The following is a 54,876-nucleotide window of genomic DNA, read 5'->3' as shown; positions in this document are numbered from 1 at the left end:
ATCCTTTCTATGTGCGCGAAGGCGACAATATCCGGCTCGACCTGCCGATCACGCTGAACGAGGCGGTCAAGGGCGCCAAGATCAAGGTGCCCACCGTCGATGGCCCCGTCATGCTGTCGATTCCCGCCGGTGCGACCTCGGGCAAGGTCATGCGGCTCAAGGGCAAGGGGTTCAGCCGCAAGGGCGGCGGTCGCGGCGACCAGCTCGTGCGGCTGATGGTCGATATCCCCAAGGAGGATGCCGACCTTGCCAGACTGATCGAGGCCTGGACCGACGGCCGCGCGGTGCGGGCGGATTTGGGCGTGTGATGCGTGGCTGAACCGAGCGAGAAAAAGGCCGTCGCCGCGCTCGAACGCGAAGTGGCCGCCGAAGTCGAGCAGAAATTCCTTGCCGAGGGCCATTCGCCGCATTCGCCCGAGGCGCGCGCCGAGCGAGCCGAGCGCGTCAAATTGCGTGCGCGGGCGCAGGGCGCCATTGAGCGCGGGCGCGAGACGCTGGGCCCCGGAACGCGCGTTTTCCGGGTCATGCGCCGGGTGATCGTCGGCACCTACACCGACGGCTTCATCCACGCCGGAAACCTGGCCTATCTCGCGCTGATCGCACTGTTTCCCTTCTTCATCCTCGTCGCGGCGGTCGTCAGCCTGCTCGGCGGCAGCGCGGGCGGCGAGGCGGCGATCGAGGCGGTATTCTCGGTCATGCCGCCGACCGTCGCCAAGGCGCTGGCGGGGCCGATTCGCGAAGTGATGGGCGCGCGCACCGGCCTGTTCCTGTGGCTCGGCGCGATCGTCGCGCTGTGGACCGTCGGCAGCTTCATCGAAACGATGCGCGATATCTTGCGCCGCGCTTATGGCACCCATTTCTCGCGCGGCTTTTTCCACTATCGCCTGCTGTCGATCGGCATCATCACCGGCGCGGTCGTGCTGATGATCCTGTCGTTCAGCATGCAGGTGCTGATCGTCGGCGTCGAGCAATTCGTGACCCGCGTCCTGCCGTCCGCCTATCAGGCGGCGGGCACGGTCGCGCTGTCGCGCATCGTATCGGGGGCGGGGCTGTTCCTTGCCATCTACATGCTCTTCTATTCGTTGACTCCGTCGAAATATCGTCGGCTCAAATGCCCGAAATGGCCGGGTGCGCTGTTCACGACGCTCTGGTGGGTCGCGGTCACGCTCGCGCTGCCGCCGCTGCTCGCCAGTCTGATGAGCTATGATGCGACCTATGGCAGCCTGGCGGGGGTGATGGTCGCGCTATTCTTTTTCTATCTCGTCGGATTGGGTATGGTGATCGGCGCCGAACTCAACGCCGCGCTCGTCGAGGTTGAGGATTTGGGCCATGACGCTATTGGCCGCGTCGATGACGTAATTATTGCAAAGGCCGGAGAAGAAGAATGACGGGTCTGATGAAGGGCAAGCGCGGGCTGATCATGGGCCTTGCGAACGACAAGTCGCTCGCCTGGGGCATCGCGAAAGCGCTCCATGCGCACGGCGCCGAACTCGCGATCAGCTATCAGGGCGAGGTGATGAACAAGCGGGTGAAGCCGCTCGCCGACCAGCTCGGCTGCGATTTCCTGATCGATTGCGATGTCGCCGACATGGATAATCTCGACGCGGCGTTCGCGACGCTGGGTGCGCGCTGGCCGACGATCGATTTCGTCGTCCACGCGATCGGCTATACCAACAAGGAGGCGCTGCGCGGGGCCTATGCCGATGTGACGCTCGACGATTTCCTGATGACGATGAACATCAGCGTCTACAGCTTCACCGCGGTCGCCAGGCGCGCCGCGGCGATGATGACGCCGGTCGATCCCGAAACGGGCAAGGGCGGCGGGTCGATGCTGACCCTGTCCTATTATGGCGCCGAGAAGGTGATCCCGCACTATAATGTCATGGGCGTCGCCAAGTCGGCGCTCGAGACCAGCGTCAAATATCTCGCCAATGATTATGGTCCGCAGGGCGTGCGCGTGAACGCGATCTCGGCCGGGCCGATCAAGACGCTCGCCGCGAGCGGCATCGGCGACTTCCGCCTGATCCTCAAGTGGAACGAGCATAATGCCCCGCTTCGCCGCAACGTCACGATCGACGATGTCGGCGGCTCGGCGCTCTATCTGCTGAGCGACCTTGCGTCGGGCGTCACCGGCGAAACGCATCATGTCGACGCGGGCTATCACACCGTCGGCATGAAGCAGGAAGACGCGCCGGATATCGCGCTTGTCTGACGGCCTCGTCATCCGGGCCGCGACGGCGGCGGATGCCGATGCCATCGACGCCCTCGTCCGCGCCGCCTTTGCCGGCACCGACTTCGGCCATCAGGGCGAGGCCGAACTGGTGCGGATGCTGGAGGCCGACGGCGACGCACTCGTCTCGTTGGTGGCCGAGGCGGACGGCGCGATCGTCGGGCACGTCCTGTTCAGCCGCATGGCGGTCGAGGCCGATGGCGCGCCGCTGTCGGCAGCCGGTCTCGCGCCCGTATCGGTCGCGCCCGAACGGCAGGGGCAGGGGATCGGCGGCGCGCTGATTCGCGCCGGGCTCGATGCGCTGCGGGGGCAGGGCGTTCGCATGAGCTTCGTGCTTGGTCACGCGGATTATTATCCGCGCTTCGGCTATTCGCCCGATCTCGCCGCGCGTTTCGCTTCCCCCTTCGCCGGCCCGCATTTCATGGCGATGATGCTCGACGATACCGCGCGGCCGGTGGCGGGGCGGGCCGACTATGCGCCCGCCTTTGCCCGCTTCGGCTGACCGCGCCTCGCCCCGCGACGCTTGAACTTCGGCGCGAATCCCGCCATCGCGCAAGGATGGACTTCGCTTTGGCCATCGATCATGTGCAGGTCGCCATGCCCGTCGGCGGCGAGGCGTGCGCGCGCGCCTTTTTTGGCGCGCTGCTCGGGCTGGCTGAATTGCCCAAGCCCGCCGACATGGCGGCGCGCGGCGGCTGCTGGTTCGCGCTCGGCGATCGCCAGCTTCACCTTGGCGTCGAACAGGATTTCCGCCCGGCGAAAAAGGCGCATGTCGCGCTCGCGGTCGATGGGCTCGATGCGTTGCGTGCGCGGATCGAGGCGGCGGGTCATGCGACCCACGACGACAGCATCATCGACGGCCGCCACCGTTTCTTTACCGAAGACCCGTTCGGCAACCGGATCGAATTCATGGACAGGATCGCGCGCGTATGAGTTTCAACAGCTTCGGCCGCGTTTTCCGCTTCACGACCTGGGGCGAGAGTCACGGGCCCGCGCTGGGGGCGGTGGTCGACGGCTGTCCGCCGCGCCTGTCGCTGTCGGAGGGCGATATCCAGCCTTTCCTCGACCAGCGCCGCCCCGGCCAGTCGCGCCATACGACGCAGCGGCAGGAACCCGACCAGGTCCGCATCCTGTCGGGGGTGTTCGAGGGCAAGACGACGGGTACGCCGATCAGCCTGATGATCGAGAATGTCGACCAAAGATCGAAGGATTATGGCGAAATCGCCCAGGCCTATCGCCCCGGCCACGCCGATTATGCCTATGACGCCAAATATGGCATCCGCGATTATCGCGGCGGCGGGCGGTCGAGCGCGCGCGAGACGGCGGCGCGCGTCGCCGCGGGCGCGGTCGCACGGCTGGTGGTGCCCGAAGTGCAGATCCACGCCTGGGTGGCGGAGATTGGCGGCGATGCGATCGACCCCGCGAACTTCGACCTCGAAGAGATTGACCGCAATCCCTTTTTCTGTCCCGACCCCGCAGCAGCGCAGCGCTGGGAAGCGACGATGGACGCGGCGCGCAAGGCGGGCAGTTCGCTGGGCGCAGTCATCGAATGCGCGGCGAGCGGCGTCCCGGCGGGGTGGGGCGCGCCGGTCTATGCTAAGCTCGACAGCGACCTGGCCGCCGCGATGATGGGCATCAACGCGGTGAAGGGGGTCGAGATCGGCGCCGGCTTTCACGCCGCGCGCCTGCGCGGCGAGGAGAATGCCGACCCGATGCGCCCCGCCAGCGACGGCAGCAATCGCCCCGATTTCCTGTCGAACAACGCCGGCGGCATCGCGGGCGGCATCTCGACCGGGCAGCCGGTCGTCGTCCGGGTCGCGTTCAAGCCGACCAGCTCGATCCTCACCCCCGTGCCGACCGTCAACAAGGCGGGCGAGGCGACCGACATCGTCACCAAGGGCCGCCACGACCCCTGCGTCGGCATCCGCGGCGCGCCGGTGGTCGCGGCGATGATGGCGCTCGTCCTCGCCGACCACAAGCTGCTGCACCGCGCGCAGTGCGGCTGACATGATCGACGCGCTGCGAGCTTTCATCGAAGCGCACCAAGCCGTCCTGGCGCTGGCGATACTCGCGGCGATGTTCGTCGGTTTCCTGATGGAACGCCTGCCCGCGACGGTCATCGCGATCCTTGGGGCCTGCACCTATCTCGCGCTCGGCATCCTCGATGCCGAGGCGGCCTATTCGGTCTTTTCCAACTCGGCGCCGATCGTCATCGGCGCGATGTTCGTGCTGTCGGGGGCGCTAATCCGCACCGGCGTGATCCAGCGCGTCGCCGACGCGATCATGGCGCGCGCCGAAAAGCATCCGCGCCTCGCGATCGTCGAGGTGCTGCTCGGCGCGCTGGTCGCTTCGGCCTTCCTCAACAACACGCCGGTCGTCGTCGTCCTGCTGCCGATCATGATCAAGCTTGCCGAGGTGACGGGAATCAGCGCGAAAAAGCTGTTGATGCCGCTGTCGATCGCGGCGGTGCTCGGCGGCACGCTGACCCTGATCGGCACCTCGACCAACCTCGTCGTCGATGGCATCGTCCGCGACGCCGGGATGCCGCGCTTCGGCATTTTCGAAATCACCCCGATCGGCCTCGTCACCGCGGCATCGGGGATGATCAGCCTTGCGTTGATGTGGTGGCTGCTGCCGTCGGACAAGCCGATCAAGGGCGATGCCGGCGGCGGCGAGGGGCCGCTCTATCTGACCGAGCTGGCGTTGCAGGACGGCGACGATTTGATCGGCGCGCGCGTCGAGGCGTTCAAGGGATTGCCGCGATCGGGGCGCATCGTCGGGGTGCGGCGCGCGTCGGCGACCGTCCACGGCGCCGACCTCGAATGCTGGACGCTGGCCGAGGGGGATCGGTTGATCGTTCGGGTCGACGCCGCGACGCTGATGACGTGGCGCGAACAGCGGCGCTTCCGGCTTGGCATCGGCAGCGGCAACCCGGCCGAAAACGACATGGTCGTCGAAACGATGGTCGCCCCGACCCACCCCTCGATCGGCCAGCGGCTGGTCGACATCCCATTCCTGCAGAAAATCCGGGCGCGGATCATCGGGCTCGACCGGCCGCTGCACGAACCCGGCCCCGACCTGGCGAGCGTGCGCATCCGTGCCGCCGACCGCCTGCTGGTCACCGGCGGCCCGCGCGAGGTCGAGGCGCTGCGCGACAATCCGGGGCTGATCGGCGCCGACCTTGCCAAGACGCGCGCCTTCCGACGCGGCAAGGCCTGGATCGCGATCCTGTGCATGGCCGGGGTGGTGACGCTCGCCGCGCTCGAGGTGATGCCGATCGGCGTCGCCGCGATCATCGCGATCGGCGTCATCCTCGTGACGCGCTGCATCGACAGCGACGAGGCGTGGGGGACGATCGACGGCGACGTGTTGATCCTGATCTTCGCGATGCTCGCGGTCGGTGTCGGCCTCGAAAACAGCGGCGCGGTCGCGATGATGGTCGGCTGGGTCAAGCCGCTGCTGGCCGAGGCGCCGCGCTGGGTGCTCGTCTTTGGCATCTATTTCTTTGCGCTCATCCTGTCCGAACTGCTCAGCAACAATGCCGTCGCGGCGCTGATGACCCCCGTGACCCTCGCGATCGCCGCCGAACTGGGCGTCGATCCGCGGCCGTTGGTGATTGCGCTGATGATCGGCGCGTCGGCCTGTTTTGCAACGCCGATCGGTTATCAGACCAACACGATCGTTTATGCCGCGGGCGATTATCGCTTTGTCGATTTCGTCAAGATCGGGGTGCCGCTGAACATCATTACCGGCGTTTCGACCTGTCTTGCGATCGTCTTTTTCCTGACCTGACGGCATCGGTTGCGCGGGTTCTGGCGCGCCGCTAGGGTCGCGCCTTCAGTGTCGCACCAAGGGGGAATCGACGATGGCCGAAGCAAGCATGACGGCGGCGGCCGCGAGCGAGGATGCCCGCGCCCGGCGGCTGCAATGGCGGATGCTGATCGGCTTTGTCGCCGGGCTGCTCGCGGGGCTCGCGGCTTATTATGGCGCCGCCGATGCGCCGTGGGTCGACACGGTGTCGACCTATGTCACCGGCCCGATCGGCCAGATTTTCCTGCGCCTGCTGTTCATGCTGGTGATCCCGCTGCTCGTGTCGGCGCTGATCGTCGGCGTCGCCGAAATGGGGGAGATGCGCGCGCTCAAGACCGTTGGGCTGCGCACGCTTATCTATACCGTCGCGGTGTCGTCGATCGCCGTCGCGATCAGCCTCGCCGTGGTCAACGCGCTGCAACCGGGGGCGGGGGTTGATCCGGCGCTCGCGCAGTCGCTGCTCGCCGAAGGCGCGGCGCGCGCGGGGTCGATCATCCGCGACGCGCATGAAGCGAAATCGGGGATCGACGCCGTCGTCGCCATCGTTCCCGACAATTTCTTTTCGGCGATGAGCCAGAACGACGTGCTTGCGGTGATGTTCTTCGCCCTCTTCTTCGGCGTCGGGCTGATGCTGGTGCAGACGCCGCAGACGCAGGTGCTGAAGACCGCGATCGAGGGCGTGTTCGAAGTCGCGATGCGGCTGATCGGCCTGGTCATCCAACTCGCGCCGATCGCGATCTTCTGTTTCATGTTCAACCTCGCCTCGCATTTCGGCTGGGACCTGATCGTCCGGCTGTCGGCTTATGTCGGGGTCGTGCTGCTCGCGCTGGGCCTCCAGATGTTCGTGGTGTTTCCGATCATCCTCAAGACGCTCGCCAAAAAGTCGCCGACGGCCTTTTTCCGCGAAACGCAGGAAGCCTTTGTGATGGCTTTCGCCACCGCCTCGTCGAACGCGACGCTGCCGACCTCGCTGCGCGTCGCGCACGACCGGCTCCACCTCCCCGACCGGGTCGCGCGCTTCGTCCTGACGATCGGCGCCACCGCGAACCAGAACGGCACCGCGATGTTCGAAGGCGTGACGGTGATCTTCCTCGCGCAATTCTTTGGCATCGACCTGACGCTGACCCAGCAGATTTCGGTGATGCTCGTGTGCATCCTCGGCGGCATCGGCACCGCGGGCGTCCCGGCGGGCTCGCTGCCGGTGATCGCGCTGATCCTCGCTTCGGTCGGGGTGCCGCCCGAGGGTATCGGGCTGGTGCTGGGGGTCGACCGCTTCCTCGATATGTGCCGCACCGTGCTCAACGTGATCGGCGACCTTGTCGCCGCGACCGTCGTTGCGGCGGGGGTCGACGACGATGCGCCGGCGGCGGCTGCCTCCTCCGGCTGACCGCCCCCGTCGCGCCCTGTTTCTCACGGGTGAGGATATGATGACCGACGAGCGCCCGCCGCTCGCCGATCGTTGATTGCTCCAGCGATTATTGCGGACGTTCGTGGCGGCTTTCCGACCGCTTGGGGGGCGTCGCCCGTCGCGGCGCGGCCGGTGGTGCGCTGCGCGCCGCCGGTGGGGCCGGGCGTGCGACGGGCGCCGCCGGTCTTGCTGCGGAGGGCCGGGCTGTGGGCGGCGTCGCCGGTGCGGGCGCCGTGGTCTGCGGGCGGCGGGGGCCGTTCGCGCCGGGCGACCAGTTACGCGGCGGGCGCGCGCTGCCGCTGTCGCCCGGCCGCGGCCGGTTTGGACGCGCCGCGCCGGGGCCGTGATCGGGGCGGCTCGGCGTGGCGGCGGTCGGCGGCGTGCCTGGCGCCGCGCCATGGGGAGGCCTTCCGCCCAGGCCGCCGTGATCGCCGGGATTCCAGCCGCCGGGACGGCCGGGCTTGCCGTCGTGGTTGCCCTGGCCGGGCTTGGGGGTCCAATTACCCTTGCCCGGACGATCCTTGTGATGTTGCCACCACGCCCGGCGGCCGCCCCAATAGTTCAGATATTGGCCGCGCAGCGGGTAGCGGTTGCGGTAGCTGTCGAAGACCCACATGCCGTAGCCCGGATAATAATAATCGTCGTACCAGCCGCCGCCGAAGCCGATCTGCGCGAAGCCGCCGCCATAATCGGCCGCGTCGTAGCAGTCATAGCCATAGCCGTCGTCATAGGCATAGCCGTCGCTGTCATAATAATCTGCGCCATAGCGCGACGCGCAGTCGCCGCCGGCATAGCTGCTGCTGTTGACGTCGCCATAATAGCAACCGCCGAGCGTCGTCGTCGCGAGCGCGCCGAGCGCGATGGAGAGAGAGCGCCTGATATTCTGGGGCATGATCTTGTCCTTTGCGGATCAACGGATACCACCCGTCATCTTGGGTGCCAGATTGCGCGAGTCGAGTTGAATTTGCGGTGAATGGAGGTCACGCTCCGAAAAGGGCTTACTTGCATTGATGTCAGTAGTTCGATAGCCTCGGGCCAACCGCAATGATGGACGAGGTCTCGCGCATGAATGCCCCGGCGAAATTCACATGGTCGGAAGATCGATTCGGACCCGACACGGCGCATTGGTTGCCGCGCAGCCCGGAGAGCGTGCTCGATCATATTCCGGGCGAGGATGGTCTGCCGCTGATCGGCAACACGCTCGAACAATTGCGCGACTATCCGGGTTTCGCGCGGCGGATGGTTGCCAAATATGGCCGCGTCTATCGCAACAACAGCTTCGGCGGCCGCAGCATCGCGCTGCACGGGCCGGAAGCGAACGAACTCATCATGTTCGACCGCGACAAGATATTCTCGTCCGAACAGGGCTGGGGTCCGGTGCTCAACCTGCTGTTCCCGCGCGGGCTGATGCTGATGGATTTCGAAAAGCACCGTGCCGACCGCAAGGTGCTGTCGGTCGCCTTCAAGCCCGAGCCGATGCGCCATTATGCCGAATCGCTGAACGACGGTATCCGCGACCGCGTCCAGGCATGGAGCGGCAAGAGCTTCAAATTCTATCCCGCGATCAAGGAATTGACGCTCGATCTGGCCGCGACCAGCTTTCTCGGTATCCCGTGGGGGCCAGAGGCCGACAAGGTCAACAAGGCGTTCGTAGACATGGTGCAGGCGTCGATCGGCGTCGTGCGCCGCCCGCTGCCCTTCACCGCCATGGGGCGCGGCGCGAAGGGGCGCGCCTTTCTGGTCGATTATTTCAGCAAGATGGTGCCCGAGCGCCGCGAGGGCGCGGGCGAGGATATCTTCAGCCAGATCTGCCGCGCCAGGGACGATGACGGCGCCTATCTGTCGGTCGATGCGATCGTCGATCATATGAATTTCCTGATGATGGCGGCGCACGACACCATCACCAGTTCGGTGACGTCGATGGTCTGGATGCTCGCGAAACATCCCGAATGGCAGGACAGGCTGCGCGAGGAGATGCTGAGCGTCGCCCCGGCGGGCGAGGGGGTCGGGCACAACAGCCTCGGCGAGCTTGAGATGACCGAATGGGCGTTCAAGGAATCGCTGCGCCTCGTCCCCCCGGTGCCGACCTTTCCGCGCCGCGCGCTTCGCGATTTCGAATTCGGTGGCTATCGCATTCCCGCCGGCACCAGCGTCGGGGTGAGCCCCGCCTTCACCCACATGATGGCGGAACATTGGCCCGAGCCCGAGACTTTCGACCCGATGCGCTTTGCGCCCGAGGCGGCGCGCGAGCGGCACAAATATGCCTGGGTTCCCTTTGGCGGCGGCGCGCATATGTGCCTGGGGCTGCACTTCGCCTATATGCAGGCGAAAATCTTTTTCCACCATGTCGTGACGACGCATCGGATCACCGTGCGCGAAAACTATGCGCCCGAATGGCAGATGCTGCCGATCCCGCGCCCGAAGGATGGGCTGATGGTGACGTTCGAACCGCTCTGAGCTTGCCCGGCGGCGTCGCGCGCGCCATTTGAGGCGCGTGACAAGTCTTCGCTCCTATCTGACCTGGCTCGCCGTCGCCGTGCTGCTGACGCTCGGCGCGATCTGGGCGATCGGGTGGGCGAAGGATCATCCCGAGCATTTCCCCGGCGCACGGTTCGAACTCGCTCATCCGCGGGGCTGGGCGACGCATCGCAAGCTGGTGGGGTTTGCTGCCGACGATGCCGCCTGCTTCGCGGCGTTCGACCGCGCGAAGGCCGGCTATCTGCGGCGTCCGGTGGTGGGGCGGGGGATATGCCGCGCGAGCCAGCGCATGATATTGACCGGCGACCGGCTGGTGCCGACGATGCGGCCCGCGAACGTGGCGCCGGGATGCGCGGTGACCGCCGCGATGGCGCTGTGGACGCGCGATGTCGTGCAGCCCGCGGCGCGGAAATATTTCGGCCAGAAGGTCGTCGAGCTCGAAAATCTCGGCAGCTATAATTGCCGCAAGATCGCGGGGCAGGGCGCGCAGAGCGAGCATTCGACCGCCAATGCGATCGACATTTCCGCCTTCATCCTAGCCGATGGCACGCGCATCTCGCTGGTCAACGACTGGAAGGACGAGGATGTGCGGAGCGAATTCCTGCACGCGGTGCGCGACGGATCGTGCGGCCTGTTCAGCACGGTGCTGTCGCCCGATCACAATGCCGCGCACGCCACCCACTTCCATCTCGACATGGCGAAGCGAGCGTTTGGCCGGACGGTCTGCCGTTAAACGGTGAAGCTTTCGCCGCAGCCGCATTCGCCCTTGGCGTTGGGGTTCTGGAAGACGAAGCCCGCGGCGAAATCATCCTCGACCCAGTCCATGACGCTGCCGATCAGATACAGCACCGACGCGCCGTCGATGTAAAAGACGCCGCCGGGCGTCTCGATCCGCTCGTCGAACTTCTGTTCTTCGGTGACATAGTCGACCGAGTAAGCGAGCCCCGAACAGCCGCGGCGCGGGGTCGACAGGCGGACCCCGATCGCGCCCGCGGGCGCAGCCGCCATCAGCGCGGTAACGCGCGCTTCGGCGTTCGCGGTCAGCGTCACCGCGGCGGGACGGGTTTTCAATGACGTCATTTCAAACTCCTTCCCCTCTCCCGCAAGGGGAGAAGGGGCTAAATCACAGCATTCCGAGTTCCAGCCGGGCCTCGTCGCTCATATTCTGCGGCGACCACGGCGGATCCCAGACGAGATTGACCTCGGCATCGCCGACCCCCGGCACCGCGCCGACGCGCAGTTCGACCTCGGCAGGCATCGATTCGGCGACCGGGCAGTGCGGGGTCGTCAGCGTCATCGTGACCAGGACATGCCCCTCGTCGATCTCGACATTATAGATCAGGCCAAGATCATAGATATTGACCGGAATTTCCGGGTCATAAATATCCTTGAGCGCCCCCACCACGGCTTCGTAAAGGTCGCCGCCGACCGCGTGCGGATCGGCCTCGGCGGGCTTGGCGGCCAGAAAGCCCTCCAGATAGTCGCGCTTGCGCTCGAGCTTCGCGTTCATCGTTTCCGGGGCGGGCTCGATATCCCCGACGCGCGCTTTCGGCGGCGCTTCGACGCTTTCGACTTCCTCGATCCGAATCCCGTTATCGCTCATCCGAAAATCCTTTCGACGCGGGCGAGGCCGTCGATCAGCGCCGCCACATCATCGTCATTGCTGTATAGTCCAAAACTCGCGCGCGCGGTCGCGGGCACGCCCAGATGCGCCATCAGCGGCTGTGCGCAATGATGCCCGGCGCGGATCGCGACCCCGCTTTCGTCCAAGATAGTGCCGATATCGTGCGGATGAACCCCCGCCATCGCAAAACTGACGATTCCGGCGCTGTTTTCGGGGCCGAACAGCGTGATGCTGTTCTTGCGCGCCAGCGCCTCGCGCAGGCTGGCGACCAGCAGGGCCTCATGCGCATGGATCGCCTCGACGCCTACGTCCGTGACATAATCGACCGCCGCGGCGAGGCCCAGCGCCTCGATAATCGCGGGGGTGCCCGCCTCGAAGCGGGTCGGGGCGGGGGCGTAGGTCGTCTTTTCGAAGGTCACCCGGTCGATCATCGACCCGCCGCCTTGCCATGGCGCCAGCGCATCGAGCCTGTCGCTCCACAGCACGCCGATGCCGGTGGGGCCGTAAAGCTTGTGTCCCGAAAAGACATAATAGTCGCAGCCGAGCGCCGCGACATCGACCGGCAGGCGCGGCACCGCCTGGCAGCCGTCGATCAACAGTTCGGCGCCGACCCGGTGCGCAAGGTCTGCCGCGCGCGCGACGTCGAGCGGGCTGCCGAGCACGTTCGACACATGGGCCAGGGCAACCATCGTGTGTTCGGGGGTGAGCAGCTTTTCGGCGGCGTCGAGGTCGATCCGGCCGTCTTCGGTCAGCGGGCAGACGTCGATCTGCCATCCCGCGAGCTGCCACGGCACGATATTGCTGTGATGTTCGAGCGTCGAGAGCAGCACGCGGCCCTTTTTCGGGTGCGCATAAGCGACGAGGTTGATCGCCTCGGTCGCGCCGCGCACGAACGCGACCTGCTCGTCGGTCGCGCCGATAAACGCCGCGATCCGCCGCCGCGCCGCTTCATAGGCGAGCGTCATGTCGGCCGAGCGGGCGTAAACACCGCGGTGCACCGTCGCATAGTCGCGGCCCATCGCCCGGACGGTCGCGTCGATGACGGCTTGCGGCTTCTGCGCGGTGGCGGCGCTGTCGAGATAATGCCAGCCGGGGGTGAGGCCGGGAAACTGGTCTCGCATTCCCTTAAACCCGTTCGGGCTGAGCTTGTCGAAGCCCTGTTCTGCCTTTTCCACACCCGTCGAAGAAGAAAAGGACGGCCCTTCGACAGGCTCAGGGCGAGCGGGGATTTGGGTGCCAGAGTTCACACCAATTCCCCCAGCTTCGCCAGCGCCAGTTCCTGTAGCCGCGCCTCATCCTCGGCGCCGTCGAACACGCCGGCGACGAACGCCTGCAACATCAGCTTCTTCGCCTCACCGGGCGGAAGCCCGCGCGATTGCAGATAATAGAGCGCCATGGCATCGAGCTCGCCGATCGCGCAGCCGTGCGCGCATTTCACATCGTCCGCGAAGATTTCGAGTTCGGGCTTGGCGTTCGCGGTCGCGCTGCGGTCGAGCAGCATCGCTTTCACATCCTGCGCGCTGTCGGTGGCTTGCGCATCGCGCGCGACCGCGACCTTGCCGAGATAGGTGCCGGTGGCGGTGCCGCCGAGCACCGAGCGCACGACCTGCCGCGACGTCGCGCCGGGCTCTGCATGGGTGACGGTCGTGATGATCTCGAGATTTTGCGCGCCGCCACCGATCTGCGCCGCGCCGAGATGGAAGTCGGCGCCTTCGTGGAGCGTCACATCGAGTTCGATGCGGCCGTAGGCGCCGCCGATGTTGAGGATATGCAGTTGGGCGACCGCGCCTTTGCCCAGCACCATTTCGATCTGCCGGATTTCGCCCGCATCCTGCACGATCGCACGTTTGAAGTCGCCGCCCGCAGGCACGATGATGCTCTCGGGCGCAGGCAGCGGCCAGAGGCGCGCCAGCGCCTCTATATCGCTGTAACGCCAAGCTTCGTCACGGCGCGAAGGAAGGGTACCGGTCATACGATCCTCCCCCAACGGGGGAGGGGGACCACCCATAGGGTGGTGGAGGGGCACAGGAGGTTATCGCAGCGCTCGACTGCACGTGCCCCTCCACCATCTTCGATGGTCCCCCTCCCCGTTCCGGGGAGGATCGGATTGCGCGTCATCACGCCACCACCTCCGCATAGCCATGTTCTTCCAGTTCGTGCGCCAGTTCGGGGCCGCCCGATTTGACGATGCGTCCACCCGCCAGAACATGGACGAAATCGGGCTGCACATAGTCGAGCAGGCGCTGGTAATGCGTGATCAGCAGCACCGCCTTGTCGGGCTTGCGCATGATGGCGTTGATCCCGTCGCCGACGGTGCGCAGCGCGTCGATATCGAGGCCGCTGTCGGTCTCGTCGAGAATCGCGAGCCTGGGATCGAGGATCCCCATCTGCACCATCTCGTTGCGCTTCTTCTCGCCGCCCGAAAAGCCGACGTTCACCGGGCGCTTGAGCATGTCCATGTCCATCTTGAGCAGCCCGGCCTTTTCGCGCGCCAGCTTCAGGAAGTCGCCGCCTGACAGCGGTTCCTGCCCACGCGCCTTGCGCTGGGCGTTCAGGCTTTCGCGCAGGAACTGGACGTTCGACACGCCGGGGATTTCGACCGGATATTGGAACCCCAGGAACAGGCCGGCGGCGGCGCGCTCATGCGGGTCGAGGGCGAGGAGGTCCAAATCCCCCTCCCGCTTGCGGGAGGGGTCGGGGGAGGGCATGTCGAGGTTGGGCGCTGCCGAAACAGACCCTCCCCCGACCCCTCCCGCAAGCGGGAGGGGGGAAAATGTCACCGACCCCTCGGTGACTTCATAACCGGGCCGCCCGCCGAGCACATAGGACAGCGTCGACTTGCCCGCGCCATTCGGCCCCATGATCGCATGGATCTCGCCCGCGTTGATGGCGAGCGACAGACCCTTCAGGATCGGCTTGTCGGCGACGGTGGCGTGGAGGTTTTCGATTTTGAGCATTATTTGATCGCTTCATTTTCACACATGAGGTCGAGGTTTGCTTGGACGATCCTGCTCTGTCGTTCGTCCAGCGATTTCAGCTCAGGGCCGGACAACATGTAGAATCGCTGCCAGTTCGACCTGCAAAGATCGATAGCGCTGGCACATCGGCGCGCCATTTCGTTTTGCGCGCCTGACGTGGAAGTGCCTCCATGCTCGCCAAGGAATTTTTGGCCTGCTCTTTCGAGGCAGGCATCCATGCCAAACATACTGTAATTCCCAGCCAGAAAAGCGGCGCGACATTCATCTGGAGAAAAAGACTTTTTACACCGCTGGTCGGCTTGCAGGCGTAGTCGATCAAACCGATCGCTACCGATCCTGCGCTCGAAGTAGCTTTCTTCCCGGTCGGTGGCGGCATCAGTCGAAACCATTGCATTCGTTGGATCGGAAAATGCTGAGGCAGCAAAAAAGAATATGCTGATCACCCCACGCTCCCCTCAAGACTGATTCCCAGCAACTTCTGCGCCTCGACCGCGAACTCCATCGGCAGTTGCTGCAACACTTCCTTGGCAAAGCCGTTGACGATCAGCGCCACCGCTTCTTCCTGCCCCAGCCCGCGCTGCATCGCGTAGAAAAGCTGGTCGTCGCTGATCTTGCTCGTCGTTGCTTCATGCTCGACGGTCGCGGTCGGGTTGCGGACTTCGATATAGGGGACGGTGTGGGCGCCGCAGCGGTCGCCGAGCAGCAGGCTGTCGCACTGGGTGAAGTTGCGCACGCTCTCGGCATTGGGCGCGACGCGCACCAGTCCGCGATAGCTGTTGTTCGACTGGCCCGCGCTGATCCCCTTGCTGACGATGGTCGAGCGGGTGCGCTTGCCATTGTGGATCATCTTGGTGCCGGTGTCGGCCTGCTGATAATTGTTCGTCACCGCGACCGAATAAAATTCGCCGACGCTGTCGTCGCCGTTGAGCACGCAGCTTGGGTATTTCCAGGTGATGGCGCTGCCGGTTTCGACCTGCGTCCACGACACCTTGCTGCGCTTGCCCTGACACAGCGCGCGCTTGGTGACGAAATTATAGATGCCGCCCAGCCCCTCGGCATTGCCGGGATACCAGTTCTGGACGGTCGAATATTTGATCTCGGCATCGTCGAGCGCGATCAGTTCGACCACCGCGGCGTGGAGCTGATTCTCGTCGCGCATCGGCGCGGTGCAGCCCTCAAGGTAGCTGACATAGGCGCCCTTGTCGGCGATGATCAACGTCCGCTCGAACTGCCCGGTATTTTCGGCATTGATACGGAAATAGGTCGAAAGCTCCATCGGGCAGCGCACCCCCTCGGGCACATAGACGAACGTCCCGTCCGAAAAGACCGCGCAATTGAGCGTCGCGAAATAATTGTCGTGCATCGGCACGACCTTGCCGAGCCACTTCTTCACCAGCTCGGGATATTCGCGGATCGCCTCGCTGATCGACAGGAAGATCACGCCCGCGCGCTTCAATTCCTCGCGGAAGGTCGTCGCGACGGAGACAGAGTCGAACACCGCGTCGACCGCGACCTTGCGCGCGCCTTCGACGCCGGCGAGCACCTTTTGCTCCTCGATCGGGATGCCGAGCTTTTTATAGACTTCGAGGATTTCGGGATCAACCTCGTCGAGGCTGGCGAGTTTGGGCTTCGCCTTCGGCGCCGCGTAATAATAGGCGTCCTGATAGTCGATCGGCGGGACGTTGAGCTTCGCCCAGTCCGGCGTCTCCATCGTCTGCCAGTGGCGAAACGCCTTTAGTCGCCAGTCGAGCATCCATTCGGGCTCGTTCTTCTTCGCGCTGATGAAGCGGACCGTATCCTCGGTCAGCCCCTTGGGGGCGAAGTCGGTCTCGATCGCCGAGGACCAGCCATGCTCATAATCGGCGACTTTCGCGGCGGCGTCATGCGCGGCCTGGTCCTTGACGGGGAGGTCTTGCACGGGGAGTTCGGTGTTGTCGGTCATGCTTCTATCCTCCCCTCCCGCTTGCGGGAGGGGCTGGGGGAGGGGGTGTCGGTCGGGTTGGCGGCGCTTACAGGCCCTCCCCAAACCGCTCCCGCGAGCGGGAGGGGTTTAACGAGGCTCGCCAGGCTGATACCGTCGAGCGCCGCGCGCACCGCGCCGTTGACGACGCCGAGATGGGGCTGGACCTGACAGGCGCCCTCGAAACCGCAATCGTGCCGCCCTTCGTCGCAGCAGGCGGTCAGCGCGATCGGCCCTTCGACCGCCTCGATGATATCGGCCATGCTGATCGCCGCCGCGGGCCGCGCGAGGCGGATGCCGCCGCCGCTGCCGCGCGAAGCGACGAGCAGGCCGGCGCGGGCGAGGCCGCTCACCAGCTTTTGCGCGGTCGGGCCCGGAATCCCCGTCTGTTCGGCGAGCATCCCGGCGCTGAGCGCCACCGACCCGCACTGGCGCGCGGCGGCGCTCATCAACACCACGGCATAATCGGCAAGATTCGACAGGCGCACGGGTTTCCTCGCTGGAATTGCGAATGATTCTTAACTGGAGTAAATTACTCCACTTATATAGGCGAAGCGCGCGCGCGGCGCAAGCAAGCGCGATTTGCGGGCCCCAAAGAAAAAGGCACCCGCCCGGCCGAAGCCGAACGAGTGCCGAGATGAAGGTCTCTATCCTCGGTAGAGGAAGAGCTCTTCTGGGTCGCAAGGCCGGATTATGCCGACCGGATGATTCGCGATTGGATGGAAACGCCAAATCGTCGTTCGGCGTGATTTTCTTTCGTCCCGTCTTGAGACGACTGGAATCAGGTGTCCGAAACGAGTGGGCTGACCTTGCCCGTCATCTGCTTGCGGCCCCGCGTCGTCGCTTCGGTATAGAGCGTCGGGCGGGCGAGCTGGCCCGGCGTCGCGCCCGCGAAGCGCTTCATTTCGCGGATCAGGTGCGACTGGTCGTAAAAAGCGTCGCCGAGCTGCGCCTCTTCCAGACATTCGCCGCGCGCGAGGGCCGAGGCGGCGCGCACCGCACGATATTTGCGCGCCAGCATGCGCGGCGACAGGCCGTAATAATGTTTGGTCATCCGCTCGACCGAACGGATCGACATGCCCGTCGCCTCGACCAGGTCGGGAACCTGCGGCGACGCCGACCGGGTCAGCCATTTGTCGACCGTGCGCGTGAACCACACCGGCGCGGGTTCGTTTTTCTTCAGGATCTCGCGCACGAAATTATTGGCGATCACCAGCCGCGCGGCAGTGTCGGTGGCGCCGACCAGCGTTTCGATCACTTCGTCGATCCAGCTCCCGAACAGGTCGGCGGCGTCGATCGCGCGATCGGTCAGCCGGTCGGCATGGTCGCCCATCAGCGTCGCCCAGCCCGCGGGCATCATCCCGAAGCCATAGATGCGCAGGGGGCCGCGGCCGATCGCGCGCACGCTGCCGCTCGTCGGACCGATGATCGTCGCGCGCCCGGCGGGAAAGCGATGGCCGTCGGGAAAGACATATTCGCCCTCGGCCATGCTCATGATCCGGAATTGCGGGCGGTCGGCGCGCTCGACCTCGTCGAACAGCGGCATGTCGATCCGCACGAAGTAAAAGCTCGACACCATTTCCGCCAGATCGGGATCGGGCGGGAAATATTGGAGCTCGAACGGCGTATCGCCGTCCGCGCCCGCTGGCGTAGGTGTTTCCGACATCGCGAGATCGACCCCAGGCAGCTTTGTTGCCGCCTTTTTCTACCTGCTATAATTTTCCATTTGTTGCGGTGCGTCAAGCCGCAATTCTGCGTCAGCCTTTCTTCTCGCTGGCGATCCAGGCGTCGACCCGGCGCTCCAATATGTCGAGCGGCACCGGGCCCGATTGCAGCACGGCGTCATGGAAGGCGCGAAAGTCGAATCGCGGCCCCAGCGCGGCCTGCGCGCGGGTGCGCAATTCCATGATCTTGAGCTTGCCGATCAGGTAGGCGGTCGCCTGTCCGGGATAGACGATATAGCGCTCGATCGCCTTTTCGATGTCGCCGTCGGGGTTGGGGGTATTGTCCTTGAGATACTGGATCGCCTGTTCGCGGCTCCAGCGCTTGTCGTGGATGCCGGTGTCGACGACGAGGCGGCACGCGCGCCATAATTCCATCCCGAGCCGCCCGAAATCGCTGTAGGGATCGGTGTAGAAACCCATGTCCTTGGCGAGTTCCTCCGAATAAAGGCCCCAGCCCTCGGTGTAAGCGGTGAAGCCGCCAAAGCGGCGGAAGGGCGGCAGGCCGGTCAGCTCGGTCTGCACCGCGCGCTGAAGATGATGACCGGGGACGCCCTCATGATAGGCGAGCGCCTCCAGCTCGGTCTTCGACATGTCGCGCAGGTCGTAGAGATTGACATAATAGGTGCCGGGCCGCGACCCGTCGGGCGAGGGGGAGGAATAAAAGGCCTTGCCCGCCGATTTCTCGCGGAACGCCTCGACCGCCTTCACCTGCAAGGGCGCTTTCGGCAGCGTGTTGAAGAAAGCGGGGAGGCGCGCCTCCATCGCTTTCACCTTGGTGGCGACGTCGGACAGATAGGCTTCGCGGGTCGTATAATAATATTGCGGGCTCGTGCGCAGATGCTCGAAAAATTGCGGCAGCGTGCCCTTGAAGCCGACCTGCTTCCTGATCGCGTCCATCTCGCCGTGGATCCGCGCGACTTCGGCAAGGCCAAGGTCGTGAATCTGCGCGGCGCTCATGTCGGTCGTCGTGTAATTGGCGAGCAGCGCTTCGTAATATTGCTGGCCGCCCGGCATCCGCCAGACGCCGTCCTCGGTCGGCGCGGCCGCCTGTTGCCGCGTCATCTCGGCGAGCAGGCGGGTGTAGGCGGGGGCGGCGCTTTCGGTCCAGGCGGCCTGCGCCGCCGCAACGAGCCGCGCCTTTTCGGCGGCGTCGATGTCGAGCTTGCCGACCTTTGCCGTGATATCCTCGATCACCGCATTGTCGGGTTTCAGCAGGTTGCGGATGTCCGAAAGGACATAGGCATAGACCCATTTGGGCGGCGCATAGCCCTTTGCGGCGCGGTCGGCCGATTGCGCCGACAGCGCGTCGAGGAGCGGGCCGAGCCCGCGGATGCGCGCGACATAGGCTTCGGCCTCGGTCGTATTGGCGACGCGGTGGATGTTGATGAGGAAGGCGGGAAGCTGGCTCTGCGCGCCGTTCATCTGGTCGAAGATATAGCCATGGTCGCGCCAGGCGAACAGCCGGTCGGCGCGCGCCGCCTGCGCGTTGAACAGCTCGAACGACAGGGCATCGTCGGCGGTCATCGTCGCCGGGTCGAAGCTCGCGCGCATCGCTTCCGCGCTCGCCTGCTGCAATTTGTGACGGGCGACCGCGGTGTCGTCGCTGACATCATCCCAGCGGCCATAGTCGGCGTCGCGAATGCCGCGATAGGCCTTGCCCTGCGGCGACAGCGAAAGCAGGGCCTCGTCATATTTCTGGAAGAAACCCGCCAGATCGGCACCCGCCGGCGGCTGGTCCGGCGCGGCCTCCTTCGCGGGTGTCGCGACATCGGGCTGTGCCGCGCAGCCGGTGACGGCGAGCGCCAGCAGGCTGGCGGACATAGTGGCGATCAGGCGGCGGTGCGACACGATTTTCTCCCTGTTTTCCGGTTATGCCGGGCTTGCCATAGGGGGCTCGCGCGCGCAATGGCGGGCGCATGTCGCTGTTCGCTTCCGCCGCCGATGCCGCCTATGCGCTCGTTCGCCCGCTCGTCCACGCCACCGACGGCGAGGCGGCGCATAATCTGACGCTGAGTGCGCTCCAGCCGCTGCCGCGCGCGCGCCGCGCGCTGACCGGCCCGGTGCTGGCGACCGAGCTTGCCGGGCTGCATTTTCCGAACCCCGTCGGGCTTGCGCCGGGTTTCGACAAGGATGCGCGCGCCGCGCACGCCATGCCGCATTTCGGCTTCGGCTTCGTCGAGGTCGGGACGCTGACCCCGCTGCCGCAGGAGGGCAATCCGCGCCCGCGCCTGTTCCGGCTGGTCGAGGATCGCGCGGTGATCAATCGCATGGGGTTCAACAATGGCGGGCAGGCCAGGGCGGCCGAGCGGATCGCCTGCCTGCGCCGTTACGGCCTGCCGGTGCCGCTTGGCATCAATATCGGCGCGAACAAGGACAGCGCCGACCGCATCGCCGACTATGCGAAGGGCACCGCCGCGATGGCGCCGCTTGGCGACTATCTGACGGTGAATATCTCGTCGCCGAACACGCCGGGGCTGCGCGCCTTGCAGGACAAGGGCGCGCTCGAAGCCTTGCTCGACGGAGTCGCGGCGGCGCAGCCGAAGGGCGCGGCAAAGCCGGTTTTCCTCAAGGTCGCGCCCGACCTTGAACCCGCCGACATCGACGATATCGTCGCGGTCGCCTTCGACAAGGGGCTTGCCGCCGTGATCGTGTCGAACACGACGATCGCGCGGCCGCTGCTCGCGTCGCGCCATGCCGGTGAGGCGGGCGGGCTGTCGGGCGCGCCGCTCACCGCATTAGCGCTCCAGCGGGTCAGGGATTTCCGTGCCGCGAGCGGCGGCAAGCTGCCGTTGATCGCCGTGGGCGGAATCGGCTCGGCGGAGCAGGCGTGGGACCGCATTCGCGCCGGCGCGAGCCTGATCCAGATTTATTCGGCGATGGTCTATGAAGGGCCGGGACTGGCGGCGCGCATCGCGCGGGGGCTGGAGACGCTCGCTGCGCGCGACGGATTCGCGCGGGTGAGCGACGCGGTGGGGGTGGACGATTGATTCCTTCCTTCCCGCTTGCGGGAGGGGAACGGGGTTGCGCTTGATGGACCCCCGCGCCAAAGTTGCGGCCATGATCAAACGACTCCTTGCGCTGTTCAGCCTGTTCGTCCTTGCTTTTCCCTCGCTTGCCGCCGCGCAGGGCGTGACGTCGTCCGCCGATCCGCGCGCGACCGAGGCGGGGCGCGAGATTTTGCACGAGGGCGGCAGCGCCGCCGACGCGGCGGTCGCGATGGTCGCGGTGCTGACTCTCGTCGAGCCGCAGTCGAGCGGCATCGGCGGCGGCGGCTTCATGGTCTATCACAATGCCGAGGACGGCAGCATTTCGACGATCGACGGACGTGAAACCGCGCCCGCCGCGGCGACGGGCGACCGCTTCCTCGGCCCCGACGGCAAGCCGCGTCCCTATATGGACATCATTCCCGGCGGACTGTCGGTCGGCGTCCCCGGCAACGTCCGGCTGATGGAAATGGCGCACAAAAAATGGGGCAAGCTCGAATGGAAGGCGCTGTTCCAGCCCGCGATCAAGCTCGCCGAGACCGGCTATCAGGTCACCCCCGCGCTCAACAACTGGCTCGTCCAGTTCGAGCCGGTGTGGAAGGATTTTCCGGCGGCGCGCGCGATCTATTATGTGGGCGGCAAGCCTGCCCCGGTCGGCACGACGATCAAAAACCCCGCCTATGCCGCGATCCTGCGCGAGATTGCCGCGCGCGGTCCCGAAGCCTTTTATGCGGGTGCCAATGCAAGGGCGATCAGCGACGCGGTTGCGAAGGCGCCGCGCAACGCCACGCAGCTCACGCTCAAGGATCTCGCCGCCTACAAGGCCAAGGAGCGCCCGGCGGTCTGCACCACTTACCGCATCTACAAACTCTGCGGCATGGGGCCGCCCTCGTCGGGCGCGACCACCGTGTTCGGCATCCTCGGCATGCTCGAAGCCTATGACATGAAGGCAATGGGCAAGGATAGTCCGATGAGCTGGCACCTGCTCGCCGAAGCGATGCAACTCGCTTACGCCGACCGCGCGGCCTATCTCGGCGACAGTGATTTCGTCGACGTGCCGGTCAAGGGGCTGCTCGACAAGGCCTATCTGGCCGAGCGCCGCCAGCTCATCTCGCCTTATGGCGCTGCGGGCCATTACGAACCCGGCACGCCGCCCGGCGCCAAGCCGCGCGCCGCGGCGCCGCCGGTCAAGGAGCAGGGGACGACGCATTTCGTCGTCGTCGACAAGGACGGCGACGTGATGTCGATGACCTCGACGGTCGAGAGCATCTTTGGCAGCCAGCTCATGGCGAACGGCTATTTCCTCAACAATGAGCTGACCGACTTCGATCACGCGCCAACCAAGGACGGCGTGCCGACGCAGAACCGGGTGGAGGCGGGCAAAAGGCCGCTCTCCTCGATGTCGCCGACGATCGTCTATGGTCCCGACGACAAGGTCGTGCTCGCGCTCGGATCGGCGGGGGGCAAGCGGATCATCATGCATGTGACCAAGACGCTGATCGGCGTGCTCGACTGGGGGCTCGACGCCAAAGCGGCGATGGAGCTTCCCAACCTCTTCTTCGGCCAGCAGGGCGTGCTGATCGAGAATGACGCGGCGGGCGAAGCGATCGCCGCGAAGATGAAGCCTTTCGGCTACAGCTTCACGCCGACCGATCTCGGCTCGAAGCTCAACGCGATCGAGCGTGTCGGCGACGGGTGGCGCGGCGCCGCGGACCCGCGCGGCCCCGGCAACTCATCGGTCGATGGTGCGCCCGCGCAGAATTAGGGATATGCTTGTCATCATTGCGAACGAAGCGAAGCAATCCAGGGCGGCGTAGACGGGCTCTGGATTGTTTCGCTTCGCTCGCAATGACGCGGTGTTTGAACGACAAATAATCTTCCAATCTCGCCGGGAGAGGCCAAGAATGAAGCTGGAAAACCCCCATCTCGACTATTTCCCAAGCCTGGTCGCGATGTTCTTTGACCGCGCGAGGCGGGGCGGCGAAGATCCGTTCCTCTGGCGCAGGGCCGATCGTACGTGGCAACCGCTGAGCTGGCGGCAGGTCGCCAACCAGGTCGCGGCGCTCGCGCATAATCTGCGCGAACAGGGGCTCAAGGAAGGCGACCGCGTCGTGCTGGTCAGCGAGAACCGGCCCGAATTCTGCATCGCCGACCTTGCCATCATGGCTGCGGGCTGCATCACCGTGCCGACCTACACCACCAATACCGAGCGCGATCACCAGCATATCCTGAGCAACAGCGGCGCGAGCGCGGTGATCGTGTCGACCGCCAAGCTCGCCCGGACGCTGATGCCCGCGGTGCTGCGCTCGACCGCCAAGCTGGTGATCAGCATGGAAAGCCTGCGCGTCGGCCAGCAGGGCGATGTCCGGATGCTCGACTGGGAACCGCTGGTGACCGGCGGCGAGGCATGGCTCGAAGAGGCGAAAGCACGCGGGCAGGCGATGACGCGCGACGACATCGCCTGCATCATCTATACCAGCGGCACCGGCGGCGCGCCGCGCGGGGTGATGCAGCATCATGGCGCGATCCTCCACAATGGCGCGGGCGCGGCCGAGATTCTCGTCAATGATTTCGGGATCGGCGAGGATGAAACCTTCCTCTCCTTCCTGCCGCTCAGCCACGCCTATGAACATTCGGGCGGCCAGTTCCTGCCGATCATGGTCGGCGCGCAAATCTATTATAGCGAGGGACTCGAAAAGCTGGTCTCGAACATCGAGGAGACGCAGCCGACGATCATGGTCGTCGTGCCCCGCCTGTTCGAGGTGATCCGCGCGCGGATGATCAAGTCGGTCGAGAAACAGGGCAAGCTTGCGAACTGGATGCTGAACCAGGCGCTGCGCGTCGGCGAAAAGGATTATGAGCGGCGCATGGGCGTGTTCGACCGGCCGGTCGACCTGATCCTCAACAAATTGTTCCGCCCCAAGATCCAGCAGCGCTTCGGCGGCCGGATGAAGGCGCTCGTCTCGGGCGGCGCGCCGCTCAATCCGGAGATCGGGGTGTTCTTCCACTCGATCGGGCTGACCCTGCTCCAGGGCTATGGGCAGACCGAGGCGGGGCCGGTGATCAGTTGCAACCGCCCCGCGGCAGGGCTCAAGATGGACACCGTCGGCCCGCCGCTGATGAACACCGAGGTCAGGATCGCCGACGACGGCGAGATACTGGTGCGCGGCGAACTGGTCATGAAGGGCTATTGGCGCAACCAGCCCGAGACCGAGCGCGTCCTCGTTCCCGATCCGGCCGAGCCCGACAGGGGGCCGTGGCTGCACACCGGCGACATCGGCCATATCGACGGGCAGGGCCGCATCGTCATCACCGATCGCAAGAAGGACCTGATCGTCAACGACAAGGGCGACAATGTCTCACCGCAGCGCGTCGAGGGGATGCTGACCCTCCAGCCCGAAATCCTCCAGGCCATGGTCTATGGCGACAAGCGCCCGCACCTCGTCGGCATCCTCGTTCCCGATCCCGAATGGATGGCCGAATGGGCCGAGGCCGAAGGGCTGCCCCAGGATTTCGCGCGGCTTCGCGAGCATGAAAAATTCCGCGCCGCGATCCGCGCCGCGGTCGACCGCGTCAACGGCCAGCTCTCGGTGATCGAAAAGGTGCGCAAGTTCGACTTCGCCGACGAAGCTTTCACCATCGAGAATGAGCAGATGACGCCGTCGATGAAGATCCGGCGGCACGTCCTGAAGCAGGTCTACGCGGACAGGATCGCCGCGCTGTATAAATAGCGAATCATATAAGACTCGTCGCCCCCCGCCTTCGCGGAGGCGACGTTGCAATGGATGCAGGCGGGGATGCGACCCGAAGAGCTCGGTGCAAACCGGAACCCCGCCCGCGACCGAGCCGGGGGCTCAGTCAGCGTCCCCCGCCGGTTTGCGATAGGGGACGAACGGACCAAAGACGCAGGTCGGACCGCGGATGCCGCTGCTGCGGTCGACCAGATGGAAGAAATCGCCCTCGCAGGTCGACGAGCCGAACTGGCGCACGACCATGATATCGCTGTCGCGCGCGAGGCCGGGGCAGCTTCCCTTGAGGTCGTTGCGATAGACGAGCTTGCTGCCCGAGCGATAGAGCAGGATATCGTCCGAAATGCGGATCGTCTCGGCCGAGCGGTAGTTGGGCAGGCACTGGATCGGCTCGCCCGGCACCTTGCCCGCGAGCTGCTTGTCGAGTTGCTCGGCCTGTTTGGGGCTGAGCGCCGCGGCGCCCGCCTGTGCGGTGCCGCCGGGGGCGCAGCTTGCGATCATCGGCGCCGCCAACAGCGTCAGCGCCGCGGCGCGGATCAGCTTGGTCCTTGTCATTGTCAGGCTCCTTGCAGCATCGGTGATGCTGGCGGTTTCAAAGTGAATGGGGGGTGAAGCGGCGTCATCAGGCGGCATCTTTCAGCGCGCGGATGCGGCCGAGCTCGGCCGCTGTCGGCGCGCGGAGAAAGGGGTTGGTCGCGCGTTCGGCGCCGATGCTGGTCGGCACCGTCGCTTCGCCCGCCGCGCGCGCCGATTCGACCTGTGCCAGCCGCGCGGCGAGCGCGGCATTGCCCGGATCGACCGTCACCGCGAAGCGCGCGTTCGACAGCGTATATTCGTGCGCGCAATAGACGCGCGTCGCATCGTCGAGCGCATCGAAGCGCCGCATGTTCGCGAACATCTGTTCGGCGGTGCCCTCGAACAACCGGCCGCAGCCCATCGCGAAGATCGTGTCGCCGACGAAGATCGCGGCATCGTCGGCAAAATGATAGGCGATATGCCCGGCGGTGTGCGCGGGCACGTCCCAGACCTCGGCGACATGCGCGCCGAGCGCGACCCGGTCGCCACCCGTCACCTGCACGTCGAGCGTCGGGATGCGCGCATATTCCGCCGCCGGGCCGGTGATCGTGCAGCCGCCCCATGCCTTGGCCGCTTCCTTGATCGCCGCGTTGCCGCCGGTGTGGTCGGGGTGCCAATGGGTGTTCCAGATGTCGGTAATCGCCCAGCCGCGTGCCGCCGCGGCTTCGAGCACGGGGTCGGCGACGGCGGGATCGACCACCATCGTCGCCTTGCTGGCGGGATCGTGGACCAGCCAGACATAGTTGTCGCTCAGGGCCGGAATGCGGACGATGTCGAGCGGGCTCACTTATATCTCCTTTCTTTCCGGCCTCATGCCTCCCAGACGGAGTGCCGGGGGGCCAGCCTTGGCCGGCGCCTTACCAGACGCCGGTGTTGGGCATCGAGGCCCAGGGCTCCTGCGGCGGCAAATGGCCGTCCTGGAGCAGCTCGACCGAAATACCGTCGGGCGAGCGCACGAACGCCATATGGCCGTCGCGCGGCGGACGATTGATCGTCACCCCGGCGTCCATCAGCCGCTGGCAGGTGGCGTAGATATCGTCGACGCGATAGGCGAGGTGGCCGAAATTGCGGCCGCCATCATAGGTTTCGGGCGCGCTGCCGTCGGCGGGCGGCCAGTTGTAGGTCAGCTCGACCTCGGCGACCCCGGCCTGTCCCGGCGGGGCGAGAAAGATCAGGGTGAAGCGCCCCGCCTCGCTGTCGAAACGGCGCACTTCTTCCAGCCCGACCAGTTTGAAGAAATCGATCGTGGCGTCGGGATCTGATACGCGGATCATTGTGTGAAGATATTTGGTCATGCCACTACATTAGGCGCGAAGTGTCCGACCTTCAAACTCTTCGAACAGGGACAGGAATTCTTGCGGAACCGGCGCGGGCGCACCCTGCGCCTCGGCGACATGGACATAGATCAGCTGGCCGTCGGCGCGCAGATCGTCTTTCCCGGCGCCATGCAGCTCGAACATATAGGTCATCGAGCTGGTGCCGACGCGCGCGCAGCGCACGCAAATGTCGATTTCCTCGTCGAGCAGGATCGGCGCGCGATAGTTGAGTTCGGCGCGCGCGACGTGGAATTCGGGGCTTTCGAGCGCCGGCCAGCGGTCGTAAACCCCCACCATGCGCCAATATTCGGTGATGCCGATGTCGAAATATTCGAGGTAGCGGCTGTTGAACACCACCGCCTGCGCGTCGATTTCGGCATAGCGGACGCGCTTTCGGACGTGGAACGGGAAGTCGCTACGGGCCATGGAAATTCTCTAATTTGCGGTCGCGAGGCGCGCGACCGTGTCGATCAAAAGCGCGATGTCGGTGTCGCGCGACAGCCGGTGGTCGCCGCCCTTGACCAGCGTCACCTGCACATCCGCGCTGGCGAGCGCGGCGGCGAGGCGAAGGCTGATGTCGGGCGGCACGTCGCCATCCTCCTGCCCGTGCAGCAGCCGCACCGGACAGGCGAGCGGGATGTCGGCGCCGAGCAGCCGGTTCGCCTCGCCCGACTGGAAAAAGCCGCGTGTGGTGACATAGGGTTGGTCGCCATAGGGCGTTTCCTCGACCAGCGCGCCTTCGGCGAGGATGATCGCCTTCTCTTCGGGGGTGAAGCCCCAGTCGGTGAAATCGGGCGCCGCCGCGATGCCGACGAGTCCCGCGACCCGCGAAGGCCCGTCGCGGCGGACGAGCGCGAGCGCGGTCAACAGCATCAGCCAGCCGCCCATCGACGATCCGACGAGCAGCACCGGCCCTTCCGCCTTGGCGTCGATCAGGTCGAGCACGTCCCCGCGCCAGTCGAGCAGGGTCTGATCGGCGAACAGGCCATCCGACAATCCGCACCCGGCATAATCGAGCAGCAGGCACGCGCGTCCTTCGGCGGCGGCCCAATCGAACAATGCGGTCGCCTTGCCGCCCGCCATGTCGGACATATAACCCGGCAGGAAGACGATCGTCGGTCCGTGGCCCGCGACGTGGCGATAGGCAAGGCGCGGGCGGCCGGGCCGATCGAGCGTGTCGGGTGCCGTTTCCACTTGTGTCAGATGACCCAGTCGACCGTGTTCATCTGGATCGCGGCCAGCCCCTTGGCGGCGCGCTGTTCGACCATGATCTTGTTCAACCGGCGGATCGTGTCGCTGCCGGTGGTGATGCACCAGCCGGGGACGAGAGCGTGGATCAGCGCGCAGACGCCGCCAAAGATCATCGTCACCCCGAATTTCGATGCGACGCCGAAATGTTCGACATAATTTTCGTCGACGCTTTTCGGATGGTCGACAAACAGGCGCTTGAACATCGGGGACGGCTCCTTTCCGGTTGCGGCCGCCCTAGCGGGAGAGGCTTTCTCCCGCAAGGGCGGCGCGTCGCGAAGGGGTCAATCCGCCAGAAACGCATCGACCGCGGCGGCGAAGGCGTCGGGCTGGTCGAGCATGATGAAATGGCGGCTGCCGTCGATGCGCTTCAATGTCGCCGTCCCGGCGGCGGCAAAGGCGCCCTTGTAAAGGCCGTCGACGATGTCCGCGGGCATCGCGCTGGCGTCGAGTGGATAGAGCATCGTGAAGGGCGCGGTGATCGCGCCGAGTTCGGGGCGCAGGTCGGTGGTCATGTCGTCGTACATCAACTGCGCCGCCACTTTCGCATTCGCCGCCCGCGTCCACGCCTTGACCTGCGCGCGGCCCGCCTCGGTCGCCGACATGATCTGCAGGGTACGATCGTCGGCCTCCGCTGTATCCTTTGCGGCGAGCATCTTCTGCATCGCGGCGGCCTGCGGCTCGACCGTGGCGACGGTCGCGGTCGGGCCGAACAGCATGCCGAAGAAGGGCAGGCTGTCGACCACCATCAGCTTGCCGACATCCCTGGGTTTGCGCGCCGCGATCATCATCGCGGTCAGGCCGCCGAGTGAATGGCCAATGATGGCCGGGGCGGGCCGACCCTGGTTGACGATGCAATCGTCGATATAATCGGCGATTTCGCGCATCATCGGCTCGAGCACCGGTCCCTCGGCATTGAGGCCCGGCGCATCGCCGCTAAAGCCGCGCACTTCGACGAGATGCAGGCGATGCGTCGCTTTCAGTCGCACGGCGGTCGCCGCCCACACAGCGCGCGGCGACGACAGGCCGGGGATCAGCACGACATCGGGGCCGTTACCTTCGACCTCGACAGTGATCCGCTTGCCCTCGATCAGGCCCGATCCGCAGACGGCGCCGGGTTCGGCCGCATCGGCGCGGGTCGCGGTCAGGTTGGCGACCAGCAGCAGGAAGAGGATGGGGATGGCGAAAAAGCGCTTCATGGCGTCAATCCTTCAGGAAAATGGCTTCGATCGGCAGGCCGAACAGATCGGCGATGCGAAAGGCGAGGGGGAGCGAGGGGTCGTATTTGCCCGTCTCGATCGCGTTGACCGACTGGCGCGACACCTCGAGCCGTTCGGCCAGGTCGCCCTGGCTCCAGTCGCGCTCGGCGCGCAGGACTTTCAGGCGGTTCTTCATGCGCCGCGCACCCTGTTCACCAACTGGCCGAAGCCGAGGCCGATGCACCAGACCGGCACGGCGGCCCATGCCGGGACATCGGGCGCGACCTCGAACGTCGTCAGGAAGCCCCAGAAGGTCGCGGTGGCGAGCAGCAGGCCGGTCGCGATCAGCGCCGCGTTGACCGTGCGCGCGCGTAGATATTCGTCCTTTTCCTCGATGACATAGCGCGCCATCGCCCAGATCATCGCAAAGACGGGAAGGGTGGGCAGCAACGCCAGCAGCGCCGCCACCGGCTTCGCGACATCCTGCCCCCGCAGCAGCAGCAGCCCGGCGCCGAGTCCGATGACATAAGCAAAGGAGGCCCCGAGCATCCGCCGGTTATAGCGCCGCGCCACGGTCGAGGCGCATCCCGTCACGCGCTGCATCCGCTCGGTGGCGCGCACCATCGGGATCAGCAGCAGCATCGGCAGGATCATCACCGCCGTTGCCCATGGCCCGGACAGGACATGTGTGACGCTCAGCACCATCGGGGTGCCGAACATGGCGACGAAAAAAGCGGCGGCCCAGAGCAGGGTGGCGCGCTTGGCAGAGGAGGCGTCGGTGGTGGTCATGTCAAGTTCCCTTGAGTTTCAGTAAAGGAAAGTTGACATAATGAGTGGCGTTTGTCAAGCGACATTGACATAATGACAAGGGCGCCATCGCAGACTGCAGAGATCGCGCGAAATCGAGCGCTTGCGGGGGCCTGTTCGCGCTGGCAAAGGAACGCGGCAATCCTGCCCAGAAAGGCCGCTTCCCCGATGTCCCAGATGATCCGCGTCACCCTTCCCGATGGCTCTGCCCGTGAAGTCGCGCGCGGAACCACCCCGGCGCAGATTGCCGCCGACATCGGACCCGGCCTCGCCAAGGCCGCGCTCGCCGCGAAAGTGGGCGGCGAATTGCGCGACATCATGCGACCGCTGGAGGAAGACACGAACCTGTCGCTGGTGACGAGCCGCGACGAGGCCGATGCGCTCGAACTCGTGCGCCACGATTATGCGCATGTGCTCGCGGAGGCCGTGCAGACGCTGTTTCCGGGCACGCAGATCACTTTCGGCCCGTCGACGGGCGACGGCTTCTATTACGACTTCGCGCCGACCGCCGAACATGGCGCGTTCCGCGACGACGAACTGCCGCTGATCGAGGAGGAGATGCGCCGCATCATCGCCGCCGACAAGCCGCTGGTGCGTGAAGTCATGGATCGTGACACCCTCATCAATGCCTGGCGCGTGATGGGGGAGACTTACAAGGCCGAATGGGCCGCCGAATTGCCCGAGGGCGAGGAACTGACCGTCTATCGATCGGGCGGTGACTGGTTCGATATGTGCCGCGGCCCGCACCTCGCCTCGACAGGCAAGCTCGACCCTGCGGCGTTCAAGCTGACGCGCGTGTCGGGCGCCTATTGGCGCGGCGACCAGAAAAATGACCAGCTCAGCCGCATCTACGGCACCGGCTGGCTCAACAAGAAGCAGCTCGCCGAGCATCTCGTTCGGCTCGAAGAGGCCGCGAAGCGCGACCACCGCAAGATCGGGCGCGAGATGGACCTGTTCCACTTACAGGAAGAGGCGCATGGCAGCGTCTTTTGGCACCCCAAGGGCTATCGCATCTACCGCGAGTTGGAGGCCTATATGCGGCGCGCGATCGACGGCGCCGACTATCAGGAGGTCAAGACCCCGCAGGTGATGGACGCGCGCCAGTGGGAGCAATCGGGCCATTGGGGCAAATATCGCGAAAATATGTTCGTGATCCCCGACGAGGTGCCGAACATCGAGGACGAAGGCCCGCTGGTGTCGGACGATGCCGAATGGATGGCATTGAAGCCGATGAACTGCCCCGCGCACGTCCTGATCTTTCGCCAGGGGATCAAGAGTTATCGCGACCTGCCGCTGCGCATGGCCGAAATGGGCTGTTGCCACCGCAACGAGCCGCACGGCGCGCTGCACGGCATCATGCGCGTGCGCCAGTTCACCCAGGACGACGGCCATATCTTTTGCCGCGAGGACCAGATCGTCGAGGAGGTACGCTCCTTCTGCGCGCTGCTCGACCGCGTCTATCGCGAGCTCGGGTTCGAAAAATATGCGGTGAAGCTCGCGCTGCGCCCCGACATGCGCTTTGGCACCGAGGAAATGTGGGACAAGGCCGAGGCCGAGCTTCGCGAGGCCGTCGCGCGCGCCGGCATGGCGACCGACGATTATGGCTGGGAAGAATTGCCGGGCGAGGGCGCCTTCTATGCGCCAAAGCTCGAATTTCACCTGACCGACGCGATCGGCCGGACGTGGCAGTGCGGGACGATCCAGTCCGACCGCGTGATGCCCGAACGTCTCGACGCTTCCTATGTGGGCGAGGATGGCGAGCGCCACCGCCCGGTGATGCTCCACCGCGCGATCCTCGGCACCTACGAGCGCTTCATCGGCATCTTGATCGAGCATTTCGCCGGCCGCTTCCCGACCTGGCTCGCGCCGGTGCAGACGGTGGTCGCGACGATCGTGTCCGACGCCGACGATTATGCGAAGGATGCGGTGGCGCAACTCACCGCGGCGGGCATCCGCGCCGAAAGCGATCTTCGCAACGAGAAGATCAACTACAAGGTCCGCGAACACAGCCTGCAAAAAGTCCCCTACCTTCTCGTCGTCGGCAAGCGCGAGGCCGAGGAAGGCAGTGTCGCGATCCGCACCCTCGGCCAGGACGGCCAGCGCATCCTGCCGCTCGCCGAAGCGATCGCGATGCTCAAGGGCGAGGCGACCCCGCCGGACCTTCGCGGCGCTTGACCGACCTGCACCCGATCCTCGGCCTTGCGCCGCTGACGCTTGTCGGCGCGGCCGCGATGACCTTTGGCGCCGCCTTTGTGCGCGGGCTGACCGGCTTTGGCATGGCGATCATCCTCGTGCCGCTGCTCGGGCTGATCATTCCGCCGACGCAGGCGGTGGTCCTCGGGATTCTGCTGCAACTGCTGATCGGCCCGGTCGGGCTGGGGCTGATCCACGCCGATGCCGACCGCGCGACCGCGCTGCCGATCGGGCTGATCGCCATGGTGACGACGCCGATCGGCATGGCGGTGCTCGACGTGACGCGGCCCGACGTCGCGCGGTTGCTGATCACCGTGGTCGCGGTGGGGGCGTTCGTCGCCGTCCTGCTCCCCAAGCAGCCCGAGGGGCATCGGCCGGGCCGCGGCGCGGTGATCGGCACCGGGATCGCATCGGGCATCCTGACCGGCTTTGCCGCAATGCCGGGGCCGCCGGTCGTGCCCTTCTATCTGCGCCGCCGCCTCGATCCCAAGACCGCGCGCGCGTCGATGCTGTTGATCTTCTTCCTCACCGCGATCGCCGGCACCGCGGCGGCGCTGTGGGTCGGGATCGCGACGCAGCGATTGTTTCTGCTCGCGCTGCTGCTCTTCGTCCCGATGTGGCTCGGCAACCGCGTCGGCGGGCGCCAGTTCGGCCGCGTGCCGCCGCATGTGTGGCAGGCGATGGTCGCGGTCGTGCTGGGCATCGCGGCGATTTCGGCGGTGGTGCGGGTGATATAGGAACATAGTAATTATTCCTATATTGACATGATATGAAACTATTTTATGCTGCGGGCATAGGAGAAGTCTCATGGGAAAATATGAACCGCTGGGCGACCATCTTCGCGCGTTGCAGGGTAACAATTGGAACGCGAATTTCGACGAGATCGAACGCGTTCTGGGTTTTCGATTACCGAAAAGCGCGCGCGATCATCGCGCCTGGTGGTCCAACCACAGCGGCGGCAATCACAGTCAGGCCGCCGTATGGGTGGAGGCGGGCTGGGAAACCCGCGACATTGACCAGAAGCGGGAAAGAATCCGCTTCGAGCGTGTGCGGCGAGCGCGAAGCGCGCATTCGCCCTCCGTCATCCCGATCGAACCTGATCGCGACCTATGGGCGGAGGCGGCGCGCATCACCGGAATCAAGGATCGCGGCGAACTGGAGCAGGCGGCTGCGCGGGCGCTGATCCAGCGCGAAGCGGCGCGTGCGCTTGCGCTGATGGGCGGCACCGACCCCGATGCGGTATCCGCGCCGCGCGCCCGGTCCTTTCCATGATATTGGTCGACAGCTCGATCTGGATCAGCCATTTGCGCGGTGCCAATGCGGCGCTGGCTCTGGCGCTCGCCGAAGGGCTGGTCGCGCAGCATCCTTTCGTCACCGCCGAACTGGCGCTGGGTTCGTTGGCCGACCGGGACCGGTTCGTTGCGATGCTGGATCTGCTTCCGACCGCGCCGACGGTCGATCAATCGGCCTTGCTGGCTTTCATCGCGGACCACCGACTGTTCGGAACCGGGCTGGGCATGGTCGATGCGCATCTTCTGGCGTCGGCGGCCCTGCAGGACGCGAAACTGTGGACCGCCGACAAGCGGCTTGCCGAACAGGCCGATCGGCTCGGTTTCCCCTACAGGCCGTAAAGGGCTACAGACTCCGCAACGCCTGCGCGGGCTTGGCCGAGAGTAGGGGCCAGCTTCCCGCGATGCCGATCAGGAAGGACAGCCCGGCGCCGCCGAGCAGGGTCAGCCCGACGATGACCGGGTCGGGCGCGAAGCGGAAGTCGAAGAGTTGGGTGACGACATACCAGGCGCTGGCAAGGCCCAGTCCCAGAGCGAGCGCCGCCAATATCCCCGCCAGCACCGCATATTCCAGCCCTTGCGCCCCCAATATCTGGCCGCGCGTGGCGCCGAGCAGTTTCAGGATGACGCTGTCATAGACGCGCCGTTCGCGGCTCGCGGCGATCGCGCCGATCAGCACCGCGATGCCGGCGAGGATCGCGATGCTCGCCGCCGCGGCGATCGCCTGGCTCATCTGGGTGAGCAGGGTGGTCACCTGCGACACCACGTCGCGCACCTCGATCAGCGACGCCGATGGGAAAGCGCGCGGGATGCTACGCGCGAGAGCCGCCTCGGCCTTGGGCGGCACCGCGACGGTCGCGACCATATTGTGCGGCGCGGCGTCGAAGGTGCCGGGCGAGAAGACGAGGACATAGTTCAGCCCGAAATTGTCCCACTCGACGGTGCGGAGCGAAGCGACCTTCGCCTGCACCTCGACCCCCAGGACGTTGACCGACAGCGTGTCGCCGATCTTCAGGCCGAGCGATGCCGCAACCTCCTGCTCGACGCTGACCAGCGGCGGGCCCTTGTAACCGGTCGGCCACCATTTGCCCGCGACCAGCGTGCTGCCGTTCGGCAGCGTCGGGCTGTAGGTCAGCCCGCGATCGCCGCGCAGCACCCACGCCCCCTCGGGCAATTCGGCGAGATCATCGACACGCTGGCCGGCAAATTCGGTGATGCTGCCGCGCAGCGCCGGGATCAGGTTGACCGCGGCGTCGGGCGCGGCGGCGGTCACCAGCGAGCGGAATTGGCCCGCCCGATCGCGCGGAATGTCGAGGACGAAGAAGCTCGGCGCGCGCTGCGGCACGGTGCGCGCGATCTCGGCGGTGATGCTGGTCTGGATCGCGGCGAGCGTGACGAAGAGCGTCAAGCCAAGCCCGAGCGCGACGACGAGCGCGCCGGTCGCGGAACCCGGCCGGTGCAAATTGGCGAGCGCGAGGCGAAGCAGCGGGCGCTTTGGCCGTGGCAGGCGGCTCGCGGTGCGCCGCACCAGCCAGCCGAGGGCAACGAGGATCAGCAGCAGCGCCGCCGCCGCGCCGATAAAGGAGAGCGCGAACAGCGGATCGCGCGCGGTGCCGACCGCGAGTGCGACGATTGCCGTGAGCGCCACACCGACCGTGATCGCCGTCCGCCGGTCGATCCGCGCGCCGCCATCGACGATCGCGCGATAAAGCCCCGCCGCAGGCACAAACCGCGTCGCGGCGAGCGGGGGCAGGGCGAAGGCGACGGCGATCAGCAGGCCATAGGCCGAGCTCACCATCAGCGGCAGCGGATAGAGCGCGAAGCCCGGCTTCACCGGCAGCACGTCGCCCGCGATCCAGCCGATGAGGCTCGGCGCCAGCGCGCCGACCACCAGGCCTGCGCCGATCGCCACCGCCGCGACCGCCAATATCTGGAGGCCGTAAATCCGCAACACCGTCCCGCTGTCGGCGCCGAGCACCTTGAGCGTCGCGAGCCCCGGCCGTTTGCCCGCGAGATAGCTCGCGACGCCGTTGCCGACGCCGATCCCGGCGATGACCAGCGCGGCCAGCCCGACGAGCGACAGGAATTGCCCCATCCGCTCGATGAAGCGCCGCGTTCCGGGCGCGCCGTTGCTGCGGTCGGTGATCTTCCAGCCCGCATCGGGGAACGCCGCGGTCAGCCGCTTGCCGATCGCCGCCGGGTCGGCATCGACGGGCAGGCGGACGCGATATTTGCTTTCGTAGAGGCTACCGGGCTGGACCAACTGCGTCGCGGGCAGGTCGGCCAGCCCGATGATCGCAACCGGACCCAGCGCAAAGCCTTCGCCCAGCCGGTCCGGCTCCTCGGCGATGATGCCGTCGATACGGAACGCCTTTTCGCCGAACTTCACGCGCCCGCCGACTTTCAGGTCGAGCCGCGAGGCCAGATCCTTGCCGATCCAGATCGCACCCGGCGGTGGCGGACCCCGGCGCGCGCCGCTCTCCAGCCGCATCGCGCCGTAAAGCGGGTAGGCGCCGTCGATCGCCTTCAACTCCGACAGCAAGGCATCGCCGCCGGGGGCATTCGCCATCGCGCGCAGCCGGACGGTCGCCGAGGGGGTGCCGATGCTGCGGAACCCCGCCATCTCCTCGGGGCTGGCTTCGCGCTGGGGCAGGGCGAATTCGATGTCGCCGCCCAGGATCGTCTGCCCGCGCCGTTCGAGTTCGGAGGTGATGCCGCTCGTCAGGCTGCCGATCGCGGCGAGCGTCGCGACGCCGAGGAACAGGCAGACCGCGAGCAGCCGCAGGCCCCGGATGCGCGTGGCAAGATCGCGCCGTGCGATCCGCCAGAGCGTCGCGAGGGGGAGCATCAATTCCTGCCCCATCGGGGGCGGATCGCTTCGCGCCTCACGCCCGTTCCTCGATCTGCCCGTCGTGCATCACGACGATGCGGTCGCAATGCTCCGCCAGTTCGGGGTCATGCGTGATGATCAGCAAGGTCGCGCCGAGCGCGGCGCGGCGCGCGAAGATCAGTTCGATGATCGACTGGCCCGTCGCGGTGTCGAGATTGCCCGTCGGCTCGTCGGCAAAGATGATCGCGGGCGCGCTCGCCATCGCGCGGGCGATCGCCACGCGCTGCTGCTCGCCGCCCGAAAGCTGCGCGGGATAATGGGTGAGGCGGTGGCCGAGCCCGACCGCTTCGAGTTCGGCGCGCGCCTTGCCGAACGGATCGTCGATCGCGGCGAGTTCGAGCGGCACCGCCACATTCTCCAGCGCGGTCATCGTCGGCAGCAGGTGAAACGCCTGCAACACGATGCCGATCCGCCCGCGCCGCGCGCGCGCCAGATCATCCTCGTCCATCGCGCCGAAATCGAGCCCCGCGACCGCGATCGTCCCGCCGCCCGCGCGTTCGAGCCCGGCGAGCACCGCCATCAGCGAGCTTTTCCCCGATCCCGACGGCCCGAGCAGCGCGACCGACGTCCCGGCTTCGACCTCCAGATCGACCCCGCGCAATATTTCGACGGGGGCCTTGTCGCTCCCCAGCGTCAGCGTCACATTATGGGCGGCGATCGCCAATCGGGGCGCCACGGCCTCTGGAGGTCGGGAAGCTGCGGTCAAGAGGAGACCCTTTGGAATGAAAACGGCCGGATGGCGTTCTGCCCTGATATATGGCTCTGTGATCGCGCTTTGCCAACCGCTCGCGGCCTGCGGTTCCGCCGACGCGCCCGTGGCATCGACGAAGGATCGGGGAGGCGCGGCGAAAGCGGCGCCGATCCCTGCCAATGCCCCGCTGATCATCGCGTTCGGCGACAGCCTTTATGCCGGATACCAGCTCGGCCCGAAGGAAGGGCTCGCGCCGCAATTGCAGGCGGCGCTCGCCGCCGACGGCGTCGCCGCGCGCGTCCAGAATGCCGGTGTTTCGGGCGACACCACCGCGGCGGGTCGGCAGCGGCTGGCCTATGTGCTCGACCATGCGAAAGCGAAGCCCGCGCTCGTCCTGCTCGGGCTCGGCGGCAACGACATGCTGCGCGGAATCGACGCCGCGCAGACGCGCGCCAATCTCGACGCGATGCTCGCCGAGCTCAAGAAGCGCGGTATCCCGGTGGTGCTGACCGGTATGGTCGCGGCGCCGAACATGGGGCCGGATTATGCCCGAAAATTCAATCCGATCTATCCCGAACTTGCCGCGAAATATGACACCAGCCTCTACCCCTTCATCCTCGACAATGTGGTGGGGAAGCCCGAGCTGATGCTCGGCGATCATATCCATCCCAATGCCGAGGGGGTGAAGATCGTGGTCGCGGGGCTGGCGCCGCTGGTCGAGAGCGCGTTGCCCGACGCGAAATAGCCTCGTCTTTGCGAGCGGGGCGTGTATCAGCCCAGCAATTTTTCCGCCCGTGCGCGCCATGTTGCCGCGAGCGCCTCCATTGCCGCCAACTCGCGCAGCGCACCCGACTCGTGCTTGCCCGCTCCGCCGATCAACAGCCGGAACACCCGCTCGACGTTCCACGCGGGCCGCGGCCGTTCGATGAGGTCGAGCGTATCGCCGGCGGCAACCGCGCCGTCCTCTATCACGCGATAATACCAGCCGCTGCGCCCCGTCGCCACCACCGTCGCGGGGACGCTGGCGATCCCGAAGCGGTGCCCCAGCTTCCAGCACGGCTGGCGGCCCTGGCTGACCTCGACCAGCGCGGTGCCGAGCCGGAAGCGGTCGCCGATGCAAAGGTCGCTTTCGACCAGCCCCGTGGTCGAGATATTCTCGCCAAACGCACCCGGTGCCGCGAGCAGAGCATGGCCGCCGAGCGCGTCCGCCCACCAGTCATAATGATCGCGCGGATAATGATGGATCGCCTTGTCGATGCCGCCGTGCACCGTCAGGTCGGCCTGCTCGTCGCCGTCGATGCCGAGGCGGCCGACGCGCCGCGCCCCCTCGAACGGCAACTTGCCGATCGCGCTCGTCTCGTCGCCGCGAAAGGCGCGCGCCTTGCCGGTCAGGACCGCGTCGATGGCCATGTTCATGCTGTCGCTCCGCGCGGGGTTCACGCCGCTGCCCCGCGCGGGCCGAACAGGATGATCGCCGCGCCGCCCAGGCAGAAAGCGGCGCCGATCAGATCCCAGCGATCGGGCCGGGCGCCCTCGACCGCCCACAGCCACAGCAGCGCGGCACCGATATACACCCCGCCATAGGCGGCATAGGCGCGCCCGGCATGGTCGGCATCGACCAGCGTCAGTAGCCACGCGAACAGCGCCAGCGATGCCAGCCCCGGCAGGGTCCACCAGATGGATTTGTCCAGCCGTAGCCAGGCCCAGAAGGCGAAGCACCCCGCGATCTCGGCGATCGCGGCGGCGATATAGGCGAAGGCGGTCATGGCCTTACCGTGGCCGGATCGCGGACAAAAGAAAAGGGGCGACCCGCGGGCCGCCCCTTTCCCTGTCATGTCGCTGTTCCGAAGGGATCAGAACGCGAAGCCGAGGCCGACCGCGAAGGTGTCGAAGTCGCTGATGTTGTTGCCGATGAACTGGTGGCGATATTCCGCCTTGGCATACAGGTTCTGGCCCAGCTTGTGCTGATAGCCGGCGCCGACATAGGGATCGTCGATCTGGCCGAAGGTGTAGCCGGCGTTGGCATAGAGCTTGCCGTTGGCGCCGAGCTTGGCACCCGCGCGGCCACCGGCCGAGAACTGGACCTTGGCGCCGTCGATCAGCACCTTGTCGCCAGCGATTTCGGCGCCGCCGAACGCGGTCGAGCCGAGGTCGAAATCATAGCCGCCCGCAACACCCAGCGTCGCGTCGTCGAGACCGCTGCCGGTGACATAGCCGCCGCGCACTTCGACGCGGGCTTCGCCGCCGTCGGCAGCCAGGGCGGGGGTTGCAACGATGGCCGTCAGGAGAGCGGCTGCAACTGCGAATTTCTTCATTTTATTTTCCTTCTTACTGGATCGGGCCACGCCCTTTGGGTCGCGACCTGCGCCCTAAAATGGGTCTCGCGCCTGTCCCTGCAATGAATGGATCGTTCAGAATAAGACAATTTTCTTACCTGTGTTGTTTTTACAACACAGCATAGGTATGCGGCCGCGATCGTGCGCCGGCACAAGCGCGCCGCGCCGAAATTTTCCGGGCTTTTCAAGGGAATCGTGAAAGCGATTTCAGCCGAGCGCGGCTTGTTTTTCCTCGGCGATGCGGTCGAGCTCGGCGCGGGTCGGCTTGGTCGCGGCGCTCTTGAGCTGGCCGCAGGCGGCCATGATGTCGCGCCCGCGCGGGGTGCGGACCGGCGCCGAAATCCCGCTCTTGAAGATCAGGCTGCTGAACGCGCGCACCCGTTCGGGCGTCGAGCATTCATAGGGGGCGCCGGGCCACGGGTTGAAGGGGATCAGATTGACCTTTGCGGGCAGCTTATACTGCTTGATCAGCCGGACGAGTTCGCGTGCATCCTCGTCGCTGTCATTCTTGTCCTTCAGCATCACATATTCGAAGGTGATCCGCCGCGCATTGTTCGCGCCGGGATAATCGGCGCAGGCCTGCAGCAATTCCTCGATGCCATATTTGCGGTTGAGCGGGACGATCTCGTCGCGGATTTCCTTGTTCACCGCATGGAGCGAGACCGCGAGGTTGACGCCGATCTCTTCGCCCGCGCGCGCCATCATCGGGACGACGCCGCTGGTCGACAGGGTGATGCGGCGCCGCGACAGCGCCAGGCCTTCGCCGTCCATGACGATTTTCAGCGCGCCCTTGACCTCGTCGAAATTATACAAGGGCTCGCCCATGCCCATCAACACGATGTTGGTCAGGATGCGGCCGTCGGCGGTGTAATGACCCACTTCGTCGTCGGCATCGTCATCCTCGGGGTCGGGACCGAAGCCCGCCATCGTCCCCTTGGGCCATTCGCCGAGCGCGTCGCGCGCGAGCAGCACCTGGCCGACGATCTCGCCAGCCGCGAGGTTGCGGACGAGGCGCATCGTGCCGGTGTGGCAAAAGCGGCAGTTCAAGGTGCAGCCGACCTGGCTCGACACGCACAGCGTTCCCCGGTCGGCGTCGGGGATGAAGACCATCTCATATTCCTGGCCGTCGGCGGCGGCGAGCAGCCACTTGCGCGTGCCGTCGTTCGACACCTGCGCCTCGCGCACCGTCGGGCGGCCGATGATGAAGCGATCGGTCAGCCACGGGCGCATCGTCTTGGCGATGTCGGTCATCGCCTCGAAATCGGTGACGCCGCGATGATAGATCCAGTGCCAGATCTGCTTGGCGCGCAGCTTCGCGCCCTTGGCGTCGAGCCCGGCCTCGACCAGCACGCCTCCGATCGCGTCGCGCGTCAGCCCGACCAGGTCGATCCGATTGCCCCCGCGCAAGGGAACGGTGCCCGTGGTCACGGGGTCGATATGGCCGGGAATCTGCATGATGCGCGCATATAGGGGCGAAGGGCGGTTTGCGCAATCGGGCCGCTTCCCGCCTTATCGCAGCCTGGCGCATCCCAGCGCCGCCGCGTCGATCGCCGTCGCGGCGCCGCGCAGGCGATAGGTATCGGCGATCGCGCCGCCGCTTGCGGCAGTGCTTTCGACGCTCATGCTCGGCGCCGATCGGATCGCGGCGATAATCGCGGCGTCCATCCGCGGGTCGCTTGCCCAGCCGTGGACGCCGTTGCCGGTCAGAATGAAGCGGCGGCTGCCGATCGTCAGGCGAAGCTCGCGGCCCGCGCCGCGCTCCTTTGACAGCCGGACGTAGAATTGGCCGCGAATGCGCGATTTTGGCCAATATCCCACGCTGGCATAGGGTTTGACGCGCGGCTTGCCGATCGTCGCGGCGGGCGATGCGATGGCGTAGCAGCGCGGGGTGTCGGGATCGCGGAAGGCGCCCCAGCCGTCGAAAATGCCGAGCGCGGTCGGTGCGGTGGCCAAGGCCAAGGCGGGCAAGGCGAAGGCGGGCAGCGCAAGAAAGAAGACCAAAAGGAAAGCCGCACGCCGCATCGCGCCTCGATTGCGCGAAAGCGCCCGCTTTGCAAGCATGGCTTGCGCGGCGCGATGCGTTCGTTAAGGAAGGTGGACATTTTACGGGGGCAGGGAATCGGGGCGCCGCGCCCGCGATGCCCCCGCATCAGGGATTCCTCCCGCAAGATACTGAGGATGGCGGATTAGAATGAAAGCGACGATCGAACGCGCAGTGCTTTTGAAGAGCCTCGGCCACGTCCAGTCGGTGGTCGAACGGCGCAACACCATCCCGATCCTGTCGAACGTCCTGATCGAAGCCGATGCAACCGGCCAGCTCAAGCTGATGGCGACCGACCTCGACCTGCAGGTCGTCGAAACGATCGCGGCCAGGGTCGAAACCCCCGGCACCACGACCGTGTCGGCGCACACATTGTTCGAGATCGCGCGCAAGCTGCCAGAGGGGGCCGAGGTCAGCCTCGCCGCCGCCGAGGGCAAGATGCAGATCAAGGCCGGACGGTCGAACTTCAACCTGCCGACGCTGCCGCGCGACGATTTCCCGGTGATCGCCGAGGGCGATTTGCCGACCAGCTTTGAACTGCCGGTCGCCGAACTGATCCAGATCATCGACAAGACGCGCTTCGCCATTTCGACCGAGGAAACGCGCTATTATCTGAACGGCATCTTCTTTCACGTCGCCGAGGACGCGACGGGGCCGGTGCTGAAGGCTGCGGCGACCGACGGCCACCGGCTGGCGCGCTATACGGTGACGCGCCCCGACGGCGCCACTGGCATGCCCGACGTCATCGTCCCGCGCAAATGCGTCGCTGAAATCCGCAAGCTGCTCGACGAGGCCGAGGGCAATGTCGAGATCAGCCTGTCGGCATCGAAGATTCGTTTCCAGCTCGGCAACGCCGTCCTGACCTCGAAGCTGATCGACGGCACCTTCCCCGATTACAGCCGCGTCATCCCGACCGCGAACGACAAGTTGCTCAAGGTCGATCCGAAAAGCCTGTTCCAGGGCGTCGACCGCGTCTCGACGATCGCCAGCGAAAAAACCCGCGCGGTGAAGGTCGGGCTCGACAAGGACCGCATCACCCTGTCGGTCACCAGCCCCGAAAACGGCACCGCCGCCGAAGAAGTCGCGGCGGTCTACGACAGCGAGGCGATGGAGATCGGTTTCAACGCCCGCTATCTCAGCGATATCCTCGGCCAGGTCGACGGTGATACGGTCGAGCTGCACCTCGCCGACGCCAACGCCCCGACGCTGATCCGCGAGAGCGAGAAGAGCCCGGCACTATATGTGCTGATGCCGATGCGGGTTTAAGGCCGATATAGAAGCGGCGTGTCCCGGCGAAGGCGGGGACCCATATCCAGCCGGTTCCACCTTGCACCGACCGGAGATGGACCCCTGCCTTCGCGGGGGAACAGGCTTCCGGTTTAGTGCGACGGTCAGCCGGCCTTCGCCACCCGCCAGATCACCCCGCCGGTATCGTCGGCGACCAGCGCGCTGCCGTCCTTCGCGACCTTGACGTCGGCCGGGCGACCGCGCGTCGTCTTGCCGTCCTTGGCGACGAACTGGTCGAGGAAGGGAATAGGCAGGGCATCGACCGGCTTGCCATTGGCGCCGAACTTGACGAACACCACATCATAGCCCGCCACCGGCTCGCGGTTCCACGATCCGTGCAACGCGATCAGCGCGCCGTTCGCCCAACGCTCGCCGAGCGCCAGCTTGTCGGTGAAGGTAAAGCCGAGCGGCGCGACATGGGCGCCGAGGGCATAGTCGGGGCGCTTCACATATTGGCGGCGGTCCTCTTCCTCGGGCGCGACGCGCGGATCGACGAAGCCGCCCCAATAATACCAGGGCCAGCCGAAGAAATCGCCTTCGTCGACATTGGTCAGATAGTCGGGAACCAGATCGCCGCCGAGCATGTCGCGTTCGTTGACGACCGCCCACAGCCGATCGCTGCCGGGGTAATAGGCGAGCCCGACGGGGTTGCGGATTCCCGCAGCATAGGTGCGCACATAGCCGTTCTCGGGCCGCACTTCGAGCACGCTGGCGCGGCGGGTTTCGTTGCCGACGCCCTTTTCACCAATGTTGGAATCGGCGCCCACCCCGACATAGAGCCAGCCACCCGGCGCCGCGACCAGGCTCTTGGTCCAGTGGCGGTTGGTGCCCTTGGCGGGCAGGTCGACGAGCTTCTTCGGCTTGCCGCTCATCACCGTCTCGCCCTCGACATAGGGAAAGGCGAGGATCGCGTCGGTGTTCGCGACATAGAGCGTCTTGCCGACCAGCGCCATGCCATAGGGCGAGTTGAGGCCGGTGATATAGGCGCTCTTGACCTCGGCCTTGCCGTCGCCGTCGGCGTCGCGCAGCAGCGTGATGCGGTTCGCTGATTTGCCGCCGGCGCCCGCCTTGCTCATCAGCCGGCCCATCACCTTGTTCTCGATCCCCGAGGTGTCGCGCGGCGGGCTCTCGGCTTCGGCGACCAGCACGTCGCCGTTCGGCAGCACGAAGATCGAGCGCGGATGGTCGAGCCCTTCGGCAAAGCGCTGGACCGCCAGCCCCGCGGCCGCGGTCGGCGCCTGTCCCGCGGGCCAGCCCGTCGCCTCGAGCACCTTCACCGTCGGGAAGGTCTCGGGATGCTGCGCCGCCATCACCGGCACGCGGCCGCTGAGCTCGGCGGTCGAGAAACGCGCGACCTCGGGCCGCGACAGCCAGTAAAAAGCGATGCCGCCCGCCAGGATCAGAAGGATGAGGACGACGGCGGCAATTTTCAGGATCTTGCGCATGACCATGGTCTTACACCGCGACGCGGCGGCGGCAAAGGGCCGATTGGCGCGGATGGGTTGGTTAATCGGCGCAGGCTTCGGATTAACCTTACCCGGATGTTCATCACGGTTGGGAACGGGGTGGTCAGGCGGGCGGGCTAGAGCGGCTTCGATGCAACGGGCCGGGAATCTCATGCAACTGCCAGCACCCTTTCTTGCCGATCGCGCCGCGGTCGACGACGCCGACCGGCTGATCCGCGAGCATGGCGAGGAAGCGGGCTTTGCGGCGGCGGCGCGCGCCGAGCAATATCGCGTCCTCGGCAACCATCTTCATTTCGCGCGCTGGCGGCAGATCGAACGGCTGATCACCTATCTGTCGATCGAAAGCGCGCTCGACACGGTGCATTGAACGGTCGCCTAGAGCCGCAGCCCCGCCGTCTCGGGCAATCCCGCCATGATGTTAAGGTTCTGGACGCAGGCGCCGCTCGCGCCCTTGCCCAGATTGTCGAGCTGCGCGACGAGGCGGGCCTGGCTGGCGTCGCTGTTGGCAAAGACGGATAATTCGATCCGGTCGTCGCCCGCGTCCGATGCGCGGAGCAGCATTTCGCCATCGGCGGGCGCGTCGCCCATCACCACGACCGGGCTGCCCGCGTAAAAAGCGGCGAGCGCCGCGCGCAGCCGGTCGGGCGTCGCCGCATTCGGCATCGCGCTCAAGGGCAGTGGCACCTCGACCACCATGCCGCGATGCGCCGGGATCACCGCGGGCGAGAAGAGCGGAGCGATCGACAGGCCGCAACGCGCCTGCATTTCGGGCACATGCTTGTGGCCGAGCGACAGCGCATAGCCGCGCCACGCAATGTCGCGATCGGCCTCGAACCGCTCGATCAGCGCCTTGCCGCCGCCCGAATAGCCGCTGATGGCGTTGCAGCTATAGGGCCAGTCGCCGGGCAGCAATCCGGCGCGGACGAGCGGCGCGACGAGCGCGATGAAGCCGGTCGAATAGCAGCCGGGGTTGCTGACGCGGGCGGCCCCCGCGACGGCATCGTGCCCGGCGACTTCGGGAAAACCGTAGACCCAGCCCGGCGCGACGCGGTGCGCGGTCGAGGCGTCGATAACGCGCGTGCGGCCGTTGGCGATCATCGCCGTCGCCTCGACCGCCGCCTCGTCGGGCAGGCAGAGGATGACGAAATCGGCGTCGTTCAGCGCCTCGGCGCGCGCGGCGGCGTCCTTGCGGCGCGCTTCGTCGAGGGTGATCAGCGAAAATTCGGCCCGGCCGGCCAGCCGCTCGGCGATTTCGAGGCCCGTCGTCCCCGCCGCGCCGTCGATGAAAACCGTCTGTGTCATAGGGATTTACCGCAATCTCTTCATGCCGCTCACTGGCGGCTCATGTCCTTCTTCCGCAAAGCGCGCGACGACGTCGGCGAGCGGTTCGGTCTTGACCTCCATCCATCGTCGGCTGGCGTGGATGATATGGTCAGGATCGGCCATGATGCCGACATGGCCGGGGAAAAAGACGAGGTCGCCGCGCGCAAGATCGGCAGGGGCGACGTCCTTGTCGGCGCCGAGCGCCGCAAGCTGGAGGTCGCTGTCGCGTGGCAGGCGGACACCCGCCGAGCCCCAGGCGAGCTGGACGAGCCCCGAGCAGTCGATGCCCTTCGCGGTGCGGCCGCCCCACAGATAGGGGGTTCCGGCCATGTCTTCGGCGATCGCGGCGGGATCGTCCTGCGCTCGGCCCACCTCGACCAGCGCGGCGAGCGGCAGATAACCGTGCGCGGTCTTGAGCCATTCGCCTTCCGCTTCGCCCATCACCAGCGCGCCGCGCGGCAGCACCGCGGGACCGCCGCTTGCGGCGTCGGGGGCCGAATGGAGCATCGCCTCGATCATCGCGACCCGGTGGGTCGGTGCGATCGGTGCGCCGAGGGCCTCGGCGGCGAGATAGCCGACATAATGATCGGCGAGGCAATAGCCCCACGCCCAGCCGCCGGTGAGGTCGAGCAGCGCGAAGCCCTCGCCGAACAGCAATTCGCTCGTCTGTTCGGCGGCGAGCGACGGCGAACCGCGCATCACCGCGGCGGGCAGCACGCCGCTCATCATCATCGGCGCGGCATAGTGCGGCGCGAAATGGGTGCCGGCGACTGCGACATCGGCCAGGTCGGGGCGGATCGCGACGATGCGCGGGTCGAACGCATGCGACGCGCCGGTCAGCCCGAAGCGGTCGCGGCCCTGTCCGGCGACGCCGGGGCGTCCCATCCGCACGCGGCCCGCCCCCAGATACTCGCCACTATTCGCTGTCACATGTCGTCCTGTCATAAACCGCCGCAGGCGGATAATCGCGGCGCATTAGACCAGCGACCCCCATTTTATCAAGACGCTTCGCCCTTGCCGCGGCGGTCGTAGCGCGCCTGCAACATCGCCCATGTCGCACGCAGGCCCAGCGCGGCGCCGCCCTTGGGTCGGCCGGGCTTGGCCGACGGGCGCCAGGCGAAGGTGTCGAAATGCGCCCAGAGGGTGCCCTCGGGGATGAAGCGCTTGAGGAACAGCGCCGCGGTGATCGACCCCGCGAAGGAGGAACTGCCCGCATTGCCAAGGTCGGCGATGTCGGTTTCGAGCAAGTCGGCATAGCCGTCCCACAGCGGCATCCGCCACAGCGGATCGTCGCGTTCGGTGCCGCCGCGCATCAGATCGTCGGCGAGCGCGTCGTCATTGACATAGAGGGCCGGAAGATCGGGGCCGAGCGCGACGCGCGCGGCGCCGGTCAGCGTCGCGAAATCGACGATCAGATCGGGCTTGTCCTCACCCGCCCTGGCGAGCGCATCGCCCAGAACCAGCCGCCCCTCGGCGTCGGTATTGCCGATCTCGACCGTCAGCCCCTTGCGGCTTTTCAGCACGTCGCCGGGGCGAAAGGCGTCGGAGGAAATCGCATTCTCGGCCGCCGCGACGAGGCAGTGGAGCCGCACCGGCAGCCCGCTCGCCATCACCAGTTCGGCGAGCGCGAGGACGTGCGCGGCGCCGCCCATGTCCTTCTTCATCATGCGCATCCCCGCCGCAGGCTTGATGTCGAGCCCGCCGCTGTCGAAGCTGATCCCCTTGCCGATCAGCGCGACGCGCGGGTGATCCTCTTTGCCCCAGACGATCTCGATCAGCCGCGGCGCATGATGCTTTGCCGCGGCGCGGCCGACCGCGTGGATCATCGGATAGCCCTGTTCGAGCGCTTCGCCCTTGGTGACGGTCAGCGTGCCGCCATGCGCCTTGGCGATGCGCTCGGCCGCTTTCTCGATCGCCGCGGGGCCCATGTCGGCCGCGGGCGTGTTGACGAGGTCGCGGACGAGCGCGACCGCGCGCATCTCCGCGACCGTCGGCGCGATCGCACCGACGTCGGTGGTCAGCAGCACGCGCGGGCCCTTGACGGACGGGTTCGATTGATAGGTGTCGAACCGATATTGCGCGCTCAACCAGCCGAACAGCGCCTTGCCCGGCGGCTGTCCTTCGAGCCGATAGCGGCCTTCGGGCAGAATCTGGGCGAGCTTGGCGAGGCACCAGGCCGACAGGCCGTCGGCCTTTGCGACGGCGGTCACCACCGCCCAGCGCTCGGGGTCGTCGCCGGGCAGGATCGCATGGACGAAGGCGTCGGGCTTGAAGCCGACCGCGGCGAGGTGCGCGCGCTCGCGGGCGTTGCGGGTCTTCAGCCATTCGTCGTAACCGCTCTTGTCGACGACATGGATTAGGCGGGCATCCTGCCCCTTGTCGGGCTGGATCAGGTCGGAATAGTCGATCATGTCGCCGTGCTAGGCCGATGGGGAAACTTTGTCGATTCCCAGCGTTGTGGGGGCATGACGACAAGATTTCACCAACCGATCGCCGCGCTCCTGCTTGCGAGCCTCCCCCTGCTGGCCGCCTGTTCGCAAAAGGCGCAGACCCCCGCGGAAAAGGCCGCCGCCGCCGCGGTTCCCGGCGCGCCGCCCGGCGGCGCGGACGATGTCATGGCGCGGCAGGCGACGGCGTCGAACGTGCGTGAGGCGAACGATCTCGTCGAATTCGCTTATTCCTATCCGGTCGACGCGGCGCGCATTCCGGCGCTCGCGAAATGGCTCGACAATGATCGCGTGGTCAAGCGCGACGCGCTGATCGCCGAAGCGCGCCGCGACCGGGCGGCAGCGAAAAAAGAGGGTTTTCCCTATCACGCGCACAGCTACATCCAGAGCTGGAAGCGCGTCACCTCGACCCCGCGCTTCCTCAGCCTGTCGAGCGAGATCGGAACCTATATGGGCGGAGCGCACGGGATGCAGAGCTTCGACACGCTGATCTGGGACCGGGGCAGCGCGAGTCGGCTCAAGCCGCTCGACCTGTTCACCAGCCCCGCCGCGTTCGACAACGCCGCGAAGGACGATCTGTGCGTCGGGATCGAGCGCGCGAAGACGGCGCGCGGCGTCACCTGGTCGCGCGAGCCCGGCTCGCCCTTTTCGGCCTGCCCGGTCCCCTCGGCGCAGACCATCTGGCTCGGCTCGTCGGATGGCCGCTATCTCGACCGCCTGACGATCGCGATCGGGCCCTATGAGATCGGCCCCTATGTCGAGGGCAGCTACACGATCAACCTGCCGATGTCGGGGGCGTTGGTGAATGCGGTAAAGCGCGAATATCAGCGCGATTTCCTGCCGATCAACTGACTCGCGCGCCCGATAATGCATCCCGGCGGCGGCTCGATCGTTAAGGACGGGCGGGGCGGGCAAAGGAGAATGATCATGCCAGCCAAATCCAAGGCCCAGCAGAAAGCCGCCGGCGCCGCGCTCAGCGCCAAGCGCGGCGAGACCCCGAAATCGAAGCTCAGGGGCGCGTCGAAACAGATGGTCGACAGCATGACCGAAAAGCAGCTCGAAGATTTTGCCAGCGGCTCGACCAAGGGTAAGCCCGAACATGTGGATTAGGGACGCACCCTCTCCACATTTATCCACATCGTCGTCCTTGCGAGCGAAGCAAAGCAATCCAGAGTTCGCGTAAACCGCTCTGGATTGCGTCGCTTCGCTCGCAAGAGCGCTTGTAAACTTATTCCGCCGCTTCGAGCGCCGCCGGGGCTTGCGCGGCTTTCGCAGCATCGCCCGCCTTGGTGAAGGTCAGCAGGCCGTCGGCGATCGCGCCGGTTCGCATATCGACGCGGTCCTGCACATAATTCTGGCTGAGGCGCCACGGCAGCGCGTCGGCATTCTTCGGCATGATGTGGAGCGCGCGCTGGATATAGCCCGACGAGAAGTCGAAGATATTCTCCTCGGTCAGGCTGCCTGGATCGGCGAGGACCGGGGTCGCGACATCGGCGCCGACCTGTTGCATATGATTGAGCACGCGGCAGACATATTCGGACACGATGTCGGCGCGCAGCGTCCAACTGGCGTTCAAATAACCGAACACCACCGAGAAGTTCGGGACGTTCGAGAACATGCACGCCTTATAATAAAAATGCTCGTTCCACGCGACCGGCTCGCCATCGACGCGCACCGGAATCTTGCCCGCGACCGCGAGTTTCAGGCCGGTGGCGGTGATGATGATGTCGGCGTCGAGATGCTTGCCCGATTTGAGCTGGATGCCGGCGGCGTCGAAACGCTCGATATGGTCGGTGACGACCGAGGCCTTGTCGGCCTTCATCGCTTCGAAGAAATCGGCGTCGGGGACGAGGCAGAGCCGTTGATCCCACGGGTTGTAGGGCGGAGTAAAGGCTTCGGCGTCATAGCGATCGCCCAGGCTTTCCTTCAACTTGTTGGTCAGATATTCCTTGACCTTCTCGGGCTTTTCGCGCGCGCGGCGAAAGGCGATGTCCTGAAGCCGGACATTCTTGAAGCGCGTGATCTTGTAGGCGAGCTTTTCGGGCAGGATCTTGCGCAGGAAGTTCGCGAAACCGTCCTTGGCCGGGCGGATGAAATACCAGGTCGGGGTGCGCTGGAGCATCGTGACATGCGCCGCGCCCTTGCCGTCACCCTTTTCGGTCATCGAGGGGACGATCGTGACCGCGGTCGCGCCCGATCCGATCACGACGACCTTCTTGCCGGCGTAATCGAGATCCTTCGGCCAGAATTGTGGATGAATGATCTGGCCCTGGAAATCCTCGCGCCCCGCGAATTGCGCGTCGAAGGGCTCGTCATAATCATAATAGCCCGAGCCGAGATAGAGCCAGCGCGCGGTCGTCGTCGTGACCGCGCCCTTGTCGTTCTCCATCGTCACCGTCCAGCGCGCCGCCGCGCTGTCCCAGTCGGCGCCGACCACCTTGGCGTTGAGGCGAATCCGGTCGCGGATGCCGCGTTCATCGACGATGCGATTGAGATAATCGAGAATCGCGGGGCCGTCGGCGATCGACTTTTCATGCTTCCACGGCTCGAAGACGAAGCCCAGCGTGTGCATGTCGCTGTCCGAACGGATGCCGGGGTAGCGGAACAGATCCCAGGTGCCGCCCAAATCGGCGCGACGCTCGGCCAGGCCGAAGCTGCGATCGGGGCAATTCATCTGAAGATGCACCGCCATTCCGATGCCCGAAATGCCTGCGCCAACGATCAGCACGTCCTGGTCCACCGGGCCTGCCATGATTTCGTCTCCCGTCCATCTTTAGGGAGTAGCTTACGCACCGCGTTGCATTTTGCAATCGAATTGACGTTAACGGAAACTGCCGCTGCGGCAAAGCGCCATTGCCGCTGTCACGATATTGTCATAGGGGCTTCGTGCGTTTGCAATCATCGGCCGCGAGGCGCGCGGGTAACAGGATATACAAGCCGGAATCATGCGTCAGATCGCGGTTCTTCCCTATCGATTCGGCGGCCCCGACAAGGATGGCCCGACCGAAATCCTGCTCGTCACCTCGCGTGGCACGGGGCGCTGGGTGATTCCGAAGGGCAATCCGCTCACCGGGCTCGATCGCCATGCGTCGGCCGCGGTGGAGGCCGAGGAAGAGGCGGGGGTGATCGGCGCGGTCTGCCCGACCTCGATCGGCAGCTATGAATATCGCAAGCGTCGCGCGAACGGCGCCGCGATCATGTATGATGTCGAGGTTTTTCCGCTCGCGGTGACGCGCGAACTCGACGAGTGGAAGGAAATGGACGAGCGCGAGCGGCGCTGGTTCACGCTCGATCAGGCGGCGGCTTCGGTCGACGAGGCCGATCTTCAGGCGATGATCCGATCGTTCGGGGACGGGGGCTTTCGCGCCGTGGCGCGCCGTTCGGGCGTCGTCTATAATGTTGCCCAGAAGACGGGGGTCAATCGCATGTTTGCCTGGTTCCAGCGCCTGCTCCCGAAGCAGGGCAATTTCTTCGAGATGTTCGAGGCGCATGCCGCGACGCTGTCGGCGGGGGCCGAAGCGCTCGCGCGGCTGATGCAGGGCGGCGACGGGATCGCCGACCATATCCAGGAGATCGTCGAGCGCGAGCATGACGCCGACGCGATCACCCGCGACGTGCTTCAGACGGTGCGCCGCACGTTCCTGACCCCGTTCGACCGCAGCGCGATCACCGACCTGATCGCCGCGATGGACGACGCGATCGACGAGATGCAGAAGACCGCGGGCGCGGTCGACCTCTATGACGTCACCGAGTTCGAGCCCGAGATGCGCGACATCGCCGGCCTGATCGTTGACGCCGCGCGGCTGACGGTCGAGGCGCTGCCGCTGCTCCGCAAGATTTCGGCCAACGGCCCGCGCCTGCACGAACTGACCGAGCGGCTGGTGCGCATGGAAGGCCATGCCGACGAGATTCACGCGGCGGGCCTCAAGCGCCTGTTCAAGGAATATGGCTCGACCGACACGATGCGCTTCCTGATCGCACGCGAACTCTTTCGCCACCTCGAGCGCGTCACCGACAGCTTCGAGGATGTCGCGAACGAAATCGACGGTCTGGTCATCGACCATGCCTGATGGGGTGATGCCCCCCCAAATTCCGTTCGCATCGAGCGAAGTCGAGCGGCCCATCGTTACGGCGTTCGGCCGATGGGTGTCTCGACTTCGCTCGACACGAACGGAGCGCGGATCGTCGGAAGACTGATCGGATGCACGAACTCGCTTTCCCCCTGCTCGTCGGCCTGATCCTGCTCGCGCTGGCGTTCGATTTCCTGAACGGCCTGCACGACGCCGCGAACAGCATTGCGACCGTCGTCGCGACGCGGCTGTTGCGGCCGGTGCAGGCGGTGCTGTTCGCCGCTTTCTTCAACTTCGCCGCCTATTTTCTCAGCCTCGCCTTTCCCGCGCTGCACAAGGTCGCGGAGACGATCGGCGCCGGGTTGATCGACAAGGATCTGGTGACGCCCGCGGTCGTGTTCGGCGCGCTGGTCGGGGCGATGTTCTGGAATGTCGTGACCTGGCTCAAGGGCATTCCCTCCTCATCGAGTCACGCTCTGGTCGGCGGCATCGTCGGCGCCGGGGTCGCGCATGCCGGGTTCGAGGGCATTCAGTGGACGGGGCTGAACAAGACCGTCATCGCGATCTTCCTGTCGCCGATGCTCGGGATGTTGCTCGCGATGCTGGTGATGCTGCTCAGCAGTTGGGCGCTGCGCCGCGCGACCGCGAAATTCGCCGAAAGCAGCTTTCGTTATCTCCACCTCTTTTCGTCGGCCGCCTATTCGCTGAGCCACGGGCTCAACGACGCGCAAAAGACGATGGGGGTGATCACCGTCCTCCTCTATTCGACCGGCTATCTGTCCGGCGAGTTTCACGTCCCGCACTGGGTTGCGATTTCCTGTTACGTCGCGATCGGCATGGGCACGCTGTCGGGCGGGTGGAAGATCATCGAAACGATGGGCGGCCGTATCACCAAGCTGTCGCATCATCAGGGGTTCGCGGCCTCGACCGGCGGGTCGATCATCGTCTTCACCGCCAGCCTGCTCGGCATTCCGGTGTCGACGACGCACACGATCACCGGCGCGATCATCGGCGCCGGCGTCGCCCGCCGTGCCAGCGCGGTGCGCTGGGGCGTCGCGAGCAACGTCGTCGTCGCCTGGTTCATCACCATCCCGGCAAGCGCGGTGGTCGCCGCCGCCTTTTATTCGCTCACGCGCCTGTTCTGATCAACGCGCCGGGCGGTAAGCGACGCTGGCGCCGCCGGTCATGCGGACGGGCAGGTAAAGCCCATTGCCATAGGCCTTGATCTCGCCGATCTCGAACCCGTCGATGCGGGTGCGGATGACGAACGCCCCTTCGCGCCGCTGGTCGACCGCGCGCTTGATCTTGCCTTCCAGTTCGTCGAGGTCGCGGGCGAAATTCTGCGTCAGCGCCTCGGCGATCAGCGGTGCGAAGCCTTCGCTCCGTCCGATCAGGATCAGCATGTCGCCGCCGACCCCGTTGGTGTCGCCATTGATGTCGAGCGCGGTGAAGCGGACCGTCGCCGAGCCCGGCTCGTTGACCGGCAGCGCCGTCATCCAGATGGTCCCGCGGGTCGGTTCGCCGGTGCGCGCTTCGAGCCGTGCCTCGACTTCGGTGCCGACCGCGATCCGCCCGCCGGGCGCGCCATAGACGGTCGACGGGCCGAATTTGACCATCATCGGTCCCAGCTTGGGCAACATGAACGGTCGCGTCGCGCGCTTGGCGAGTGCGCGGTCGATCACCGGCTGGAGCACGGCATAGTCGGCGATCACCGGGACGCGGATGTCGAGGTGCGGCTGCGGCGTCTCGCGCACCAGTCTGGGCAGGGGGGTCGGCTCGGGGTCGTCGGGGCGGCCCGACACGAAGGTTTCGGTCACGCCTTCGATGCCGAGATTGAGGTTCAGTCGCAGCCTGTCGAGCCGAAAGCCGCCATAGAGGGTGCGCTGCGGCGTCACCCGCATCCAGACCGGCGGATTTTCGCGGTTGAGTTCGATCGCGGTGAAGCTCTGCCGCCAGATGTCGGCGGCCTGGGCGTGGATGTTGATCCGGGCGATTTCGCGATTCACTTCGCGCTCGACGTCGCGGATCACGGGGGCGAGCTTTGCATCGGCCTGGTCGGTGAAGGTGATTCGCTTGCCGAGAAAATCGATCCCCGGCGGCTTCGTCCAGCCATAGCTGATCCGCGCCTTACCCTGCATCCGCCAGTCGGACGCCAGGTCGATGCGGATGCGCGCATGAGCGAGCGCCGATCCGGTCGCGGTCTCGCCCTTCAGTACCCCGCCGACGTCGCGCGCCGCGATCGTGGCGTTGAGCGGCACATCGACGACGATCTCCTTGCCCTCGCCGCGCAGCCGCAGCGCGCCGCGCGTGACCCGGCCGACGATGGTGCAGGGGATCGCGGGGGTGACCTTGACCTTGCGGCCAAAGACCTTGACCCGCTGGGGCGGCACGCACGCCTTTTCGCGCCGGTCGATCGTCCACAGCGTTCGGGGCACCGCGCGTTCGAGCTGCTGGCGAAGCGGCGCGATATCGGCGTCGATCGGCACCGCGATCAGCGATGTCTGGCTTGGCGTCGGCGCCATGTCGGTGGCGTGGGGCGGAGCCTTGGCGCCGCCTTTCGCGGGATCGCAGCCGGACAGCAGTGCTATCAGCAAAAGCGCGGCCGCCAATGGCTTGATTGCGTGCATGATTCTGCCCCTGACAGCCCGGCGGTCGGAGCCTATAAACTTTGTGGCTGGCGTGGAAGCGGAAATAGCGCGGTGCAGAACCGCGTCGATTTAGAAAGCTGTCGTGTCCCCGCCTTCGCGGGAGC

The 54,876-nt window shown here is 66.1% G+C and carries 57 protein-coding genes (1 of these 57 running past the window's edge); 24 read left to right on the top strand and 33 right to left on the bottom strand.

The window, feature by feature from the left end; translation table 11 throughout:
* From CVO77_RS04755 to CVO77_RS04720, 8 genes are all read left to right on the top strand, one after another.
* Positions 1-308, top strand: partial view of a DnaJ C-terminal domain-containing protein gene (locus CVO77_RS04755; protein ID WP_105998128.1) — the 3' end only. Its footprint begins 622 nt before the window's first position; only the last 308 of its 930 coding nucleotides appear in the window; the start codon falls outside the window, past its left edge; it ends in the stop codon at positions 306-308.
* Between the two features lie 3 nt (positions 309-311).
* The gene (locus CVO77_RS04750) at positions 312-1,388 is read left to right on the top strand and encodes a YihY/virulence factor BrkB family protein (RefSeq protein WP_105998127.1); all 1,077 of its coding nucleotides are present in this window, start codon (positions 312-314) and stop codon (positions 1,386-1,388) included.
* Positions 1,385-2,212 carry an SDR family oxidoreductase gene (locus CVO77_RS04745; protein WP_105998126.1) on the top strand — a complete coding sequence of 276 codons (828 nt, stop codon included), beginning with the start codon at positions 1,385-1,387 and terminating at the stop codon, positions 2,210-2,212. The genes CVO77_RS04750 and CVO77_RS04745 overlap by 4 nt, the downstream gene beginning before the upstream one ends.
* Positions 2,205-2,732, top strand: coding sequence for a GNAT family N-acetyltransferase (locus CVO77_RS04740; RefSeq protein WP_105998125.1), 528 nt, complete (start codon positions 2,205-2,207; stop codon positions 2,730-2,732). The genes CVO77_RS04745 and CVO77_RS04740 overlap by 8 nt, the downstream gene beginning before the upstream one ends.
* 56 nt (positions 2,733-2,788) lie before the next feature.
* A complete protein-coding gene (locus CVO77_RS04735; RefSeq protein ID WP_105998124.1) occupies positions 2,789-3,163 on the top strand; it encodes a VOC family protein in 375 nt (124 codons plus the stop codon).
* Positions 3,160-4,236, top strand: coding sequence for a chorismate synthase (aroC, locus tag CVO77_RS04730; RefSeq protein WP_105998123.1), 1,077 nt, complete (start codon positions 3,160-3,162; stop codon positions 4,234-4,236). The genes CVO77_RS04735 and aroC overlap by 4 nt, the downstream gene beginning before the upstream one ends.
* A gap of 4 nt (positions 4,237-4,240) precedes the next feature.
* Positions 4,241-6,022: an SLC13 family permease gene (locus CVO77_RS04725; protein ID WP_420822541.1), complete on the top strand. Its 1,782-nt coding sequence runs from the start codon at positions 4,241-4,243 to the stop codon at positions 6,020-6,022.
* Between the two features lie 73 nt (positions 6,023-6,095).
* Positions 6,096-7,427 carry a dicarboxylate/amino acid:cation symporter gene (locus CVO77_RS04720; RefSeq protein WP_105998121.1) on the top strand — a complete coding sequence of 444 codons (1,332 nt, stop codon included), beginning with the start codon at positions 6,096-6,098 and terminating at the stop codon, positions 7,425-7,427.
* 88 nt (positions 7,428-7,515) lie between these two features.
* On the opposite strand, the gene CVO77_RS04715 is transcribed toward CVO77_RS04720, so the two are convergent.
* Positions 7,516-8,340 carry a hypothetical protein gene (locus CVO77_RS04715; protein WP_105998120.1) on the bottom strand — a complete coding sequence of 275 codons (825 nt, stop codon included), beginning with the start codon at positions 8,338-8,340 and terminating at the stop codon, positions 7,516-7,518.
* Positions 8,341-8,513: 173 nt separating this feature from the next.
* Between CVO77_RS04715 and CVO77_RS04710 the strand changes: the two genes are divergently transcribed.
* Positions 8,514-9,905, top strand: a complete 1,392-nt coding sequence (locus CVO77_RS04710; protein WP_106000639.1) for a cytochrome P450 — start codon at positions 8,514-8,516, stop codon at positions 9,903-9,905.
* Positions 9,906-9,942: 37 nt separating this feature from the next.
* Positions 9,943-10,659 (top strand): extensin-like domain-containing protein, encoded by a 717-nt coding sequence (locus CVO77_RS04705; protein ID WP_242446098.1) that lies wholly within the window; start codon positions 9,943-9,945, stop codon positions 10,657-10,659.
* Here CVO77_RS04705 and CVO77_RS04700 read toward each other — a convergent pair.
* From CVO77_RS04700 to CVO77_RS04660, 10 genes are all read right to left on the bottom strand, one after another.
* Positions 10,656-11,006: a HesB/IscA family protein gene (locus tag CVO77_RS04700; protein WP_105998118.1), complete on the bottom strand. Its 351-nt coding sequence runs from the start codon at positions 11,004-11,006 to the stop codon at positions 10,656-10,658. The two genes, CVO77_RS04705 and CVO77_RS04700, sit on opposite strands and share 4 nt — an antisense overlap.
* Positions 11,007-11,049: 43 nt before the next feature.
* Entirely contained in the window at positions 11,050-11,529 is a 480-nt protein-coding gene (locus tag CVO77_RS04695) for an SUF system Fe-S cluster assembly protein (protein ID WP_105998117.1), read from the bottom strand.
* Entirely contained in the window at positions 11,526-12,671 is a 1,146-nt protein-coding gene (locus CVO77_RS04690; protein WP_105998116.1) for an aminotransferase class V-fold PLP-dependent enzyme, read from the bottom strand. Before CVO77_RS04690 ends, CVO77_RS04695 begins: the two co-directional genes overlap by 4 nt.
* Positions 12,672-12,793: 122 nt before the next feature.
* Complete coding sequence (locus tag CVO77_RS04685; RefSeq protein ID WP_105998115.1) at positions 12,794-13,522, bottom strand: SufD family Fe-S cluster assembly protein; 729 nt, start codon at positions 13,520-13,522, stop codon at positions 12,794-12,796.
* 145 nt (positions 13,523-13,667) lie between these two features.
* Positions 13,668-14,507: a Fe-S cluster assembly ATPase SufC gene (gene sufC / locus CVO77_RS04680; RefSeq protein ID WP_105998114.1), complete on the bottom strand. Its 840-nt coding sequence runs from the start codon at positions 14,505-14,507 to the stop codon at positions 13,668-13,670.
* Positions 14,507-14,971, bottom strand: coding sequence for a hypothetical protein (locus CVO77_RS20975; protein ID WP_146130824.1), 465 nt, complete (start codon positions 14,969-14,971; stop codon positions 14,507-14,509). The genes sufC and CVO77_RS20975 overlap by 1 nt, the downstream gene beginning before the upstream one ends.
* Positions 14,968-16,470 (bottom strand): Fe-S cluster assembly protein SufB, encoded by a 1,503-nt coding sequence (gene sufB, locus CVO77_RS04675; protein WP_105998113.1) that lies wholly within the window; start codon positions 16,468-16,470, stop codon positions 14,968-14,970. The genes CVO77_RS20975 and sufB overlap by 4 nt, the downstream gene beginning before the upstream one ends.
* A complete protein-coding gene (locus CVO77_RS04670) occupies positions 16,467-16,976 on the bottom strand; it encodes an RrF2 family transcriptional regulator (protein WP_105998112.1) in 510 nt (169 codons plus the stop codon). Before CVO77_RS04670 ends, sufB begins: the two co-directional genes overlap by 4 nt.
* Positions 16,977-17,269: 293 nt before the next feature.
* Positions 17,270-18,154, bottom strand: a complete 885-nt coding sequence (locus tag CVO77_RS04665) for a helix-turn-helix domain-containing protein (RefSeq protein WP_105998111.1) — start codon at positions 18,152-18,154, stop codon at positions 17,270-17,272.
* A gap of 91 nt (positions 18,155-18,245) precedes the next feature.
* On the bottom strand, positions 18,246-20,033 hold the full coding sequence (locus CVO77_RS04660; RefSeq protein WP_105998110.1) for a DUF885 domain-containing protein: 1,788 nt from the start codon (positions 20,031-20,033) through the stop codon (positions 18,246-18,248).
* Positions 20,034-20,128: 95 nt separating this feature from the next.
* Between CVO77_RS04660 and CVO77_RS04655 the strand changes: the two genes are divergently transcribed.
* The 3 genes from CVO77_RS04655 to CVO77_RS04645 all read left to right on the top strand — a co-directional run bounded on the left by CVO77_RS04655 (position 20,129) and on the right by CVO77_RS04645 (position 24,927).
* Entirely contained in the window at positions 20,129-21,199 is a 1,071-nt protein-coding gene (locus CVO77_RS04655; protein ID WP_105998109.1) for a quinone-dependent dihydroorotate dehydrogenase, read from the top strand.
* Positions 21,200-21,269: 70 nt separating this feature from the next.
* Positions 21,270-22,961, top strand: a complete 1,692-nt coding sequence (gene ggt / locus CVO77_RS04650) for a gamma-glutamyltransferase (RefSeq protein ID WP_106000638.1) — start codon at positions 21,270-21,272, stop codon at positions 22,959-22,961.
* Positions 22,962-23,100: 139 nt separating this feature from the next.
* Positions 23,101-24,927 (top strand): AMP-dependent synthetase/ligase, encoded by a 1,827-nt coding sequence (locus CVO77_RS04645; protein WP_105998108.1) that lies wholly within the window; start codon positions 23,101-23,103, stop codon positions 24,925-24,927.
* A 123-nt stretch (positions 24,928-25,050) separates the two neighbouring features.
* Here the strand turns inward: CVO77_RS04645 and CVO77_RS04640 are convergent, their stop codons facing one another.
* The 9 genes from CVO77_RS04640 to CVO77_RS04600 all read right to left on the bottom strand — a co-directional run bounded on the left by CVO77_RS04640 (position 25,051) and on the right by CVO77_RS04600 (position 30,073).
* Entirely contained in the window at positions 25,051-25,500 is a 450-nt protein-coding gene (locus CVO77_RS04640; protein WP_105998107.1) for a hypothetical protein, read from the bottom strand.
* Positions 25,501-25,567: 67 nt separating this feature from the next.
* Positions 25,568-26,308 carry a hydroxyacylglutathione hydrolase gene (gene gloB, locus CVO77_RS04635; RefSeq protein ID WP_105998106.1) on the bottom strand — a complete coding sequence of 247 codons (741 nt, stop codon included), beginning with the start codon at positions 26,306-26,308 and terminating at the stop codon, positions 25,568-25,570.
* Positions 26,309-26,378: 70 nt separating this feature from the next.
* Positions 26,379-26,816: a VOC family protein gene (locus CVO77_RS04630; RefSeq protein WP_105998105.1), complete on the bottom strand. Its 438-nt coding sequence runs from the start codon at positions 26,814-26,816 to the stop codon at positions 26,379-26,381.
* Positions 26,817-26,825: 9 nt separating this feature from the next.
* Positions 26,826-27,263: an acyl-CoA thioesterase gene (locus CVO77_RS04625; RefSeq protein WP_105998104.1), complete on the bottom strand. Its 438-nt coding sequence runs from the start codon at positions 27,261-27,263 to the stop codon at positions 26,826-26,828.
* A 9-nt stretch (positions 27,264-27,272) separates the two neighbouring features.
* Entirely contained in the window at positions 27,273-28,040 is a 768-nt protein-coding gene (locus CVO77_RS04620) for an alpha/beta fold hydrolase (RefSeq protein ID WP_106000637.1), read from the bottom strand.
* A complete protein-coding gene (locus tag CVO77_RS04615) occupies positions 28,037-28,291 on the bottom strand; it encodes a DUF6356 family protein (protein ID WP_105998103.1) in 255 nt (84 codons plus the stop codon). Before CVO77_RS04615 ends, CVO77_RS04620 begins: the two co-directional genes overlap by 4 nt.
* Positions 28,292-28,369: 78 nt before the next feature.
* Positions 28,370-29,284: an alpha/beta fold hydrolase gene (locus tag CVO77_RS04610; RefSeq protein WP_105998102.1), complete on the bottom strand. Its 915-nt coding sequence runs from the start codon at positions 29,282-29,284 to the stop codon at positions 28,370-28,372.
* A 4-nt stretch (positions 29,285-29,288) separates the two neighbouring features.
* Complete coding sequence (locus tag CVO77_RS04605) at positions 29,289-29,480, bottom strand: helix-turn-helix transcriptional regulator (protein ID WP_105998101.1); 192 nt, start codon at positions 29,478-29,480, stop codon at positions 29,289-29,291.
* The gene (locus CVO77_RS04600; protein ID WP_105998100.1) at positions 29,477-30,073 is read right to left on the bottom strand and encodes a hypothetical protein; all 597 of its coding nucleotides are present in this window, start codon (positions 30,071-30,073) and stop codon (positions 29,477-29,479) included. The genes CVO77_RS04605 and CVO77_RS04600 overlap by 4 nt, the downstream gene beginning before the upstream one ends.
* Before the next feature lie 186 nt (positions 30,074-30,259).
* Here CVO77_RS04600 and thrS point away from each other — a divergent pair, with 186 nt between their 5' ends.
* The 4 genes from thrS (at position 30,260) to CVO77_RS04580 (ending at position 33,915) form a co-directional block, all read left to right on the top strand.
* The gene (thrS, locus tag CVO77_RS04595; protein ID WP_105998099.1) at positions 30,260-32,266 is read left to right on the top strand and encodes a threonine--tRNA ligase; all 2,007 of its coding nucleotides are present in this window, start codon (positions 30,260-30,262) and stop codon (positions 32,264-32,266) included.
* A complete protein-coding gene (locus tag CVO77_RS04590) occupies positions 32,263-33,021 on the top strand; it encodes a sulfite exporter TauE/SafE family protein (protein ID WP_105998098.1) in 759 nt (252 codons plus the stop codon). Before thrS ends, CVO77_RS04590 begins: the two co-directional genes overlap by 4 nt.
* Positions 33,022-33,091: 70 nt before the next feature.
* Positions 33,092-33,556: a DUF7662 domain-containing protein gene (locus tag CVO77_RS21570; protein WP_242446096.1), complete on the top strand. Its 465-nt coding sequence runs from the start codon at positions 33,092-33,094 to the stop codon at positions 33,554-33,556.
* A complete protein-coding gene (locus CVO77_RS04580) occupies positions 33,553-33,915 on the top strand; it encodes a type II toxin-antitoxin system VapC family toxin (RefSeq protein ID WP_105998097.1) in 363 nt (120 codons plus the stop codon). The genes CVO77_RS21570 and CVO77_RS04580 overlap by 4 nt, the downstream gene beginning before the upstream one ends.
* Positions 33,916-33,919: 4 nt before the next feature.
* On the opposite strand, the gene CVO77_RS04575 is transcribed toward CVO77_RS04580, so the two are convergent.
* Both CVO77_RS04575 and CVO77_RS04570 read right to left on the bottom strand, forming a co-directional pair.
* A complete protein-coding gene (locus CVO77_RS04575; protein WP_106000635.1) occupies positions 33,920-36,421 on the bottom strand; it encodes an ABC transporter permease in 2,502 nt (833 codons plus the stop codon).
* 37 nt (positions 36,422-36,458) lie between these two features.
* Positions 36,459-37,169 carry an ABC transporter ATP-binding protein gene (locus tag CVO77_RS04570; RefSeq protein ID WP_105998096.1) on the bottom strand — a complete coding sequence of 237 codons (711 nt, stop codon included), beginning with the start codon at positions 37,167-37,169 and terminating at the stop codon, positions 36,459-36,461.
* Between the two features lie 16 nt (positions 37,170-37,185).
* Between CVO77_RS04570 and CVO77_RS04565 the strand changes: the two genes are divergently transcribed.
* Positions 37,186-37,899 carry an arylesterase gene (locus tag CVO77_RS04565; protein WP_105998095.1) on the top strand — a complete coding sequence of 238 codons (714 nt, stop codon included), beginning with the start codon at positions 37,186-37,188 and terminating at the stop codon, positions 37,897-37,899.
* Positions 37,900-37,925: 26 nt separating this feature from the next.
* On the opposite strand, the gene CVO77_RS04560 is transcribed toward CVO77_RS04565, so the two are convergent.
* The 5 genes from CVO77_RS04560 to CVO77_RS04540 form a co-directional block, all read right to left on the bottom strand.
* Positions 37,926-38,570 carry an MOSC domain-containing protein gene (locus tag CVO77_RS04560; protein WP_106000634.1) on the bottom strand — a complete coding sequence of 215 codons (645 nt, stop codon included), beginning with the start codon at positions 38,568-38,570 and terminating at the stop codon, positions 37,926-37,928.
* A 20-nt stretch (positions 38,571-38,590) separates the two neighbouring features.
* Positions 38,591-38,920, bottom strand: coding sequence for a YnfA family protein (locus CVO77_RS04555; protein ID WP_105998094.1), 330 nt, complete (start codon positions 38,918-38,920; stop codon positions 38,591-38,593).
* An 87-nt stretch (positions 38,921-39,007) separates the two neighbouring features.
* Positions 39,008-39,469: a porin family protein gene (locus CVO77_RS04550; RefSeq protein ID WP_105998093.1), complete on the bottom strand. Its 462-nt coding sequence runs from the start codon at positions 39,467-39,469 to the stop codon at positions 39,008-39,010.
* Between the two features lie 228 nt (positions 39,470-39,697).
* Positions 39,698-40,945, bottom strand: coding sequence for a 23S rRNA (adenine(2503)-C(2))-methyltransferase RlmN (gene rlmN, locus CVO77_RS04545; protein WP_105998092.1), 1,248 nt, complete (start codon positions 40,943-40,945; stop codon positions 39,698-39,700).
* A 54-nt stretch (positions 40,946-40,999) separates the two neighbouring features.
* On the bottom strand, positions 41,000-41,512 hold the full coding sequence (locus CVO77_RS04540; protein ID WP_242446094.1) for a hypothetical protein: 513 nt from the start codon (positions 41,510-41,512) through the stop codon (positions 41,000-41,002).
* A 169-nt stretch (positions 41,513-41,681) separates the two neighbouring features.
* On the opposite strand from CVO77_RS04540, the gene dnaN reads away from it, so the two are divergent.
* The gene (dnaN, locus tag CVO77_RS04535) at positions 41,682-42,797 is read left to right on the top strand and encodes a DNA polymerase III subunit beta (protein WP_105998090.1); all 1,116 of its coding nucleotides are present in this window, start codon (positions 41,682-41,684) and stop codon (positions 42,795-42,797) included.
* A 125-nt stretch (positions 42,798-42,922) separates the two neighbouring features.
* Here the strand turns inward: dnaN and CVO77_RS04530 are convergent, their stop codons facing one another.
* On the bottom strand, positions 42,923-44,263 hold the full coding sequence (locus CVO77_RS04530; RefSeq protein WP_105998089.1) for a PQQ-dependent sugar dehydrogenase: 1,341 nt from the start codon (positions 44,261-44,263) through the stop codon (positions 42,923-42,925).
* Between the two features lie 151 nt (positions 44,264-44,414).
* On the opposite strand from CVO77_RS04530, the gene CVO77_RS04525 reads away from it, so the two are divergent.
* Positions 44,415-44,651 (top strand): hypothetical protein, encoded by a 237-nt coding sequence (locus CVO77_RS04525; protein WP_420822528.1) that lies wholly within the window; start codon positions 44,415-44,417, stop codon positions 44,649-44,651.
* Between the two features lie 8 nt (positions 44,652-44,659).
* On the opposite strand, the gene argC is transcribed toward CVO77_RS04525, so the two are convergent.
* From argC to CVO77_RS04510, 3 genes are all read right to left on the bottom strand, one after another.
* Positions 44,660-45,586, bottom strand: a complete 927-nt coding sequence (gene argC / locus CVO77_RS04520; protein ID WP_105998088.1) for an N-acetyl-gamma-glutamyl-phosphate reductase — start codon at positions 45,584-45,586, stop codon at positions 44,660-44,662.
* Between the two features lie 6 nt (positions 45,587-45,592).
* The gene (locus tag CVO77_RS04515) at positions 45,593-46,537 is read right to left on the bottom strand and encodes a C40 family peptidase (RefSeq protein ID WP_242446093.1); all 945 of its coding nucleotides are present in this window, start codon (positions 46,535-46,537) and stop codon (positions 45,593-45,595) included.
* A 68-nt stretch (positions 46,538-46,605) separates the two neighbouring features.
* On the bottom strand, positions 46,606-48,018 hold the full coding sequence (locus CVO77_RS04510) for a leucyl aminopeptidase family protein (protein ID WP_105998086.1): 1,413 nt from the start codon (positions 48,016-48,018) through the stop codon (positions 46,606-46,608).
* A gap of 54 nt (positions 48,019-48,072) precedes the next feature.
* On the opposite strand from CVO77_RS04510, the gene CVO77_RS04505 reads away from it, so the two are divergent.
* Both CVO77_RS04505 and CVO77_RS04500 read left to right on the top strand, forming a co-directional pair.
* A complete protein-coding gene (locus tag CVO77_RS04505; RefSeq protein ID WP_105998085.1) occupies positions 48,073-48,906 on the top strand; it encodes a DUF4163 domain-containing protein in 834 nt (277 codons plus the stop codon).
* Between the two features lie 75 nt (positions 48,907-48,981).
* Positions 48,982-49,164 carry a DUF3008 family protein gene (locus tag CVO77_RS04500; protein ID WP_106000632.1) on the top strand — a complete coding sequence of 61 codons (183 nt, stop codon included), beginning with the start codon at positions 48,982-48,984 and terminating at the stop codon, positions 49,162-49,164.
* Positions 49,165-49,282: 118 nt separating this feature from the next.
* On the opposite strand, the gene CVO77_RS04495 is transcribed toward CVO77_RS04500, so the two are convergent.
* The gene (locus CVO77_RS04495) at positions 49,283-50,806 is read right to left on the bottom strand and encodes a flavin-containing monooxygenase (protein ID WP_105998084.1); all 1,524 of its coding nucleotides are present in this window, start codon (positions 50,804-50,806) and stop codon (positions 49,283-49,285) included.
* Positions 50,807-50,999: 193 nt separating this feature from the next.
* Here CVO77_RS04495 and CVO77_RS04490 point away from each other — a divergent pair, with 193 nt between their 5' ends.
* Together CVO77_RS04490 and CVO77_RS04485 are read left to right on the top strand one after the other, a co-directional pair.
* Entirely contained in the window at positions 51,000-52,124 is a 1,125-nt protein-coding gene (locus CVO77_RS04490; protein WP_192878865.1) for a DUF47 family protein, read from the top strand.
* A gap of 131 nt (positions 52,125-52,255) precedes the next feature.
* Positions 52,256-53,269 (top strand): inorganic phosphate transporter, encoded by a 1,014-nt coding sequence (locus CVO77_RS04485; protein ID WP_105998083.1) that lies wholly within the window; start codon positions 52,256-52,258, stop codon positions 53,267-53,269.
* On the opposite strand, the gene CVO77_RS04480 is transcribed toward CVO77_RS04485, so the two are convergent.
* Entirely contained in the window at positions 53,270-54,751 is a 1,482-nt protein-coding gene (locus tag CVO77_RS04480; RefSeq protein WP_105998082.1) for a DUF4403 family protein, read from the bottom strand.
* Between the last annotated feature and the right edge of the window lie 125 nt (positions 54,752-54,876).

The sequence above is a fragment of the Sphingopyxis lindanitolerans genome, assembly GCF_002993885.1.
Classification (GTDB): domain Bacteria; phylum Pseudomonadota; class Alphaproteobacteria; order Sphingomonadales; family Sphingomonadaceae; genus Sphingopyxis; species Sphingopyxis lindanitolerans.
The sequence above is the reverse complement of the archived record's forward strand: the minus strand, read 5'-3'. Positions and strand labels throughout refer to the sequence as shown.

Coding starts and splice junctions, on each gene's coding strand:
- CVO77_RS04560 (WP_106000634.1), bottom strand. CDS start 38,570: ATGAACATGGCCATCGACGCGGTCCTGACCGGCAAGGCGCGCGCCTTT.
- CVO77_RS04525 (WP_420822528.1), top strand. CDS start 44,415: ATGCAACGGGCCGGGAATCTCATGCAACTGCCAGCACCCTTTCTTGCC.
- CVO77_RS21570 (WP_242446096.1), top strand. CDS start 33,092: ATGGGAAAATATGAACCGCTGGGCGACCATCTTCGCGCGTTGCAGGGT.
- CVO77_RS04615 (WP_105998103.1), bottom strand. CDS start 28,291: ATGTTCAAGCGCCTGTTTGTCGACCATCCGAAAAGCGTCGACGAAAAT.
- rlmN (WP_105998092.1), bottom strand. CDS start 40,945: ATGCAGATTCCCGGCCATATCGACCCCGTGACCACGGGCACCGTTCCC.
- CVO77_RS04640 (WP_105998107.1), bottom strand. CDS start 25,500: ATGACAAGGACCAAGCTGATCCGCGCCGCGGCGCTGACGCTGTTGGCG.
- CVO77_RS04735 (WP_105998124.1), top strand. CDS start 2,789: ATGGACTTCGCTTTGGCCATCGATCATGTGCAGGTCGCCATGCCCGTC.
- CVO77_RS04625 (WP_105998104.1), bottom strand. CDS start 27,263: ATGGCCCGTAGCGACTTCCCGTTCCACGTCCGAAAGCGCGTCCGCTAT.
- CVO77_RS04510 (WP_105998086.1), bottom strand. CDS start 48,018: ATGATCGACTATTCCGACCTGATCCAGCCCGACAAGGGGCAGGATGCC.
- CVO77_RS04690 (WP_105998116.1), bottom strand. CDS start 12,671: ATGCGAGACCAGTTTCCCGGCCTCACCCCCGGCTGGCATTATCTCGAC.
- CVO77_RS04480 (WP_105998082.1), bottom strand. CDS start 54,751: ATGCACGCAATCAAGCCATTGGCGGCCGCGCTTTTGCTGATAGCACTG.
- aroC (WP_105998123.1), top strand. CDS start 3,160: ATGAGTTTCAACAGCTTCGGCCGCGTTTTCCGCTTCACGACCTGGGGC.
- CVO77_RS04710 (WP_106000639.1), top strand. CDS start 8,514: ATGAATGCCCCGGCGAAATTCACATGGTCGGAAGATCGATTCGGACCC.
- CVO77_RS04720 (WP_105998121.1), top strand. CDS start 6,096: ATGGCCGAAGCAAGCATGACGGCGGCGGCCGCGAGCGAGGATGCCCGC.
- CVO77_RS04700 (WP_105998118.1), bottom strand. CDS start 11,006: ATGACGTCATTGAAAACCCGTCCCGCCGCGGTGACGCTGACCGCGAAC.
- ggt (WP_106000638.1), top strand. CDS start 21,270: ATGATCAAACGACTCCTTGCGCTGTTCAGCCTGTTCGTCCTTGCTTTT.
- CVO77_RS04495 (WP_105998084.1), bottom strand. CDS start 50,806: ATGGCAGGCCCGGTGGACCAGGACGTGCTGATCGTTGGCGCAGGCATT.
- dnaN (WP_105998090.1), top strand. CDS start 41,682: ATGAAAGCGACGATCGAACGCGCAGTGCTTTTGAAGAGCCTCGGCCAC.
- CVO77_RS04600 (WP_105998100.1), bottom strand. CDS start 30,073: ATGACCACCACCGACGCCTCCTCTGCCAAGCGCGCCACCCTGCTCTGG.
- CVO77_RS04575 (WP_106000635.1), bottom strand. CDS start 36,421: ATGCTCCCCCTCGCGACGCTCTGGCGGATCGCACGGCGCGATCTTGCC.
- sufC (WP_105998114.1), bottom strand. CDS start 14,507: ATGCTCAAAATCGAAAACCTCCACGCCACCGTCGCCGACAAGCCGATC.
- CVO77_RS04580 (WP_105998097.1), top strand. CDS start 33,553: ATGATATTGGTCGACAGCTCGATCTGGATCAGCCATTTGCGCGGTGCC.
- CVO77_RS04715 (WP_105998120.1), bottom strand. CDS start 8,340: ATGCCCCAGAATATCAGGCGCTCTCTCTCCATCGCGCTCGGCGCGCTC.
- CVO77_RS04695 (WP_105998117.1), bottom strand. CDS start 11,529: ATGAGCGATAACGGGATTCGGATCGAGGAAGTCGAAAGCGTCGAAGCG.
- sufB (WP_105998113.1), bottom strand. CDS start 16,470: ATGACCGACAACACCGAACTCCCCGTGCAAGACCTCCCCGTCAAGGAC.
- CVO77_RS04665 (WP_105998111.1), bottom strand. CDS start 18,154: ATGTCGGAAACACCTACGCCAGCGGGCGCGGACGGCGATACGCCGTTC.
- CVO77_RS04490 (WP_192878865.1), top strand. CDS start 51,000: ATGCGTCAGATCGCGGTTCTTCCCTATCGATTCGGCGGCCCCGACAAG.
- CVO77_RS04645 (WP_105998108.1), top strand. CDS start 23,101: ATGAAGCTGGAAAACCCCCATCTCGACTATTTCCCAAGCCTGGTCGCG.
- CVO77_RS04540 (WP_242446094.1), bottom strand. CDS start 41,512: ATGCGGCGTGCGGCTTTCCTTTTGGTCTTCTTTCTTGCGCTGCCCGCC.
- CVO77_RS04530 (WP_105998089.1), bottom strand. CDS start 44,263: ATGCGCAAGATCCTGAAAATTGCCGCCGTCGTCCTCATCCTTCTGATC.
- CVO77_RS04550 (WP_105998093.1), bottom strand. CDS start 39,469: ATGAAGAAATTCGCAGTTGCAGCCGCTCTCCTGACGGCCATCGTTGCA.
- CVO77_RS04745 (WP_105998126.1), top strand. CDS start 1,385: ATGACGGGTCTGATGAAGGGCAAGCGCGGGCTGATCATGGGCCTTGCG.
- CVO77_RS04565 (WP_105998095.1), top strand. CDS start 37,186: ATGAAAACGGCCGGATGGCGTTCTGCCCTGATATATGGCTCTGTGATC.
- CVO77_RS04505 (WP_105998085.1), top strand. CDS start 48,073: ATGACGACAAGATTTCACCAACCGATCGCCGCGCTCCTGCTTGCGAGC.
- CVO77_RS04655 (WP_105998109.1), top strand. CDS start 20,129: ATGTCGCTGTTCGCTTCCGCCGCCGATGCCGCCTATGCGCTCGTTCGC.
- CVO77_RS04500 (WP_106000632.1), top strand. CDS start 48,982: ATGCCAGCCAAATCCAAGGCCCAGCAGAAAGCCGCCGGCGCCGCGCTC.
- CVO77_RS04485 (WP_105998083.1), top strand. CDS start 52,256: ATGCACGAACTCGCTTTCCCCCTGCTCGTCGGCCTGATCCTGCTCGCG.
- CVO77_RS04660 (WP_105998110.1), bottom strand. CDS start 20,033: ATGTCCGCCAGCCTGCTGGCGCTCGCCGTCACCGGCTGCGCGGCACAG.
- CVO77_RS04555 (WP_105998094.1), bottom strand. CDS start 38,920: ATGACCGCCTTCGCCTATATCGCCGCCGCGATCGCCGAGATCGCGGGG.
- CVO77_RS04630 (WP_105998105.1), bottom strand. CDS start 26,816: ATGACCAAATATCTTCACACAATGATCCGCGTATCAGATCCCGACGCC.
- thrS (WP_105998099.1), top strand. CDS start 30,260: ATGTCCCAGATGATCCGCGTCACCCTTCCCGATGGCTCTGCCCGTGAA.
- CVO77_RS04605 (WP_105998101.1), bottom strand. CDS start 29,480: ATGAAGAACCGCCTGAAAGTCCTGCGCGCCGAGCGCGACTGGAGCCAG.
- argC (WP_105998088.1), bottom strand. CDS start 45,586: ATGACACAGACGGTTTTCATCGACGGCGCGGCGGGGACGACGGGCCTC.
- CVO77_RS04610 (WP_105998102.1), bottom strand. CDS start 29,284: ATGAAGCGCTTTTTCGCCATCCCCATCCTCTTCCTGCTGCTGGTCGCC.
- CVO77_RS04685 (WP_105998115.1), bottom strand. CDS start 13,522: ATGACCGGTACCCTTCCTTCGCGCCGTGACGAAGCTTGGCGTTACAGC.